This window comes from Phocaeicola faecalis, assembly GCF_021730445.1.
Taxonomy (GTDB): Bacteria; Bacteroidota; Bacteroidia; order Bacteroidales; family Bacteroidaceae; genus Phocaeicola; species Phocaeicola faecalis.
This window is the reverse complement of the sequence record NZ_JADNRM010000025.1, coordinates 1-44,424: the sequence shown is the minus strand read 5'-3', so window position 1 is coordinate 44,424 and position 44,424 is coordinate 1. Positions and strand designations below refer to the sequence as shown.

Below are 44,424 nucleotides of genomic sequence, written 5' to 3'. Positions count from 1 at the left end.
GTTGTGTTTTCAGAAAAGCTCGGCATCTTTTTAATAAAGCTCGGTATGTTTTTCATGTAGGGGCAGATTGCATCATCCCCTCATTAAGTCGGTCGTCCTTCTTTTCCGTTCATCCTTACATTTTAATTAAAACACTCACATAATCAATCGGTTAAGAATGATGGAACATTCCCTCATCCTCCCTTCAGCCGCGCTTTCCGAGTCCCTTCACAATCTGCCTTCAGCAATTCCCTGTGTACTCATCTTTTTAGCCTGCCGTTTTCTGTAGGGGCAGACCCATGTGTCTGCCCGAGAACGGTTCACTTTAAGTTATTGGGGTCATTGGGCGGACACATGGGTCCGCCCCTACCGTAAAGCGTTATCGAAAAAATTAAAGCCGGAAGAAGTTTTACAGATGAAAGGAAGCTGAAGGGGCGGTGACGGGATGTCCGTTCACTACCGGAACCCCCACTGGTAGGGCGTTTCAACGACTAATGAAAGGAAGAAGGAAGAGACAGCTTTTCCGCTTGTAGGGCGAAAAAGACTGTTGTTTTTTGTGGATTCAGTCATTGTATGGCAAGACATTTATGGGAATAGTCGAGAGCCGACATTACACCCGATACTTGCCACGGACTTTTGTAGCTGATTTTAGTTATCTCTAACTATATTCTTATTCTGGAACTTTTCCCAAGAAATCGGCCCTCGTCGGACTGAAACAGTCTATCAATATTCCTGCTTCCAAGCAAATGCATCCGTGCGGCACATCCGGTTCCATGTAAATGCCGTCACCTGCTTCCACTATCTTCTTTTCATTGCCAACGGTAAATTCAAATTTCCCACTTTCCACGAAGGTAGTCTGGGTATGATAATGGGAATGTGGAGAGCCGCATGCTCCTTTTTCGAACTTTACTTTTACCATCATCACTTGTCCGTCGTATCCCATCACTTGGCGTACGATTCCTTCGCCGGCAGGTTCCCATGCCATTTCACTTGCTATTAAAAAGGTATTACTTCTTGTTTTCATATCTGTGGATTGTTTTATTTGGTTACAGATTGATTATAAATAATGACTTTTATGCTCATCCCTTACACTGTTTATCCAACGTTCTGGCAAACACATCCATTTCTCTTTTAGAAATACCTAACTGTACTGCCAGTTCTTGCCATCCCCTTCATTGCCTCAGTTACTTTTGGGATAATCTTTTCAGCTGTTTTGCATATACGTATTGTATCTCTTTCTTTCAGCTATTTTGTGGAATGTCCGCTATCAGATACAACGTGTTGACTGATAGGGCATTTCTGCATGGATGTTACAGAACGCTTGCTGAGTACAAAGGTAGTGGCTTTCTTGGAAATTCTGCGGTTTGTGGTGGAATTTTTGCACTCCAATTTCTAAAGCTGATAATCAATGAGGCAAGCCCATATATTTTACAAAATGAACATATAACCAATGGGTTTGCCCCAAGTAAATGTTTTATCTTGTGATAGATGATTGCTTATATATATTGTTCGTAGGTGCCATATACATTTGAATAAAAAATACGAGGAAAAGAACAATTATTGGCAGTCTTTTCCCTTTGGAATAGCTTATTTTGTGTCTCATAAATGTGAAAGACACAATGAAGAAGATATTACTCTGTATATGCCGGTTTATCATGTTCCCTTGTATACTCTTGGCGCAAGAAGGAAAGCCTGTGGGAGAAAATCCCGGATACGAAACCGAGAAAGATATGCCTCTCTTTTACTGTCGGATGAAGCAGAATCTTACTTACCCTATGGCATGGGGGAATTCCGTTATTAAAGATTTTCGGGTGTGGCGTAAAGAGGCGCGGAAGACTTTGCTCGACTGTATGCAACCGGCTCCGCCTTCAGTTCCCTTTGACATGCAAACAACGGCTGAAGAACAACGGCGGGGATATCGGGCAGCGAAGATTGTTTTCAGTGTGTCCGGTTATTCCCGTGTTCCTGCCTATTTACTGATTCCCGATGGAAAGGGGCCTTTTCCGGCTGTGCTTTTGCTGCACGACCATGGAGCGCATTTTTCTATCGGAAAAGAAAAGGTAGTCAGACCTTTCGGGGTGGATGAGGAGGCGATGGAGGATGCAAACCGATGGACTGAAAAATGTTATGACGGCAGGTTCGTTGGTGATTATTTGGCATCGAAAGGGTATGTGGTGCTGGCTGTCGATGCCCTTTTCTGGGGAGAGCGCGGACGAAAGGAAGGGGTGCGTTATGAGTCGCAACAGGCACTGGCGGCGAATCTTTTGCAGATGGGAATGTCATGGGGAGCATTGATTGCTTGGGATGATATACGCAGTGCCGAGTTTCTGGCGAGTCTGTCTATTGTCGATAAGGATAAGGTCGGAGCCATGGGCTTTTCGATGGGGGCACATCGTGCATGGATGGTAAGTGCGGCTACGGATGTGGTAAAGGCTGCGGCTGCTGTGTGCTGGATGAATACCACGGACAGCTTGATGACACTCACCAACAATCAGAATAAAGGAGGGTCTGCCTATGCCATGATTATTCCGGGTATCAGAAACCGGATGGATTATCCGCACGTGGCTTCCATTGCCTGCCCCAAACCGATGTTGTTTATCAATGGATTGAAGGATAAACTTTTTCCGGTGGAAGGGGGAAGAAAGGCTTTTGCCACCATGAGGGAAGTGTGGGAAAGCAGGGAGGCCGGACAGATGCTGGTAACTAAGTTTTATGATTTGCCGCATTTCTGTAGCAGAGAAGTACAGGAGGAAGTGCTGGAGTTTTTTGATAAGCATATAAAACAGATACACAAAAGATAGGAACGATGAAAGCAAAATTATGGATGGCGTTTATTGCCTTGTTTGTCTTTTCGGCATTTACTACCGACAGGACAGTGACTATTTTTATGATTGGTGATTCCACGATGGCCAATAAGTCTTTGAACGGAGGAAACCGGGAGCGTGGCTGGGGACATGTGCTCGGAGGCTTTTTCAGTGAAGAGGTGCACGTGGACAATCATGCCGTGAACGGCCGCAGCTCCAAAAGTTTCATTGACGAGGGGCGGTGGGCTGTCGTGCTTGATAAAATAAAACCGGGGGATTATGTTTTTATCCAATTCGGACATAATGATGAAAAGGCGGATTCGGCGCGTCATACAGAGCCCGGAACGACTTTTGATGATAATTTGCGTCGTTTTGTGAAGGAAACAAGAGAAAAGGGAGGTATCCCTGTATTGTTTAATTCCATTGTCAGGCGTAGCTTTGGTCATAACGAACATGCTGTGGCAGAGGATGATATGCGCAAAGATATGTCTAAAGATACGATGGCAGAGGAAGGAAATGTTTTGGTAGATACACATGGAAAGTATTTGGATTCTCCGCGTAGGGTGGCTGAAGAGTTGGAGGTTCCTTTTGTGGATATGAATAAGATAACTCATGATTTGGTGGAGGGCTTGGGGGCTGAGGCTTCCAAAAAACTGTTTATGTGGATTCCCGAAGGGGTTTGTGCAGCCTGTCCTAAAGGGCGTGCCGACAATACTCACCTTAATGTGTATGGCGCACGCACAATAGCCGGTCTGACGGTGGATGTAATTGCCGAAAAGGTACCTGCACTGGCTCCGTATGTGCGTCATTATGATTTTGTTGTGGCAAAAGACGGAAGTGGTGACTTTTTTACCGTTCAGGAGGCGGTGAATGCTGTGCCGGATTTCAGAAAAGCCGGACGTACTACTATCTTGGTGCGTAAAGGAGTCTATAAGGAAAAGGTGATAATACCCGCGAGTAAGATTAATATTTCGCTGATAGGGGAGTCGGGAGCTGTGTTGACGAATGACGATTATGCTTCCCGCCTGAATTGTTTTGGCGAGGAGATGTCTACTTCCGGTTCGTCCACTTGCTATATTTATGCACCGGACTTTTATGCCGAGAATCTGATTTTTGAGAATACTGCCGGACGGGTGGGGCAGGCTGTGGCCTGTTTTGTCAGCGGTGATCGCGCCTATTTTAAGAATTGCCGCTTTCTGGGCAATCAGGATACGCTTTATACTTACGGCAAGTCGAGTCGACAGTTCTACGAGTATTGCTATATAGAAGGTACGGTGGATTTTATCTTCGGGTGGTCGACTGCTCTTTTCAAGGATTGTGTCATTCATAGTTTGGCAGACGGATATGTGACGGCTCCTGCCACAGATAAAGGGAAGAGTTATGGCTATGTGTTTGTCGGTTGCAGGCTGACCGGAAGTGACGGGGCGCGGAAGGTGTATCTGTCTCGTCCGTGGCGACCTTATGCACAGGCGGTTTTCATACATTGTGAGTTGGGAAAGCATATTGCTCCCGAAGGTTGGAACAACTGGAATAAGAAAGAAGCCGAGAAAACAGTATTTTATGCTGAATATGAAAATAGGGGAGAGGGGGCGTATACAAAAGGACGCGCATCTTTTGGCAAACAGTTGAAAGAGATAAAAAAGTATGGTGCAGACCGGATATTGGCAGGAGAGGATGGATGGAATCCGGCAAAGAACGGTAATACATTGCTGACTGATTTGAAAAGATGACGATTTTATGCCCTTATTCTTGTCGGATATGCTGTTTTTTATGTATTTTTGAAACATTATTTTATTGAGTATCTGTTACATGAAAAAACACTTGTTCCTGATTTTGGCATTGGTCTTTCTGGCATTGAATACGAATGCCCAGCCCAATTGTGTTTTTACTCATTATTCTTCGGAGGATGGATTGTCGCAAAATTCCGTTATGAGCATGGTTCAAGATTATAATGGCGTTTTGTGGTTCTCTACTTGGGACGGTATAAATAAGTTTGATGGTTATGATTTTAAAATCTACAAGGCTCGCCAAGGCAATAAAATAGCTTTGACCAACAATCGTGTGGATGTCATGAAGGTAGACCCATATAATTATATCTGGGTACTGACCTATGACAATCATGCTTTCCGTTTCGACCAAAAGACTGAAAGATTTGAATCGGTTCCGGCCGACGAAAAGGGAGAGGGGATGAGGTGTACGGATATCAAAATCTTGTCCGATGGTGTGGTGTGGATGCCGTTGGAGTCGGAAGGTGCTATCCGTGTGAAAACAAATCCCGAAGATTTTAGTCTCACGACCCGACTGTATGCCACACGCGGGCAGGGAGAGGGCGGATTTAACGCGCGCGTACATAATATATATAAAGATAGAAAGCAGCAGGAGTGGTTGCTTACTTCCAACGGACTGATGAAAGTGGGCGGTGACAATGAAAAACCTGCCACTTATTTTGTAAATTCCCGGATGGGGAATGAAGAGGCGAACCAGGCGTTCTATACGTGTTGCACGTATGGGGATGAAATCTATTTCGGCTCAGATAAAGGACGCATTTGGTGTTACTCGCTGGAGAATGATATTTTTCGGCTCTGGGAGCTGCCGCTGAAAGATAAGATTGTTTCCATCAATGAGATAGAAGGACTGGGACTGCTGGTTACCACACGCAGTCAGGGGTTGGTAGTGTATAATGCGGAAACAAAAGAGAGTAAAGTCTACAACAAGTCCAATTGCCCCGCATTTCCATCCGATGATATCCATTCTGTGTATGTGGACAGTAAGCAGCAGGCTTGGTTTGAGATGACAGTGTGGGGGGAGGTCTGCCATTTCAATCCCTTTACCGGTGTGTTTAAGCAAGATAAAATGAAGGTGGAGCCTCAGGGAGCCGAACGGTCTTATCCGGCTTTTCATATCTGTGAGGATATGAATGGCAATTTGTGGGTGCACCCGCAAGGCGGAGGGTTGTCATGGTATGATCGTCAGGCTGATAAGTTGCTTCCGTTTTATAATGACCCGAATGTACCAGCATGGCGTTTCTCCAATAAACTGCACTCCATGCTTTCGGACAAGCAAGGCAATTTATGGTTGAGCACTCACTCCAAAGGGCTGGAAAAGGTAACGTTCTATGGGCGCCAGTTTCATTTGTATCCTCATGCCGGACGTAGTTATGACTTGAATTCCAATACGGTGCGTGCCTTGTTTGAGGATAGTGAACATCGCATCTGGATGTCTAAAAGAGACGGTAAGATAGAAGTATATACCAATGAATTCTCTTATTTGGGGTATTTGACTGAAGGGGGAATGATAGCAAAGAACGGACAGCCGCTGAGCGGGGTGGCCTATCATATCATGCAGGATTCGAAAGGGAATATATGGATTGCTACCAAGGGAAAAGGAGTCGTTCTGGCACAACCGGATGGGGGCGGATATAAGTTAATCCGCTTTGAATATAATGAGGATGATATTTATAGTCTGAGCCATAACAGTGCTTATTGGCTGCACGAAGATAAGCATGGCCGCATCTGAGTGGCTACTTTCGGCGGCGGGCTTAACTACATCGACCGTACCCCCGAAGGAAACTATATCTTTATCAACAACCGCAATAACCTGAAAGGCTTTCCGACAGACCGTTTTTACAGGTTACGCCATATCACTTCAGACCGGAAAGGGAATATATGGGTGAGTGGCACGGATGGAGCTTTGTGTTTTAAGGAAGATTTCAGAGAGCCGGAATCCATTAAATTTCATCTTTATGCTCCTGTGCCGGGTGATATGAACTGTTTGAGTAGCAGCAACGTGTATCGCATTCTCACTACAAGGGACGGAAATGTCTATGTGGCTACCTTTGGCGGTGGTCTTAACCAACTGGTTTCCATGGATGAGCAGGGGAATGCAGTCTTCAAATCTTATACCATTCAGGACGGCTTGCTGTCGGATATCCTGTTGTCGATAGAAGAAGATGATAACGGCAACTTGTGGATGAGCACGGAAAGCGGATTGAGCAAGTTCCTGCCTGCCGAACAGCGCTTTGAAAATTACAACGAACGTGATTTTGGTGATAAACTGCGTTTTGAAGAAAGTACTTCCCTCAATCTGAGTTCGCGGACTATGCTGTTTGGGACCAGTAACGGAGTCGTTTATTTTAACCCCGAGGAAATCAGTAAAAGTGATTATGTGCCGCCTGTCTTGTTTTCCGGACTGAAAATATCGAATCAGGAAGTTGCTCCCGGAGTGGAAGGGGGCATCCTGCCGCAGGCTTTGAACAATACAGGGCATTTGGTTCTTTCCCATAAAGAAAATATTGTGACATTTTCTTTTGCCGCACTTGATTGGGTTTATCCGGAAAATATCCGTTACGCTTACCGGCTTGAAGGATTTGACAAAGGATGGAACTATGTGGGTAAACAGCGTACGGCTACCTATACGAACCTGCCGAAAGGGGATTATGTCTTTTGGGTGAAATCAACCAACAGTGACGGGGTCTGGGTGGAGAATGAACGGAGTATGCAGCTCACTATCCTTCCGTCGTTTTGGGAGACTCCCTGGGCTATGGTGCTGTATGTGTTGGCTTTTCTCTGTATATTGCTTGCCGGTGTTTATATCTTGTTCACCATTTACAGATTGAAACATGAAGTGTCGGTAGAACAGCAGGTGTCGGATATAAAGCTGCGTTTCTTTACCAATATTTCTCATGAACTGCGCACGCCTTTGACCCTGATTGCCGGTCCGGTGGAATATGTATTGAAAACAGCCGGCCTGAGCGATGATGTACGCGAGCAGTTACGGATAGTGGAGCGAAATACCGACCGTATGCTCCGCTTGGTAAATCAGATTCTGGACTTCAGAAAGATTCAGAAGAATAAGATGAGGTTGCGCATCGAGCAGATAGATATCGTGCCATTCGTTCATCAACTTATGGATAATTTTGAATCTTTGGCGGAAGACCATCATATCGATTTCCTTTTTGAGAGTGAAAAGCCTTCTTTAAAGTTGTGGGTGGATACGGATAAGTTGGAGAAGATTGTTTTCAATTTGCTTTCCAATGCCTTTAAATATACGCCGCAAGGTAAAATGATTACTTTGTTTATTCATGAGAATGAGAATAGTGTGGCTGTAGGGGTACAAGATCAGGGTATCGGTATCTCTGAGAGCAAGAAGGCTTCCCTCTTTGTGCGTTTTGAGAATCTGCTGGACAAGAATCTGTTTAACCAACAAAGTTCGGGTATCGGACTGTCGTTGGTTAAAGAATTGGTTGAGCTTCATCAGGCAAGCATCCGTGTTGACAGTAAGGAGGGCGAAGGCAGTTGCTTCACCGTGGAATTTCTAAAAGGAAAAGAGCATTTCACGGAGAATGTGGATTTTATTATTTCCGATGATATAGAGATGGGGGCGGAGCGTCCTGTGTCTACGGTTGCCGATGGCAGTGGAACTGCTTTTTCGGAAGAGGACGAAATGACTAACCCGGGAGAACATAAGACCATGCTTCTGGTGGAGGATAATTTGGAATTACGGTTTTTCTTGCGAAGTATTTTCTTGTCGGAGTTCAATGTAATAGAGGCAACAAACGGTACCGAAGGGTTGGCAAAAGCATTGAAGTTTGTTCCGGATATCATCATCAGTGATATTATGATGCCGGAGATGGACGGCATAGCGATGACCAAAGAGATACGCGAAAATATGTCTACTAGCCATATCCCGGTCGTGTTGCTGACTGCCAAGTCGGATACCGACAGCAAATTGCAGGGAATGGAACAGGGAGCTGATGATTATATCACCAAACCTTTCAGTGCGACTTATCTGAAGGCAAGGGTAGAGAATATCTTGGCAAGACGGAACAAATTGCAGCAGCTCTATCGGGAGAAGATGATGGGAATGCAGGCCGTTTCTTTGTCCGAAGAAACGGAAGAACCGCAACGGCAACAGCCTGAAATGTCTGTCCATGACCGTAAATTTATGGATAAACTGACTGAGCTGATGGAGCAGAACATGGATAATGGCGAATTGATGGTAGACGACTTGGTGAAAGAACTGGCAGTGAGCCGTTCCGTTTTTTTCAAGAAGTTGAAAACACTGACCGGTTTGGCACCTATTGAGTTTATAAAGGAAATGAGAGTCACTCGCGCTGCTCAGTTGATTGAGACAGGCGATTATAATATGACACAGATAGCTTATATGGTCGGTATCAATGATCCCCGTTATTTCAGCAAGTGTTTTAAACAGCGTTTCGGTATGACTCCTACAGAGTATAAAGAGAAGAAACTAACACGATAACAAATAAATATTATGAAGAAAATGCTATTGTTCACCTTGTTGGTAGGTGGATTATGTACAACCACGCCCATAGTGCAGGCACAGGAACGTTTGCCCGAGTACTTACAGGCGGAGAAATTTACTCAGGAGAAACTGAATACCATGCTGTTCTCTACCGTAGTAGACCCGCATTGGTTTCAGAAAGGAAACAGCTTCTGGTTTCAGTATAAAACAAGTGAAGGTACTTTTTGGTATGTGGTAGACCCTTCGGCACGTAGTAAGAAGCAGCTTTTCGACCGTGATGAAATGGCCTCGCAACTGACCGAAATAGTAAAGGACCCTTTTGAAGCGCGCCATCTTCCCATTAAGAACTTGAAAGCTCAAGAAGACGGCCGTACTTTTACTTTTGAGGTAGTGTCTTCCCAGGATGCCAAACCCAAGAAAGAGGATAAGGAGAAAAAAGACAAAAAAGGTAAGACTGAAAAAGAAGTCTTTTATTTTTCTTATGATTATCCTACCCGTAAGCTCACTCATCTGAAAGATAAAGAAAAAGAACCCAAGAAAATCAGATGGGGGTCAATCTCTCCTGACGGAAAGACGGTGGTTTATGCCAAAGACCTGAATCTTTATCGCATGAGCCGTGAAGATTATGAGAAGGCAAAGAAGGATGAAAAGGACAGTACTATTGTCGAAATTCAACTGACTAAAGACGGTATGGAAGATTTTGGCTACGGTATTCCTTATAGCATGCTCAACACTGATACGCTGTGTAATGGTAAGCGTCGCAGGGTGTATGGGGTGTGGTCGCCCGACTCCCGTCATTTTGCAACGACTGTTTCCGACAATCGGGCCGTAAAAGAGTTGTGGGTGATTAACTCTATGGCACAACCGCGTCCTACGCTGGAAACCTATAAATATCAGATGCCCGGTGAAAAAGAAGCTCCGATAGATTATTTGTATTTGTTTGATATGAGTGACAACAGCCGGAAGGAAATAAAGGTGAGTGCTTATAAAGACCAGACTTTGGGACTCTCTTACAGTCCGTGGTTGCAGAAACAGCGTGACATGGAAGACCAGCCTTTGATTTGGTTGGGTGACAATAACCGTTTCTATCTTTCACGTAAAAGCCGTGACTTGCATCGGGTAGATATTTGTTCTTACACTGTAGGACAGGATTCTATTGTTCCTGTTATTGAAGAACGCATGAATACCTATCAGGAAACGCGTCCTTTGCATCTTTTGAACAATGGAAAGGAACTGATTCAGTGGAGTGAGCGCGACGGTTGGGCGCATCTTTATTTATATGATGACAAAGGTAATTTGAAAAACCGCATCACGAAGGGGCCTTGGCATGTGGAAGAAATATTGAAAGTAGACGATAAAGCGCGTGTCGTTTATTTCACGGCTAATGGTATGAATCCGAAAGAAAATCCATATTATGAACACTTGTATCGGGTGAATTTGGATGGTAGCGGACTGAAACAACTGTCGAAGGGAGATTATTTCCATCGTGTGGAAGTGGATGATGAGGCGCGTTTTGTGGTGGACAACTTTTCACGTGTCAACACAGTGCCTTGTGCCGACCTGCTGGATACAAACGGCAACAAGGTGATGACGATTCAGGAAAGTGATTTCTCGCAACTCTTTGCTGCCGGTTACAAGTTTCCGGAACCTTTTAAGGTGAAAGCAGCCGATGGGGTGACTGACCTTTATGGTGTGATGTATAAACCGTTTAATTTCGATTCTACAAAGGTATATCCTATTGTAGACTATGTTTATCCGGGTCCGCAGGTCGAAGGTACGGTTTATCCGTTTACCCGCATGACTCCGCGTACAGACCGATTGGCACAAGCCGGTTTTATTGTCATTTCGGTAGGGCAGCGTGGCGGACATCCAAGCCGTTCCAAGTGGTATCATAACTATGGATATGGCAATATGCGCGATTACCCCTTGGCCGACCACAAATATGCTATCGAGCAGTTGGCAATGCGTTATAATTATATAGATATAGATAAGGTGGGTATTCATGGACATTCAGGAGGCGGATTTATGAGTACGGCTGCCATGTGCCAATATCCGGACTTCTTTAAGGTTGCCGTTTCATGTGCCGGAAACCATGATAATAATATTTATAATCGTTGGTGGAGCGAAACACATCACGGAGTAAAGGAAGTGGTAAGCGAAAAGGGAGATACTACCTTTGTTTATAAGATATCGACCAATCCTCAGATTGCTAAACAGCTGAAAGGCAATTTACTGCTGATTCACGGTGACATTGATAACAATGTGCATCCGGGAAATACGCTCCGGGTAGTCGACGCACTAATCCGTGCCGGTAAACGCTTTGATATGCTGATTTTACCGCAACAACGCCACGGCTTCGGTGATATGAATGAATATTTCTATTGGAGACTGGTGGATTATTTCTCTGAACATCTGAAAGGAAAGAGTGAGAAGTTTGTGGATATTCCCAAACGCTAGTGAAGATTATACATGGGAGTGTGTCAAAACTAAACCGGCCTATCCAATTGTCAGCTGTAGGGGCAGGTTTGCCTGCCCGAATACACAAAGCAAACAGTTTTCGGGCGAGCAAACCTCGCCCCTACGAGCTAAACGACAGTATTATCCGTGTTTTGACACATCTCCATGAAAAAATATCTATTACAGCAGACCTGCAATATAAGCCTTCATTTCGGGCACGGCAGCTTTTGCTTCCAAATATAATTTATATTGGGCTTTTGTGCGTACCAAATTGTGACCTTCATACTTGGTTTGGTAATACGTATCACCGTTGATATAGTCGGCCAAGAAACGTACAGCCTGCATATATGGGAACAAAGTAGCTGCATAAGGCAACATCTCAACTTCAACCGGAGTCAGGAATGAACGGGCTGATTCGATGTATCCTTTGGCAAATGCCTTGAAAATTTCCATATTAAAACGGACATTGTTTAAATCCTTTTCGTCTTCCTTGCCTGTATTGGCTGCTGAACGCAGGAAGTCGCCGAAATCAGAGAAGATAAAGCTGGGCATTACAGTATCGAGGTCGATAACGCAAAGCACTTTACCGTTTTCATCAAATAACATGTTGCTGACTTTGGTATCACAGTGGCAGATGCGTTTCGGAAGTTTGCCTTCGCGGAACAACTGTTCAGCACTACACATTTCATTTGCATCTTTTTCAATGGCATCAACGATGTCCTGCACTTCGCTCAGTCTGCCTGCTGCATTGGCGGCAACAGCTTCGCGCAATTGTTTCATGCGGAACTCCATGTTGTGGAAATCAGGAATAATTTCACCTAACTGTTCGGGCACGTCGGCTAACATTGCTTGGAATTCACCGAATTTCAAACCTGCCAAATAAGAAGAGTCGGGAGTTACGGCTTCCAGCGTCTGCGAACGGGGAATGAACACTGATACGCGCCAGTAACCTTCGCCGTCATAATAAAATGTTTTTCCATCGGTAGCCGGAAGGAAACGGAGCACTTTGCGGTCGATGTCTGTTTCGCCCTGTGCTTCCAGTTTTTTACGGATGTGGCCTGTCACCACTTCGATGTTGTGCTGCAACATGTCGATGTCTGTAAATATCTGATGGTTGATACGCTGTAATACGTAGTCAGTTTCTTGAGAATCGACAGTTTTTACTAAATAAGTCTGGTTGATAAGCCCTGATGTCAGTGCTTTTACTTCTTTTACTTCGCCCACTTCGGGGAATTGCTTGATAATCTGATTGAGGTTTTCCATAGATTGTTATTGTAATAATTATGAATAATCAAGGGTTATGATGAGACAAAGATAGCTTCTTCTCCTTAAATAAGGAAAAGAAGCTATCACTATTTTATTATTTATTATAGGAATAGGCGTATTATTTCTTCAAATCGGTCTGGAACATACGGTCTGCACGTAGCAAATGACGCCAGCAGGATACCAATTCCTGTGATTCTTGTAGCACATTGAGGTATACCATAGAGGCTTTTACATTTACGTCGCGTTCCTGTATGCGGTCCATTTGCTCTTTGCGCAGGGTAGAAATCTTACTTTTCAGCAGAGAACCTTCGCGTAGCAGGGCATCGGTTTGGGTATAGTCCTTATTGGCTAGCACTTCTGTGGCGCGGGTCATCAGGGCGGTCATCTCGTTGCAGATGGGAATAAACTCGTTGGTGGCGCGTTCTGACAGCGGAGTGAACTTGTTGTCTACGTGCTCCTTGCATGGGTCGCAGATACGTTTCAGACAGTAGAGCATCTGTTCACAGCTATTACTACCCAAATGGAACCACGTGTTCTTCTCGATAGCGGTAAAGTTGTCAATGCGGCGCAAACCCAAGATTTCCTTGCGGCGTATTTTTTTCAGCATTTCTTTCTGGCTGTCGGTATTACTTACGGCTTTACGCAGCGCTTTCAGATTCTCATTGATGAATCCGTCGGTTATTTGACGGTAAGTTTCGTTGGTAAATGCCATTTCGGTCACTAGTGTATTGTTGACGTGCTGGCGGAGCAGTGTCCAACGTTCCTCTTTGTCTTTGCTGGCAATGAGGCGTGCGAATATATCGTCTTTGCCTTTATCTTTCTGTTTCTTGCTATAGTTGATATTACTGCGTACTAACAGGAATATGGCGAGTGCAATCAAAGCCAGCATAGCAAATGTGCCACCATAATACATAATGAGTGTAACTACAAAACAGATGGTGAAGGCAGCTCCGGCAGTGATGAACCATCCGCCGATAACGGAAAGAACGCCGGTGATGCGATAAACAGCACTGTCACGGCTCCATGCGCGGTCGGCCAATGAGCTACCCATGGCAACCATAAAGGTAACGTAAGTGGTGGAAAGGGGAAGTTTTAAAGAAGTTCCCACCGCGATGAGCAGACCGGCTAATACCAAATTGACAGAGGCACGTATCAAGTCGAATGCCGCACCGTTCTCCATAATCATCACATCCTTACTAAAACGGTTGTCGGCCCAGCGTTTCAAGTTGTCGGGCAATATCTTGGCAATATTTTCCGAAGCAGTCATGGTGGAGCGGACAATGCTACGTGCTACGGCTGATGAACCGAACATTTCGTCGCCTTCGTCCTGACGCGAAAGGTCTACTGATGTTTTTACTACATTTTGTGCTTTCTTCGAGGTAATCAGTGCGTACACCATGATGGCACCGGCCAGAAACAAGAATAAGAATGGAGTAGTGGCGGGGCCATTCAGCGAATCCATCAGATACCCCATCGGATTGCCGTTGCCATTGGCCATAAAGTCGGTATAAGCAGAGAAACCTGCCAAAGGCACACCAATGAAGTTGACCAGGTCATTGCCGGCAAAGGCCATGGCAAGGGCAAAAGTACCCAGCATAACGACTACCTTGAACACATTGATTTTACACCAGTGCAGCACTTGCATCAGAACGGTGAAGAACACAAAGCTGCAACTTACCAGCATCAGAGTGTTGTCTTGAATCCAGTGTTTGTTGTCGGGGGTCATAAAGGAAGAGTCTTTCAGTCCTTTTATCAGCATGAAATAGATAATGGCTGTTACGGCAACACCGCCAAACAGACCGATGGTGTATTTCAGTTTCTTGGTATAATTAAAAGTAAAGAGAAGGCGTGAGAGGTATTGCACCAATGTGCCGAAGAAGAAGGCTACGGCTACCGAGAGGAAAATACCCAAAATGACGGACAATGCTTTTTCCGTATTCAGCAGGTCGGCAAAGCCTAACATGCCGGTTTCGTCTCCCGCTATCTTGATGAGGGCCAAGACGAAAGTACCTCCCAACAATTCGAATACCATGGATACGGTAGTGGAGGTAGGCATTCCTAAAGAATTGAAAATGTCCAGCAGGACGACATCCGTCACCATGACGGCCAGGAAGATGCACATCAGTTCCTGAAAGTAGAATTGCTCCGGGCGGAAGATGCCGTGGCGCGCGATGTCCATCATTCCATTGCTCAGCGTAGCACCAATAAAGATACCGAGGGCGGCGATGACGATGATGGTCTTGAATGATGCGGCTTTGGCACCGATTGCGGAGTTCATGAAGTTCACTGCGTCGTTGCTGACGCCTACTACCAAATCGAATATGGCCAGCAGAAAGAGGAATACGACGATTCCCAAAAACATTGTTTCCATAAATTTTGTTCACTCTATTTTTAATGGGCGCAAAAGTAGGGGAGCCATGTTATGATGGAATGTCATACATGTTACATTTGTGTTACAATCCGAGTTTTAGGACAAATATGAGTCGATAAATAATATTTCACCTTTTTGTGTGGAAGATATAAACTGAAAATTCATACCTTTGTAGCCCAAATACTTAATCTATTAAAAATGTCAGAGGCTAAGAGAATAAAAACCGCATTGGTATCGGTTTATCACAAGGAAGGTTTGGACGAGATTATTACCAAACTACACGAAGAAGGAGTAGAGTTCCTCTCAACAGGCGGAACACGACAGTTTATTGAATCACTGGGCTTCCCGTGCAAAGCGGTAGAAGACCTGACTACTTATCCCTCTATTCTGGGCGGACGTGTAAAGACACTGCATCCGAAAGTTTTCGGAGGAATTCTGTGCCGTCGCGGTCTGGAACAGGATATGCAACAGATTGAGAAATATGAAATTCCCGAAATAGACTTGGTTATCGTTGATTTGTATCCGTTTGAGGCAACTGTTGCCAGCGGTGCCGAGGAACAGGCTATTATCGAGAAAATAGATATAGGCGGTATCTCATTGATACGTGCTGCTGCAAAGAACTTTAATGATGTGGTAATTATTGCTAGCCAGGCACAATACAAACCGTTCCGCGATATGTTGCTGGAACATGGCGCTACTACTTCAAAAGAAGAACGTCGTTGGTTTGCCAAGGAAGCGTTTGCCGTTTCATCTCATTATGATTCGGCTATCTTCAATTACTTTGACGGTGGCGAAGGCTCTGCTTTCCGTTGTGCGGTGGAAGATCAAAAGCAGCTTCGTTATGGTGAAAATCCGCATCAAAAAGGTTATTTCTATGGTAATTTGGACGCTATGTTTGACCAAATTCACGGAAAGGAAATCTCTTACAACAACTTGCTGGATATTAATGCCGCCGTTGATTTGATTGATGAATTCGATGAAATTACTTTTGCTATTCTGAAACATAACAATGCCTGCGGTCTGGCTTCACGTCCTACCGTTCTCGAAGCATGGAAGGATGCTTTGGCTGGCGATCCGGTTTCAGCTTTCGGTGGTGTATTGGTTACCAATGCAGTGATTGACAAGGAAACGGCGGAAGAAATCAACAAGCTTTTCTTTGAGGTTATCATAGCTCCCGATTATGATGTGGATGCATTGGAAATTCTGGGACAGAAGAAAAATCGCATTATCTTGGTACGCAAGGAAGCTAAGTTACCTAAGAAACAGTTCCGTTCTTTGTTGAACGGTGTGTTGGTTCAGGAGAGAGACTTGGATGTGGAAACTGCTGCCGATTTGAAACAGGTAAGCGAGAAAGCTCCGACGGCTGCCGAAGTGGAAGATATGCTGTTTGCCAACAAGATAGTGAAGAACAGTAAGAGCAATGCTATTGTTTTGGCTAAAAACAAACAATTGCTGGCAAGCGGTGTTGGACAGACTTCACGTGTGGATGCCCTGAAGCAAGCTATTGAAAAAGCCAAATCATTTGAATTTGACCTGCATGGCGCAGTAATGGCAAGTGATGCTTTCTTCCCCTTCCCCGATTGTGTGGAAATCGCCGACAAGGAAGGTGTGAAAGCTGTTATCCAGCCGGGAGGCTCTGTAAAAGACGAATTGACGTTCCAGTATTGCAATGAACATGGAGTAGCCATGGTCACTACCGGAATCCGTCATTTTAAACACTAATATAATAGTTTGAGAGGGTGTGTCAAAAGGAAGATAACTGATTCCGGCTTTGACACATCCTCCCATTGTACCTGTCAACTAAATAAAAATTATGGGATTATTCTCCTTTACACAAGAGATTGCGATGGACCTTGGCACTGCCAATACCATCATATTGAATAATGGAAAGATTGTAGTGGACGAACCTTCGGTCGTTGCACTCGACCGTCGCACTGACAAGATGATTGCCGTAGGCGAACGGGCTAAAATGATGTATGAGAAAGAGAACCCGAATATTCGCACAGTACGTCCTTTGCGTGATGGTGTGATTGCCGACTTTAACGCTTGCGAACAAATGATGCGCGGTTTGATTAAGAAGGTAAACATGGGTAATCGTTTCTTCTCTCCTTCATTACGTATGGTTATCGGTGTGCCTTCGGGAAGTACGGAAGTCGAGCTCCGTGCCGTTCGCGATAGTGCGGAGCATGCTGGCGGACGTGATGTCTATTTGATTTTTGAACCTATGGCTGCTGCTATCGGTATTGGTATCGATGTGGAAGCACCCGAAGGAAATATGATTGTCGATATAGGTGGAGGTTCTACCGAAATTGCTGTTATTTCATTGGGCGGCATCGTGTCGAACAACTCTATTCGTATTGCCGGTGATGACCTGACTGCCGATATTCAGGAATATATGAGCCGTCAGCATAATGTAAAGGTGAGTGAACGTATGGCGGAACGTATCAAAATCCATGTAGGTGCGGCATTGACTGATTTAGGCGATGATGCTCCCGAAGATTATATTGTCCGTGGTCCTAACCGTATTACTGCCCTTCCGATGGAAGTGCCTGTCAATTATCAGGAGGTGGCACATTGTTTGGAAAAGAGCATTGCCAAGATTGAAACAGCCATCCTGAGCGCATTGGAGCAGACTCCTCCAGAACTGTATGCCGATATCGTGTTGAATGGTATTTATCTGGCAGGGGGCGGTGCTTTATTACGTGGCTTGGACAAACGTCTTACCGACAAGATTAATATTCCGTTCCATATAGCCGAAGATCCTTTGCTGAGTGTTGCCAAAGGTACAGGCATTGCGCTGAAGAATGTAGACCGTTTCTCATTCTTGATGCGATAAGAGACTAATGAAGAAATAAAGATGAGAAATCTGCTGAATTTCTTTTTAAAGTACAATTACTGGTTCCTCTTTGTTTTACTGGAGGTAATCAGTTTTGCTTTATTATTCCGTTTCAACAGTTATCAGGGAAGTGCATTCTTTACCTCTGCCAATCGGCTTGCCGGTGCGGTGTATGATGCAGCCAATAATGTCACCGGATATTTTCATTTGAAAACCATCAATGATGAATTGGTACAAAAAAATGTAGAACTGGAACTGCAAGTGGAACGCCTCCGTGAAACCCTGACGGAAGCGACGGGAGACAGCAGTGGCATCGAACAGATGAAGCAGGAAGCCTTGCAGGAATATGACATCTTCAAGGCGAGTGTTATTAATAATAGCATTACCCATGCCGATAATTATATTACTATAAACAAGGGAACGGCAGACGGTGTGCGCAGTGAAATGGGTGTAGTGAACGGAAGTGGTGTGGTAGGTATTGTTTATCTTACCTCTTCTCATCACTCCATCGTTATTCCTGTTTTGAATTCGAAAAGCAGCATTAGCTGTAAAATCAAGAAGAGTGATTACTTCGGCTTCTTGAAATGGGACGGCGGCTCGTCTGAGTATGCTTATGTGAAAGATATGCCCCGTCATTCATTATTCTCTTTGGGAGATACCATTGTGACAAGCGGACACAGTGCCGTGTTTCCGTCAGGAATTCCGGTTGGGACGGTAGATGATATAGCCGATAGTCATGATGGCCTGTCTTACTTGTTGAGAGTTAAGCTATTTACTGATTTTGCTCGTCTGAATGACGTCCGTGTCATTGCGAAGAAAGGGCAGGAAGAACAGTTGGAGTTAGAGAAACAGGTTAAAACGAATAAGTAGAGTGGACTGATGATTACTTACTTGCAAAGAATAGAGTGGTTTGTCGGGCTGGTGCTGTTGCAAGTGCTGGTGTTAAATCGTATGCATATAAATGGATATGCCACTCCTTTCTTTTTTATTTATTTTATTTTGAAGTATAATTCGGGTGTGAGCCGTAATACATTGATGGTATGGTCATTCTTGCTCGGATTGTCTGTCGATATTTTCAGTAACACTCCCGGTATGAACGCTGCTGCAGCTACGGTACTGGCTTTTATGCGTGAGCCTATCCTCAGGCTGGTGACATTGCGTGACAGTGCCGAAGACTTTGAGCCGGGCGTTAAGAGTATGGGCATTTCTCCTTACTTCCGGTATATTCTGTTGTGTACGTTCCTGTTTTGTACCATCTTGCTGGTGATAGATACTTTCTCGTTCTTTAATCTGCCTGTATTATTATTGAAAATATTGACAGATGCCTCCATTACAATTGTTTGTATATTATGTGCAGAGGCAATAAGGAGGAAGAAATAAGTGGAAAGAGATTATAATCTGGAGAAGCGGAAATATGTGATTGGTGGGTCGGTCGTTGTTATTGTACTGATTTACCTGATACGTCTTTTCACTTTGCAGATTATGAGCGAAGACTATAAAAAGAATGCGGACAGCAATGCTTTTCTGAACAAGACACAATATCCTAGCCGCGGTGTGATGTATGACCGTAATGGGAAATTATTGGTTTACAACCAGCCGGCATACGATGTCACCATGGTGATGAAAGAAGTGGTAAATCTTGATACACTTGACTTGTGTCAGACCTTGAATATTACTCCGGAATACTTTAAAAGGCGTATTCGTGAAATAAGGGACCGTCGTTCTAATCCGGGGTATTCTCCTTATACTCATCAGGTTTTTATGACCCAGCTGTCTGCCGAAGAATGTGGAGTGTTTCAGGAAAAGCTGTTTAAATTTCCCGGCTTTTATATTCAAAGGCGCACCATTCGACAATATAATTATAATTCAGCCGCTCATGTTTTAGGTGACATTGCTGAAGTTTCCAAGCGGGATATAGAGGCGGATGATTATTATGTGCGTGGTGATTTTATCGGTAAACAGGGGGTGGAACGCTCTTACGAGAAACAGTTGCGTGGAGAAAAAGGAGTGGAAATACTGCTTCGGGATGCTCGCGGGCGTATTCAGGGACGTTATATGGACGGAAAATATGATAAGACTCCTGTGCCGGGCAAGAATTTGAAATTGGGAATTGATGTGGAGCTTCAGATGCTTGGCGAACGACTCTTGGAAGGGAAAATAGGAAGTATTGTCGCTATCGAACCCGAAACGGGGGAGATATTATGTATGGTGTCTTCACCCACTTTCGACCCTCGGCTGATGGTGGGACGCCAACGAGGAAAAAACCATTTGGATTTGGCGCGCGATAGTTGGAAACCTCTATTGAACCGTGCTATTATGGGACAGTTTCCGCCGGGGTCTACTTTTAAGACATCGCAGGCGCTCACTTTTCTTGAGGAAGGTATTATTGTACCCGAGACACCCTATTCCTGTTATCACGGATTTGTACACGCGGGTCTTCGTGTAGGTTGCCATGCCCACGGTTCTCCTTTGGCATTGGTTCCGGCTATTGCCACTTCGTGTAATGCTTATTTTTGTTGGGGACTGTATCACATGATAGGAGCCAAGAAGAAATACGGTTCGGTGCAGAAGGCGATGTCTACCTGGCGTGACTATATGGTTTCGATGGGGTTCGGATATCCGTTGGGTGTAGACCTTCCGGGAGAGAAGCGGGGAATGATTCCGAATGCTGAATATTATGACAAGAATTATCGGGGCTCTTGGAACGGACTGACTATCATCAGTATTGCCATCGGGCAGGGAGAGGTGACTTTGACTCCGTTGCAGATAGCCAATTTGGGAGCGACAATAGCCAATCGTGGCTACTATGTTACTCCTCATGTGGTGAAGGAGGTGGAAGATGAACCGTTGGATACGTTGTATAGCACGAAACATTATACGAAAGTGAGTGGCCGACACTATGAAACGGTGGTACAAGGTATGCGTGCGGCTGTATTGGGCGGTACATGTCGGGGAGCCAATATTCCCGGCATAGAAGTTTGCGGTAAAACCGGTACGGCACAAAACAGGGGTAAAGACCATTCTGTTTTTATGGGCTTTGCTCCGATGAATAATCCGAAGATAGCCATTGCGGTTTATGTGGAGAATGGAGGATTTGGTGCAGTATATGGAGTGCCTATCGGAGCACTGATGATGGAACAGTATTTGAAAGGAGGATTGTCGCCTGACAGTGAAGTGAAAGCGAATGATATACAAAACAGGAGGATAGATTATGGCATACACGAGCGATAACATGTTGAAATCGATAGACTGGATGACTATTTGTATCTATTTAGCATTGGTTATCTTCGGATGGTTCAGTGTATGCGGAGCTAGTTATGACTATGGTGAGATGGACTTCTTCAGCTTCGATACGCGTGCCGGCAAGCAGTTGGTGTGGATTTCCTGTTCATTGGGGTTGGGCTTTATTTTGTTGATGCTCGAAGACAAGCTTTATGATATGTTTGCCTATATCTTTTATGGGGCAATGATGTTGCTGTTGCTTGCCACTCCCTTCTTGGCGGAGGATACAAAAGGTTCCTATTCATGGATTAAGTTTGGTCCTGTCAGTTTGCAGCCGGCAGAGTTTGCTAAGTTTGCTACAGCCTTGGCTTTGGCTAAGTTTATGAACGTCTATGGGTTTACGATGAGTAAGCTGAAGTATTCTCTTCCGGTAGTGGGAATGATATTGTTGCCCATGCTGCTTATTGTATTACAGCGGGAAACGGGTTCTGCATTGGTCTATCTGGCATTTTTCTTTATGTTATACAGAGAAGGAATGCCCGGTTCCATTCTGTTTGCCGGAATTTGTGCCGTGGTTTATTTTGTAGTCGGTATCCGTTTCAGTCAGGAGATGATGGTGGATGACTGTACATCGGTTGGAGAGTTTTCGGTCTTGTTGCTGATAACCGTGCTGTCTGCTTTGCTGGTTAATTCTTATTGTAAAAAGAAGCCGGTGGTGTGGTATATTCTTGGTTTTGGTGCAGGAGGTACCTTACTGGCATTACTTTTTTCTTATTATGTGATTCCTTTTGATATTACGTGGTTCCAATACGGACTGTGTGTGGCATTGGTCTTCTACCTTATATTTCTTTCCATGCGCGAGCGTATGCGTAATTATTTCTATATTGCCCTGTTTGCCATTGGCTCTGTGGGTTTTCTTTTCTCTGCCGACTATGTGTTTGAGAATGTGCTCGAACCCCATCAACAAGTGCGTATCAAAGTGGTATTGGGAATGGAAGAGGACTTGGCTGGGGCAGGATATAATGTGAACCAAAGCAAGATTGCAATCGGTTCGGGCGGACTGTTGGGGAAGGGTTTTTTGAATGGAACACAGACAAAGTTGAAATATGTTCCCGAACAGGATACGGACTTTATTTTTTGTACGGTGGGTGAAGAGGAAGGCTTCTTGGGCTCTGCCGTTGTTTTACTGCTTTTTATGGCCTTAATTTTAAGGCTGATAGTGATTTCTGAAAGACAACATACACGTTTTGGGCGTGTATATGGTTACTCGGTGCTGAGCATTTTCCTGTTTCATCTCTTTATTAATATAGGAATGGTACTCGGATTAACGCCGGTGATTGGTATTCCATTGCCTTTCTTCAGTTATGGAGGTTCTTCTTTGTGGGGCTTTACCATCCTACTCTTTGTGTTCTTGCGCATTGACTCGGCACGAGGAAGCCATTAAGGTTTTTCCAAACGGATTCCGACATCACTGATTCCTTTCAGTGGATTGTCTGTCATGATATGAACGATACGGATACTTCTGGAAGCACTGTCTTGGGCGATTGTAAAAGAAGGAGTATAGAGTCGGGTGAATTGATACAATCCGCCGGGGCCGTCTCCGTTCCAGTTTCCCGTTTCGTCGGCAAGGAACAGTTGCAGCGTATCAGTGGAATAGGTGAGCGTGTCTTTTGCACTTTGACTGATACCCAGCCATAAATCACGATAAGGGTAGTTTTCCTGATGTCGGATACCGATAGTCATCTTATACGTTCCTGTGGGTATTGAGGTCGGGAGGGTGTAAACAAGGGTATCACCCTTACTCCATCCCATTGTGGGGATGGATTGGTAAGAGTGATAAACAGTATTGCTGTTACATGCGGCCAATAGCAGACATACCATCGGCAGGCAGGCTATTTTATTCTTTGTCGGCCACAGGAGCTTGCGGTTTGGGTTTGTCATTCGGAGTCTGGGCATTGTTACCGTTATTATTTCCGTTTTTATTGTTGGTGGGAGTGGTGTTCTCACCATTACCGGGACGTCGGTTGTTACGGTTGCGCTCACGTCCGTCCTCACGGTTACGTCTTCCTTCAGGTCTGTTTTCTTTGTTCTCACGCGGTGGTCTGCCTTCGCCTCTTGGCGGACGGCCGTCCCCTTTGGGAGGTCTATTTTCTGCTTTGGGAGGTCTGTTTTCTGCTTTTGGCGGACGACCTTCTCCCTTCGGCTGACTGTCTCTGGGCTGCTGCGGTTTGTTGCTGTTGGTAGCAGCACCTTCGTTATTGCCGTTGCTTTCTCCTTTCCTCTTTTTCTTGCGGTTGTTATTATTGCCTTTACGTTTGTCAAAACGAGTCAGGCTTTCCTGTTCCACTAAGTCGACAGGCTGTTGCGGCTCATTCTTTTTGGCTGCTTCCAGCAAGCTTTCCGGTTTTTCGCCACGTCTGTTCATATTTATGATTTCAAAGGCGCGTCGCGCGGGAATCGTCACGATATTTGCCATGAAGTTTTTATCAGTGGAGTAGGTGATGGTACCTTTCAGAATATCAGCCTTGAAGAAATAGAAAGTGCCGTCGATGGTTTCCAGTGTGATTTCCTTGCTTGGCAGGCGTTTCTGTGCTTCCACATAGGCATCTACTTCATAGTTGAGGCAGCACTTCAGCTTGGCGCATTGTCCTGCCAACTTCTGCGGGTTGAGTGAAATATCCTGATAGCGGGCGGCACTGGTGGAAACAGAGACAAAGTTTGTCATCCATGTAGCGCAACACAGTTCGCGGCCGCAGGGACCGATACCTCCGATGCGCCCGGCTTCCTGCCGTGCACCGATTTGTTTCATCTCGATGCGTACACGGAACGTCTCCGCCAATACCTTAATCAACTGGCGGAAGTCAACACGTTCGTCGGCAATGTAGTAGAAAATGGCTTTGTTGCCGTCTCCCTGATACTCCACATCACCAATCTTCATGTTCAGATTCAGATTAAGCGCGATTTGTCGCGAACGAATCATCGTATCATGTTCTTTGGCTTTCGCTTCTTCATATTTCTCCATATCCACCGGTTTCACTTTGCGGTAGATACGTTTGATTTCGACATCCGGTTTCAGGTTCGCCTTGCGCATTTGCAACGGAACAAGCCGTCCGGTCAGCGTCACTACTCCGATGTCATGTCCGGGACTTGCCTCTACAGCAACAATATCGCCTTTGTCCAGCTTCAACTTATTGCTGTTCTTGAAATATCCCTTGCGTGTATTCTTGAACTGAACTTCGACCATCTCCTGTTCCTCGGCGTTTCCGGGAATATCAGCCAGCCAGTCGTAGGTATTCAGTTGTTTATCCTGTCGTCCGCAGCCTTTGCAATACAAACAGCCGCTTCCGTTTTTCAATTTAAACTCATTATCCATAGTTGTTATATATATGTTATTTCTGCACCAGCAGCACAATCATTTTTAGCGAGAAATCAAAAAACACCATTTTGGCATTCACATTCTGCTCTATATGTTGCTGGGCTTCACTTAGTTCTTCCATAATTCCCATCACATTACGCTCATTGACAAACGGAGCGAAACGAGTGGAAAAGTTTTGTTCATCATTGCTCATATACACCAAGTCGTGTTGGCGGAAATTGAACATGAAGTTTTCACGTATCATGCGCTGGCAATAAGTAAGGAAGTTTTTCTGTCGTTCGCGTCCCATGCCTGCCACTCCTTCACTCCATCGTTTCATGTCGCGTATCTTTCGCTGATAGGACAGACGCATCAGACTGACAAACAGTTCGAAGAACAGTTTGTTTTCCTCGCTCAGGTGAATGGTTTCCAGTGCTTTCAGGAAATTACCTTCCGAGCGATGGGCAATATCATCGGCGTCTTGTGCCTGCAATCCGTATTTGCTTTGCAGCACTTTGGCTATCTCTGCTTCGTCGATACCGTGGATGTTGAACCGTTGCGTCCGGCTTTGAATCGTTTGCAAAAGCGCGTCCGGCTCTTCCGACACAAGGAGAAAAACGGTCTGCACCGGCGGCTCTTCCAACAGTTTGAGCAACTTGTTGCTACATTCCACATTCATCTTCTCGGGCAACCAGATAATCATTACCTTATAGCCTCCCTGACTGGATTTCAAACTGAGCTTGCGCATAATCTCGTCGCTCTCTTTAACAAAAATCTGTGCCTGTTGATTTTCAGCGCCCATTTCTTTTAACCAATGATTAAGACCGAAATAAGGGTTGTTCATCACAAACTGGCGCCATTCCGAGATGAAATCGTCGCACACCGTATCTTTTCCGGCTTTCTTCTTGATGACAGGGAAAACAAAATGAAAATCGGGATGTGCCAGTTTATTGAACTTGGCACAACTGGGACATACGCCGCAAGCGTCATGCTCTCCACGGTTCTCACAACAAATGTAACGGGCATAGGCTATTGCCAAAGGCAACTTTCCTGTGCCTTCGGGACCGCAAATCAGTTGTGCGTGGGGAATTCTTCCCTCCTTCACCTCGGCAATGAGCCGTTGTTTTGCTTCTTCCTGTCCTATTACATCTTTAAAAAACATCTGTCTATATTAATATATTACTTTTGCTACTTCTTTTACACTTTCTACGGCGCTTACCGTATAAAAATGGATACTCGGCACACCGTGTGCTATCAATTCGCGGCATTGGTGGATACACCATTCCACGCCAAGGGCACGCGCTTCTTCATCAGTCTCGCATTTCACGGCTTCCGAGGCCAATTCTTGCGGAAGATCAATCTTGAACGTTTTCGGTATCATACTCAATTGAGATAACTTACCGAAAGGTTTGATTCCCGGTATGATAGGTATGTTGATACCTTCCTTACGGACTCTTTCCACAAACTCAAAGTATTTACGGTTGTCATAAAACATTTGTGTTACGGCATATTCAGCACCGGCTTCCACTTTTTTCTTCAACCAATAAATATCCTGCTCTATGTTGGGCGATTCCTCGTGTTTCTCGGGGTAACAGGCCACTCCGTAGCTGAACGGTGTTCCTGTCGCTTTGATGGGAGAACCATCGACGAATACTCCCTTGTTGAAATCATTAATCTGCCCTTCCAGTTCCAGCGCATGACTGTATCCGTTTCCTTCGGGAACGAATGCAGACTCGTGCTTGGCTTTGTCACCACGCAATACCAACAGGTCGGTAATACCCAAGAACTGCAAATCCAGCAGCACATATTCCGTATCCTCACGAGTAAAGCCGCTACATAGGATATGCGGCACAGTTGTGATATTGTATTTATTTTGTAGTGCGGCGGCTACCGCAACCGTTCCGGGACGGCGACGCAACCGTGCGCGTTGGTAGAGACCATTTCCAAGGTCTTTATATACATATTCGCTGCGGTGGGTGGTGATGTTGATATATTTAGGATCAAATTCACGCAAAGTATCCACCGTCTTATAAAGCTTTTCAATGCCTGTCCCTTTCAGCGGGGGCAATATCTCAAAAGAAAAAGCCGTTTTATCGGTACTTTTTATTAAGTCAACTACTCTCATTCTTATATCTCGTCTCTTGTGCCTTCTCCGGCAAAATTACATATTTGGGCAAAAATAAGAAAAATATTGTAGTTTAAGGAGGTGAAAAGGGGATTTATTTTATCTCTGCCTTATAATAATGTGAAAACCATGTGGTAGGGAAAAAATCATCGGCACAGAACTGCAGTTTTCATGAGGGTAAACTAAAACCTTATCAGGTTGAAACGTTTCAACCTGATAAAACTGAATGAAACTATGGTTTGCTTAAAGGAACGGTGTAAACAGATTGGCAAACCAGCCTACAAAACGTTTCCAACCGGAGCGTTTTTTATATTCCTCTTTGGTGAGTAGTGTGCTGTCTTTCTTGTCGTTTTCAAACATGTTGCTCAATTCATGGGTTGTTCCTTTGTCAAAGATAAAAGCATTTACCTCGTAGTCGTAACGCAAACTCCGACTATTTAAATTGGTGCTGCCTACGGTACAGAACAAACTGTCTACCATCATGATTTTGGAATGGTGGAACCCTCCGTTGTAGATATAGATTTCGGCTCCTTTTTTTCTGAGCTTGTTTGAGGTATAGAATGCCGCATCAGGGGTAAAGGGAATATCTGATTTTCCCGGAATCATGATTTCCACTTCTACGCCACGTTTCAAAGCTCGCTTGATAGCTTTCTTTATGCTATGGGTAGGGGTGAAATAGGGATTCACGATTTGCACTTTATGTTGTGCGGCATCCAGCGACTTGACATACATGCGGCGCATTATTTTGGGAGTTTTCCGAGGTACCCGGTCGACTATCGCCACACTCTTGCCACTTGTGTCAATGGAATCGTTGCGCAAAGGATAATATGCCGGCCCTCCGATATGCTGTTTGGTACTTTTGTTCCACATGTTCAGGAAGATATCCTGAAGGTTATTAACGGCATCACCTTCGATGCGGACATGCATGTCCCTCCAATCGCCTATTTCGGGTAATCCTTTAATGTAATAATTGGCTATATTCATCCCTCCGGTATAGCCTACTTTGCCGTCTATTACTACTATTTTGCGATGGTCGCGATGAAGGGCGTGATTGATGTACGGAAACTTGAAAGGATCAAACTTCACAATCTCAATTCCCTTCTTGCGGATGGCTTTCAGATGCTTTTTCTTCAGGGGCTTGTTGTTCGACAGGTTGCCGAAAGCATCGAACATGGCTCGTACTTCCACTCCTTCTTTTGCCTTTTCGCCCAATAAGTCGAACAGAGCATTGGCAATTGAGTCATTGCGGAAGTTAAAGTATTCCAGATGGATGTGATGTTTGGCTTTCCTTATTTCTTCAAAGAGGTCGATAAATTTGGTACGTCCGCTTTTTAATAGTTTCAGTTGATTGTTTTGGGTGATGGGAATACCTGATTCTTTCAGGTAACTGATTACAATAGAATCGCTGCTTGCCTCTTGCGCACGGACTGTTCCGCAACAAGAAAGGGATAGTATGAAAAGAATTGTTAGATAAGTATGCCTGGCTATATTGATTTTCATTGCTTTTAAAATTAAGGTCGCAAAGGTATCTATTATTCTAAAGATGACCAAGATATCGGCATTATTTATACTTAAAAGCGTGAAATAGAACAGGCAAATCGAGAGGGCTTTCTTCTTGTTTTGTGCTGATTTATGGGGGAAGTTGACAAATAGAACAGTTAATTTAGCATATAGACCTTTTTTACTTCATTTAAGTAAGGTAAATTTGCAGGAAAATACTAAAACTTAAATCTATGAAACTATTTTATCCTGTTATATTAGGTGCGTTCATGGTCATGTCGGCTTCTTGCAGTCATAATACCAAAGAGACTCAAAGAGTGCAGACAGTAAAGATAGATACAATCCTTTCTGCTGAAGGGCAAACTACTTTGCAATTTCCGGGAAAAGTGAAAGCTGCTCAGGATGTCAGCTTATCTTTTAGGGTAAGCGGAACGATAGGCAAAATATGTGTGGAAGACGGAGCCCGGGTGAGGAAAGGCCAGTTGTTGGCACAGCTTGACCCTACTGATTATCGGATACAACTGGAAGCGACTGAAGCCGAGTATCAGCAGGTCAAAGCTGAGGCTGAACGTGTGATGGCCCTTTATAAGGACAATGGCACTACACCCAATGCCAATGACAAGGCTGTGTATGGACTGAAGCAGATAACAGCTAAGTATCAACATCACAAAGACCAATTGGAATATACGCGTCTCTATGCTCCGTTTGACGGATTCGTACAAAAGCATTTGTTTGATGAACATGAAACGGTAGGGGCAGGGATGCCGGTTATCTCGATGATTAGTCTGGGTGCGCCGGAGGTGGAAATAAACCTTCCGGCAGCAGAGTATATCCGCCGCACACAGTTCAACCGTTATCATGCTACATTTGATATTTATCCGGGTGAGGTTTATCCTTTGGAATGTATCAGCATTACCCCTAAGGCAAACGCTAATCAGTTGTATTCCATGAGACTGAGAATTGTTCCGGATGGCAGTCCTTCTCCTTCTCCGGGAATGAATACAATGGTTACTATTGTCTGCAGTGCAGGTGACACTCGTTCTTTGTCTGTATCGAGCGGGGCTGTTTTGCGGAAAGACGGAAAGGCAATGGTGTTTGTTTATGATTCGTCGAAAGGAACGGTAAGAAGTTGTGAGGTGACTGTACTCAGGCTGTTGACCAACGGACGGAGTGTGATAATTTCGGATGCATTGCAACCGGGCGAACTTGTTGTGTCATCGGGGGCACATCACATAGAGGACGGAGAAGCGGTGAAACCTTTACCGCCGGTTACATCAACTAATGTAGGAGGGCTGCTGTGATGGATATTAGTAAATGGGCTTTTCAGAATAGGAACCTGGTTTACTTTCTGGTGGCTGTGCTTCTTTTGGGGGGCGTTTATTCTTGCTATGAGATGAGTAAGCTGGAAGACCCGGAAGTTAAAGTGAAACTGGCTATGGTGGTCACTACTTATCCGGGAGCATCGGCACATCAGGTGGAATTGGAAGTGACGGATGTGCTGGAAAAAAAGATTCGTACAATGGGCAATATAGACAATGTGGAGAGTTATTCTTATAATGATTTGTCTATTATTCAGATAGAATTGTTGAGCACGGTTAAGGATGAGGATGTGGAGCAATGTTGGGATATGTTGCGGCGTAAGGTGAGTGATGCTTGTGCTTTGCTTCCTCCGGGAGCAAGTACACCGATGGTGAAAGATGATTTCGGCAATGTATATGGGATGTTCTATGCTCTGACCGGAGACGGACTGACGGACAGGGAACTATCTGATTATGCAGAACTTATCAAGAGGGAGGTAAGTGATTTGGAGGGTGTGGACCGAGTGGAGCTCTACGGCACAAGACCGGAATGTATCAACATCTCTTTATTGCAGGATCGAATGGCAAATTTAGGAGTGAAGCCTGCCGAAGTGCTTGCCACATTGAACGGACAGAACAAAACGACCTATACAGGATATTATGAGAATGGAGATAACCGTATCCGTGTAACGGTCAATGATAAGTTTAAAACGGTGGACGATATTGGAAATATGCTGATTCAGGGGCATGATGATGACCAGTTGCGCCTGCGTGATATCGCACGAATAGAAAAAAGTTATGAGAAGCCCACCCGCAATGAATTGTTTTATGATGGCGAACAGGCACTGGGATTGCTGGTGGCGGCCTCCAGCGGTACGGACATCATTAAGGTGGGAAATGCGGTAGCAAAGAAATTGGAACATTTGAAAGAGAATCGTTTGCCGGCAGGAGTGGAGTGTCATAAAGTGTTTTATCAGCCGGAACGTGTGGGGGATTCGTTAGGTACATTTGTTATCAACTTAATAGAGTCTGTAATTATAGTTGTGCTCATTCTGATGTTGGCAATGGGATTCAAAAGTGGGGTTATCATTGGAATAAGCCTGATAGTAACTGTGTTTGGCTCGTTCTTGTTCCTGCTGTTTGCCGGTGGCACGATGCAGCGTGTGTCTTTGGCGGCATTTGTGCTGGCAATGGGGATGTTGGTGGATAATGCCATTGTGATTATTGACGGTATTCTGGTTGACCTGAAGTCTGGGAAGTCCCGCATGGAGGCAATGACAGCCATTGGGAAACAAACGGCGATGCCATTGCTGGGGGCCACTCTGATTGCCATCATTGCTTTTCTGCCTATTTATATGTCACCGGATACGGCAGGAGTCTATACGCGTGACCTCTTCATTGTATTGGCAGTATCGTTATTGTTGAGTTGGATATTGGCATTGATTCATGTTCCCCTGATGGCGGACCGGAGGCTGAAAAGTGAGAAAACGACTGGGGAGGCGAATGTCAGAGTGTACAAAGGACGTGTTTATGCTTATTTGAGGACTGCCCTTCGCTTTGGCCTGGCTCATCGTTGGAGTTTTGTATTTGCCATGGTCGGTTTGTTGGGATTGTCGCTTTGGGGCTATGGTTATATGAGACAGGGATTCTTTCCTGATATGGTCTACAATCAGCTTTATATGGAGTATAAACTGCCCGAAGGAACTAATTCTACACAAGTTGTCCGTGATTTGCAGGAAATCGAGGCATATTTGAAGGGCAGGGAGGAAATAACTCATGTTACAATTTCTGTTGGCGGAACTCCCGGACGGTATAATTTGGTACGGAGTATCGCCAATCCTTCTTTATCTTATGGGGAATTGATTGTGGATTTTACTTCGCCGGAAGAACTAGTGGAGAATATGGATGAGATTCAGTCTTATCTGTCACGGGCATACCCTGATGCTTATGTCAATTTGAAGCGTTATAATCTGATGTTCAAGAAATACCCTATCGAGGCGCAGTTTATGGGGCCTGACCCGGCAGTATTGCATCGTTTGGCAGACAGTGCACGCCATATTATGGAGAATACCCCCGAGGTACGTCTTGTGACAACAGACTGGGAACCGCAAGTCCCGGTGCTGACTATAGAATACGACCAGCCGGCTGCGCGCGCTTTAGGACTGAGCCGTAATGATGTCAGCCTTTCGCTGCTGACTGCTACCGGTGGAATCCCTATCGGTTCATTCTATGAGGGAATCCATGCCAATACAATTTATCTGAAATGTCTGAATGAGGAAGGCGACCCGATAGAAGACTTGGGTAATACGCAGGTGTTCTCTTCCCTGCCTTCACTCAATGGTCTGCTGAATGAAGAAATGATGGTAAAACTAAAAGCGGGTACACTGTCAAAAGAAGAACTTGTGGAAGGAATCATGGGTAGCACTCCATTGAAACAAATCAGCAAAGGGGTAGACGTCAGATGGGAGGACCCTGTGGTGCCGCGCTATAACGGACAAAGAAGTCAGCGCGTGCAGTGTTCTCCGGCTCCGGGACTTGAAACCGAACAGGCACGATTGGCCGTTGCTTCGCAGATAGAGAACATTCCTTTACCCGAAGGTTATACATTGTGTTGGCAGGGAGAAAAGATAGCCAGTACGGATTCTATGAAATATTTGTTTAAGAATTTTCCATTAGCTGTTATCCTGATGATTGCTATCTTGATTATGCTGTTTAAGGATTATCGTAAACCGATTATTATTTTCTGTTGTATTCCTCTTGTTTTTGTGGGAGTGGTAGCAGTCATGCTACTCACCGGAAAGACATTTAACTTTGTTGCGATAGTGGGGACGCTGGGATTGATAGGTATGCTGATTAAAAATGGTATTGTACTGATGGATGAAATAACGTTGCAGATAGGCCGGGGAGTTGAACCGATGACAGCATTAATCGATAGTTCGCAAAGTCGTTTGCGCCCAGTGATGATGGCTTCTCTGACTACTATTCTGGGCATGATTCCTCTACTGACAGATGCTATGTTTGGTTCATTGGCAGCCGCCATCATGGGAGGATTACTGTTTGGTACACTCATAACATTACTGTTTATTCCTGTTCTTTATGCATTATTTTTTCATATAAAACAGACAGAGAAATGAAAAAGATATCTATTCTGATTGGTGCTTTGATTTGCTCATTGCCTCTTTTTTCTCAAGAAGTATTGAGTTTGGAGCAATGCCGTGAGATGGCTCTTCGATACAATAAAGAAATAGCAGCTTCTGCCCGGCAGACGGAAAGTGCACGATATATGGTCAAAAGTTATAAAGGAAACTTTTTCCCGAATATTACAGCGGGTGGAACCGGTATATATAGCAGCGCCGACGGACATTATGGCATAGCAGGAGGAAATCTGCCGGTATTTATGCCCAATGCATCCGGCCAATTTCTGCCGAATGGTGGTTTTGCCTATTTCCCGGGAATTGATTTAAAGTATAAAATCGGGCTTGTCTATATGGGTGGCGTGGAAGTTGAACAACCCCTCTACATGGGAGGAAAGATTACGGCAGCCTATAAAATGTCTGTATTGGGTAAGGAGATGGCACAGATGAACGAAACTTTGACTGCTACTACCGTTATTTTAAATACAGATAAGGCGTATGCCCAAGTGGTTAAAGCAAGGGAAATGAAGAAAGTGGCTGATAAGTATCATGCCGTGCTGACCGAGTTGCATAAGAATGTAGGGAGTGCATACCGTCATGGGTTAAAGCCTCAGAATGATGTGTTGAAAGTGCAGGTGAAATTGAATGAAAGCGAACTTAATATGCGAAAAGCGGAGAATGCATTGCGTCTGGCGACAATGAATTTGTGTCATTTCATAGGAAAACCTTTGATAGCCGATATACAGGTTTCGGGAGACTATCCTGAGGTAAAAGAGGATATGATGATGCAGGTGTCAGACATTACAGCTCGTCCCGAATATGGTATCTTGAACAAACAAGTAGACATGGCAAAACAGCAAGTGAAATTGAACCGTAGCGAACTGTTGCCTAAGGTTGGCGTTAAAGGCTCATATAATTATATTCACGGTTTGGAAGTGAATGATGAAACATTCTTGTATAAAGGAGGATTCTCTGTCTTGCTGAATGTCAGTGTCCCTCTTTTTCACTTTGGCGAACGTATCAATAAAGTGCGTGCCGCCAAAGCTAAGTTGGAACAGACTCGCTTGGAACAGGCTGATATGAATGAGAAAATGCTGTTGGAGCTGACTTTGGCGGTCAACAATCTGGATGAGGCCCGTTTGGAAAGTGAACTTTCCGACCGTTCCCTTCAACAAGCGGAAGAGAACATGAGGGTCAGCAAGAAGCAGTATGAAGTGGGTTTGGAAACTTTATCAGATTATCTTGAAGCTCAAACTTTATGGCAACAGGCCTATAGTACACAAGTGGACACTCATTTTCGACTCTATTTGAGTTATGTGGAATATCTGAAGGCTACCGGAGCTTTGTCACCAAGTGATTAAAGGGGAAAAAGATGAGAAAAAGCATAATGGAATTTGTTACTTTTAATATTGTTCGTATATTTGCGAACGATATACAAGATATGGAAGAAAAGAAAGACTATACAGTTACGCAAGAGCAGTTGGCAAGATTTGCCAAAGCATTGGGACATCCTGCCCGGATTGCCATTATGCACTTTTTGGCAAAGCAGAAAGCGTGTTATTTTGGGGATATTCACGAAGAGCTCCCTATCGCTAAAGCAACGGTGTCCCAACATTTGAAAGAGTTGAAAGATGCCGGACTTATACAAGGAGAGGTGGAAACGCCTAAAGTGAAATATTGCATCAACCGGGAGAATTGGCAGCTGGCTCGTGAACTCTTTAAGGAGTTTTTCGGGCAATGTATCTGTAAATCGGGGGAGTGTTGCTGATAGTCCCCTTTTTTAACCTTGATGTTCGTTGTTTTGCGAATTACGTTTAATATGATAAATTTATAGATTATGGAAATTAAAGTCTTAGGAACAGGTTGCGCAGGTTGCAAAGCCTTGTATGCCACAGTTGAGCAAGTAGTAAAAGAATTGTCTTTGGAGGCGGTAGTTACCAAAGAGGAAGATTTGATGAAGATTATGGAATACAATGTAATGACACTTCCGGCTCTTGTAGTAGATGGTAAAGTAGTGGCAAAAGGCAAACTTTCAGCCAAAGAGGTAAAAGAAGTATTAACCAAGTAAATCAGATTGTGATGAAACGCTTTTATCAGGGGGAATGGTTCAGGTTGCGACGGAGCCTTGTGTGGAAGTTCTTCTCTTGGTAGGCATTTATTATGGATTGATAAATTGGGGTATAATATGAGGATTTTGATTTTATGTACAGGAAATAGTTGCCGCAGTCAAATGGCGCATGGCTTCCTGCAATCGTTTGATAAGAATATACAAGTGCTTTCGGCTGGTACGCATCCGGCAGAGAAAGTTAATCCTTTGGCTGTTGAAGCAATGGCAGAAGTTGGTATTGACATAAGTAGGCATATTCCTACCGATGTGGCAACTTATTTAAGTGACACATGGGATTATGTGATAACCGTATGTGGTAATGCTAATGAAACATGCCCTGCTTTTGCAGGTAATGTAGGGAAACGGTTGCATATTGGTTTTGACGACCCCTCGGAAGAAATAGGAACAACTGACTTTATCAAAAGTGAATTTGAAAGAGTGCGTAATGAAATCAAGAATGAATTTACCAAGTTCTACATTACGGAGATAAAAAAACAAGAATTGCCTGAATGTGCTTGTAGCTGCTAATTTCTTAGACAGGTTGTTCGTGTTATTACAAATAACAATAAGGTTATGATACAAAGATTTGCTGATTGGCTGGTGTATGACATCTTCGGATTGGATGCTTCAACAGCTTTAGGAGAAGCTGTTAACTTCTTCTTTTATGATACGATAAAGATTTTGATATTATTATTTTTTATCAGCGTGATAATGGGTATTATTAATGCCTATTTCCCGATAGAACGTTTGCGCAATTATTTGACTTCCCGCAAATTATATGGATTGCAATATTTCTTTGCCGCCTTATTTGGTGCTATTACCCCGTTCTGTTCCTGTTCCTCCATACCGCTGTTTATCGGATTTGTGAAAGGGGGCATTCCTTTGGGAGTAACATTTGCCTATCTGATAACTTCGCCTTTGGTGAATGAGGTTGCCGTTGCCATGTTTATTGGTACTTTTGGGTTACGCATTACCTTTATCTATGTGATTAGTGGTATTCTGTTGGGTATGACAGGCGGACTTATTTTGGGTAAGATGAAATTGGAGCCTTATTTGAGTGATTGGGTAAAACAAATACAGCAAAATTCAACGTCCGACTCCGGAGCATGGGAAAAAGAGCATACTCCGTTCTTTAGACGATTGCCGATTATTATGCAAGAAGCCTGGGGGATTGTCAGAGGGGTACTTCTGTATATCCTTATCGGCATTGGCATTGGTGCGTTTATGCACGGTTATGTGCCGGAAGGATTTTTTGAGCAATATATGTCTAAGGATAACTGGTTTGCTGTTCCTTTATCAGTTGTGTTGGCCGTTCCAATGTATGCCAATGCTGCCGGAATAGTGCCGGTGATTGAAGTTTTTGTAGCTAAGGGCATTCCTATAGGAACGGCAATTGCTTTTATGATGGCGGTTGTTGGGCTATCACTGCCCGAAGCAACGCTGTTGAAAAAAGTAATGACTTGGCGGCTGATTGGTATTTTCTTTGGATTGATAACCTTATTTATTATTGTATTAGGTTATCTTTATAACATTGTGTTATAGTGCCATAGTCGGCTTATGAGTTTTAAGTTCTCTTAAATTATCGTGTCTTTGGTCACGGACACTATACAAAGAAAACAACTCCTACAATATCAAGGTATTGCAGGAGTTGTTTTCTTAAAGTATTGTTTTGACTTGTCTTTCAGTAATCTGCTTAGAATTTTCTTTGCCGAGTTATTGTGTTGATATTTAAAATTTTATGTCTTTTGCTTCAAGCATATCCCATGAATTGTCCCACTAATTTGCTACATGCTTTTGCTGTAGTTTGTTCATGGAGCATGCGAAAGCAAAGATAGTTTTCGTACAGACAAAACAAGATTCTATAAACTTTCAGTATTTGATATATCATTAAAAATGATAGCTAATATTTAAAATCATTGATTGTTCTGGTATATTACTTTAGCTTTTTCTATATTTGCAATAGCAAGTTCTGCATATTTTTTCATCATTTCGATACCTATGAAGTTTCTTTTCGTTTCTATTGCAGCGATAGCTGTAGTTCCACTGCCAAGAAATGGATCTAGTACTGTATCACCTTCATCTGTAAATAAGCGTATGACTCGTCGGGCCAATTCTATTGGAAACATCGCTGGATGTATGTTATTTGCACGTACACTTGGAATTTCCCATATTTGTCGATGTCCCCATTCTTTCCATTCTGTAGACGATAACCTATCCCGATTTACTAAATATTCACCAGGCTTCCAGAAAATATATAAATCTTCGGTTTCACTAACGGCCTTTAAAGTATTTGTGGTCCATTTGCTATTTGCCCAAGCCGGATCTTTTTTCCATATACGTTTGTCATAAAGAAATAATCCTGCTTCATATGCATATTGTTCAAGATTACCACCTACAAGTTTTACATGAGTTCCTGTTGCATATCGTCCGCCACGAATATTATTCCCATTTAATCTTCGGTCAATAGTTTGTTCACTGCATTTTAATACAGTTGCAATCTGCCTTCTATTAAATTCAGGATGTTCCTCTTTTACTTTAAGAATCATTTCTTTTGTAACAGCACATTTTCGATTGGAAGGATTAAGTCCCATAATACGTGGCATATTTTCGTCTTGGAAAGAAAGTATATCTGCAATATTAATAACAAGAAAACCACCAGGCTTTAATACATTATAGTGGAGGGATATAACAGTCTTTAGCAAAGACTGCCAAGATTCATATGAAGCATCCTTTTCATAATCTTTGCCAAGAAAATAGGGGGGAGACCAAAAAGAAAGTGAAAGAGACTCTGGCTTGATATTCTTCATCAATTCGCAAGAATCTCCTGTATAAACCGTATTAATTTGTAGAGTGCTCATAAATTCCTTCAAACATAAATTTCTTCAACACGCCACGAGTCAATTTTTTTAAGAATATCAAAAGAAACTCGTGCACGAATTTTCCTTGCATCCTTGCTTTTATCATCTTTTCCCGGGAAAAACAATCCAGGATATTTCCCTAAATAATTAGGATTATGGGTCAGCAGTAAACCATTAGGAATACATGCGATTTTAATCTTTTCAAGTGGTTGCCCGATTGTTTCATTCCCATTATAAAGCATTTTATATACAGGCTTAATAACAAATGTAACTAAAGGAGCTATTGTTCCATCACTTAAAACATAAACAGGTGAAAGAGAACATAGAAAATCATGTGATGCCATTTTACCATATGCTAAAATAGGATTATTGGAAACTCCATCCTCCATTTGGTTCCAATCTCCAGAACCGGAAACTTGATATGGCGACATAACAGCATGGTTGAAATCATCACGAGGTCCAGCAGATTTAATATCAATGAAAACCCAAACAGAATCAGTAATACCAAGATCTTTTTTTATTCGTTCACTAGATATAATACATCTATCATCAGAACCAGAAGGCAATCCAGAGTCTTTGATTCCAAAATTTGACGCGAAATAACGGGATAGTTTATTACCAAAGACCTGTTCTCCAACCTCAATCCAAGGATATTGGTCTCCAATAGGAGCTCGTCCACGATCAAGGGGAGGATAGTTTTTCCAAAAGGGATACAAATACGATGCCTCATCATAATCTCTTTTAATTTCGGGAAGATGTAAATTAATAAAATGACGAATTTCATTCATTACAAATTTCTCAATATTAATTATGCAGTCAGGATTAATAGTATAGTATTCAACAGCATTTTGATATGATGTAAACTGTTTATTTATATATTCTTTGAACATATGTTGTTTAGATAATGTATTTACTGTTCGATTTTTTGATTGTTATTAATGGCAATAACTCTATTAGCTGTGTATGGTTTCACCTTCAATGAATGTTCTGTTTATTCTTGAGTTTGGAGATTTGTTGATACACTACTAATTTAGTCTAATACGCAAAGATAATACTATTTTGATAATCTACATGAAACACCCACAGGGTTTTCAGATTGATCCACAATTATTTAACTGAACCATGTAAACCTACGCAAATTGGGTATAAAAAAAGAGAGCTACTTTGATGTAACTCTCTGACTTTCAAGTGATCCGCTTGGGGCTCGAACCCAAGACCCCAACATTAAAAGTGTTGTGCTCTACCTGCTGAGCTAGCGAATCAATCCTTTATTATTGCTTTTCTTCCGAATTGCGAGTGCAAAGATAGAGGTTTTTATTTAAACTTCCAAATATACTACCTAATTTTTTTGAATTATTTTTCAATTAATTTGTTTTCTCCTTGATTATCAGGCGTATTGTCATCTCTCGAAAATTCTTTTTCTTTTATGTGGATGTATCGTTGGTAGTAGGAAAGCATTAAGCTGGTGCATGGCAAGGCAATAATCATTCCTACAATTCCCATCAATGCTCCCCAAACAGACAAGGACAAGAGAATGATAGCGGGGTTCAGACCCGTTATTTTCCCCATTACTTTGGGAACAATCAGTCCGTCCTGTATTATTTGTACAATGCAAAAGACTAAAAATGCACAGAATAATATCCACCAGAAATTTTCTCCGGTATCAGCGGCTTTGAGTAGTGCTAATAATATAGTAGGGATAAAAGCGATGAGTTGTAAATAAGGTACCATATTGAGTAAACCGATAAACAATCCGAAGCCGATAGCTAATGGGAAGTCAATAATCAGAAAACCGATACTGAACAAAATGCCTACACAAAAAGCTACCACTGCTTGTCCGCGGAAATACTTGTTCATACCTTCTTGCACGTCATTTACTATTTTAACGGTCATATCGCGGTGTTTTACAGGAACCAGTTTTATCCAGCCCTTGGCAATAGCTTCATAATCCAGCAGGATGAAAAAGGTATAAAGCAGTATTATGAAAGAAGTGAATACGCTTACGACAACATTGACAGATTGCGTAAAGATAGCCCATACCTGTGGCAGTACGTCGCGCATGGTTTGAGCAATACGATCTTCATTCAATGCCTCATTTATTTTGAGCATATCGATATGCTCTTTGATAAAATTGGCCACAGTGCCGGGAATGGCTGCTTGTTTTGAGCCTTCCACAAAGTAATCGGCAAGCAGCTCTTTTAATTTCCCGAATTCTTCTACAATAGGAGGGACCAGTCCGATAAATGCCAGTACACCGATACATATTAATACCAGCATGACTGCAAAAATAGAAATAACCCTATTCTTTAAACGCAATTTATATTGGAAGAAAGTAACCATAGGATAAATAAGGTAGGCAATGAGCCATGCAACGAAAAATGGGAGTAACACTCCGCTTAAACGATTGACCAAATAGAGTATCCCTATAATGACAATTCCGCTTAGAATTCCACGGATAAAACTGTCAAATGTTATTTTCTTCTGTAACATAATTGTATGGACTTATTTGATGGTTTGTTCTTCTTCAATAGCTTTCCGGTAGCATTCGCGGCATAGCGGCTCATAGTCGGATTTCTCGCCGAGAAGTACTCTTTTTTCACTTTTTGTTATACGATGCGAAGCATAAGCCAAATTGCCGCATTTTACACAGATGGCATGTACCTTGGTCACTTCATCGGCAATGGCACAAAGAGCCGGAATAGGCCCGAATGGGATTCTCTTGAAATCCATATCCAGTCCGGCTACAATAACACGTATGCCACTGTCGGCCAGCTGGTTGCATACACTTACCAAACCATCGTCGAAGAACTGTGCTTCATCTATACCTACCACATCTTTATCTGAAGAGAATAATAATATACTGGCAGAAGTGTCGATAGGAGTGGAGGCAATGGAGTTACTATCGTGTGACACGACTTCTTCTTCCGAGTATCGGGTATCCAAAGCCGGTTTGAATATTTCTACTCTCTGGCGAGCAAACTTGGCGCGTTTCAAGCGTCGGATAAGTTCTTCCGTTTTGCCTGAGAACATGGAACCGCAAATTACTTCTATCCTTCCTCTTCTACGTGTCTCTTGTATGTGGTCTTCTGAAAAAACTACCATGATAAATAGTGATAATTGATTTTAGTTATGAATGCAAATGTACTATTTGTACCCCAAAAAAGGACTATAATCCCCAATATTTTTATTAATAAAAGATATAATGTTAAAGGAATGTGCAACATCTGTTAAATAATAGCATCAATTAACTTTGTACATTCGATTTCTTTCTACATTTGTCACCATATAACAGAATTAGGAGTGTTTTATGGGAAAACTGTATGTAGTGCCTACTCCCGTAGGAAATTTGGAAGATATGACTTTTCGCGCTATTCGCGTGCTGAAGGAGGCCGACCTCATATTGGCCGAAGATACTCGTACTTCCGGCATTCTTTTGAAACATTATGAAATAAAGAATGCAATGCAGTCCCATCATAAATTCAATGAACATAAAACGGTTGAAGGCGTTGTTAATAGAATCAAGGCGGGCGAAACTGTGGCATTGATATCCGATGCCGGCACTCCTGGTATCTCAGATCCCGGATTTTTGGTAGTGCGGGAATGTGTAAGAAACGGTATTGAAGTGCAATGTTTGCCGGGAGCCACCGCTTTTGTGCCAGCATTGGTTGCCTCCGGATTGCCTGATGAACGTTTTTGTTTTGAGGGTTTTCTGCCTCAAAAGAAAGGTCGGGTCACTCGACTCACGTCTCTGCAGGAAGAGAAGAGAACGATGATATTCTATGAGTCGCCTTATCGTTTAGTGAAAACCTTGACTCAATTTGCCGAGTTTTTCGGTGCCGGAAGGCCTGTTTCCGTATGTCGTGAGATTTCTAAAATACACGAAGAAAGTGTACGGGGTACATTGACAGAAGTTATAGCGCATTTCACAGAGAACGAACCGCGTGGCGAGATTGTTATTGTGCTCGGTGGAAAAGAGGACTAAAAATAATGAACTTTAAAAAGTAAAGCAGATGAAAAAGTTAGTAATTTTATCATTGTTGTCTGTTGCCCTGTTAAGCTCTTGTGGTAATGGGGCAAAAAATGAGGCTATGAAGGCTCAGAATGATTCTTTAATGGTGGAACTGTCCAACAGAAATGCTGAATTGGACGAGATTATGGGTGCATTCAATGAGGTTCAAGAAGGTTTTCGACAAATAAACGAAGCAGAAAACCGTGTTGACTTGCAGAGTGGTTCTATTCGTGAAAATAGTGCAGATAAGATAAAAGATGATATTCGTTTTATTAGTGAAAAATTGCAGGCTAATCGCGAACAGATTGCTAAGTTGGAAGAGCAATTGAAGAACAGCAGGTATAATTCCGCACAGTTGAAGAAAGCTATTGCTAATTTGACTAAGGAGTTGGAAGCTAAACAACAACAAATTGAAACTTTGCAGACAGAGCTTGCTTCAAAGAATATTCGTATAGCGGAATTGGATGACGCAGTAGCCGGTTTAAGTCAGAATGTAAGTGATTTAACTGCTGAAAATGAAGCAAAATCTGCCACTGTTGCCAGTCAGGATAAGGCTTTGAACACTGCATGGTTTGTGTTTGGTACAAAATCGGAATTGAAAGATCAGAAGATTCTTAAGAATGGTGACGTACTAAAGAATGACGATTTCAATAAAGATTATTTTACTCAGATTGATATCCGTACAGACAAGGAAATCAAATTGTATTCAAAACGCGCAGAACTGTTGACTACTCATCCTGCAGGTTCTTACGAACTGGTAAAAGATGCAAAAGGTCAGTTAATTCTGAAGATAACCAATCCTAATCAATTTTGGAGTGTATCAAGGTATCTTGTTATTCAGGTAAAATAAAATAATAAATAATTATCCCGTAAAGGGGTTGCGTCTCCATCAGACACAACCCCTTTTTTAATCTTTTTGAGTGTATATGTATAAGAGCATATTTATAGATTTGGACGATACGGTTTGGGCATTCTCCGAGAATGCCTGCGATACGTTTCAGGACATGTATGAGAAGTATCACTTTGAACGATACTTTGATTCTTTTCATCAGTTTTATACTATATATAGTGAACGGAATGAAATCCTTTGGGGAGAATATGGTGCCGGACATATCACAAAAGATGAATTGAATGATATGCGCTTTTCATACCCTCTGCAGCAGGTCGGTGTGGAAGATAAAACATTGGTAAAAGCATATTCAGATGATTTCTTTGCTGAGATAGTGTATAAGAAAAAGACAATGCCGCATGCTGTTGAAGCATTGGAGTATTTATCTTCAAAATACAATCTGTATATTCTTTCCAACGGCTTTAGAGAGTTACAAGAGCAAAAAATGCGTTCGGCAGGAGTTGATAAATTCTTTAAGAAAGTAGTCTTGTCAGAGGATATTGGTGTACATAAACCTTTTCCTGAAATATTTTATTTTGCGATGTCGGCCACGCAGTCGGAATTGCATACTTCCTTGATGATAGGAGATAATTGGAAAAATGACGTAGTCGGTGCCAAAGATGCAGGACTCGGACAGATATTTTATAATGTGAATAAAACGACAAAGTTTCCTTTTCAGCCTACGGGGATAATAGAGGATTGGAATGAAATAGGGAAGATATTATAAGAAAAGTAGCTGTTTCAAAATAAAATATTGAGGCAGCTACTTCTCAAACACTTACTGTCTTGGTTTGTTTAATTCTATAAAAGCCCTAGAACATGGTATCTTTTTCATTAAACAGTTTTTTCTCATTCATTCTTATCACTTTTCCGAACTTTTTCAACGCCTCAACACTTATATCTTTGGGATTTCCCATAATTCCAATGACAATCGGCTTTNTGTTTAATTCTATAAAAGCCCTAGAACATGGTATCTTTTTCATTAAACAGTTTTTTCTCATTCATTCTTATCACTTTTCCGAACTTTTTCAACGCCTCAACACTTATATCTTTGGGATTTCCCATAATTCCAATGACAATCGGCTTTCCCTTTATATTCTTCTGATAATACTCCACAATATCGGGGAATGTCAGGGAATCAATCCGGGGCAGCTCCTCTTTGGCAGGATCATCCGTATAGCCCCTGCGTTTCCATTCCGCTATCTGGAGACTCAGGTTACGAGAGTCAGGATGACTGGTCAGGGCAGACTGACGCAGGTAACTCTTTATGTTGTCAATGCGTTCCGGACGCTCAGGCATATCCGTCAACAGTTTCATATATAAATCAACGGCATCGACCGCCTTGTCGTTCTGGGTACCGATATAACCGGAGAAATAAGTTTGTGCTCCCGGCAGTCCGCGCGAGGAGGCAAAACCGTAAGCGGTATACGCCATCGAGTTCTTTTCACGAATCTCATTCATTATCAATCCGCTGAAACCGCCACTGATATACTGGTTGAAAGCCTCACGCCTCACGTTCTCCTCCCGGTTATAATCCCCCATGGGAATATAGAAATAAATCTGGCTCTGCTGGGCATCAGTGTTGGGAAGGAAATAAACCGTATTCTCTGTCGGACTTACCATATCCTTCATGACAGGTGAGGAACTCTGCTTCTCGCCCGCCACCAAAGGCAGTGAAGTGCTCAGCACCTGATAGACGGTTTCAAAAGGCAAGGTACCCGAGTAGTGGATTTCCGACGCATAGGCCGTAGCACGGTTGATGTCACCGGTCAATTCCGAGAGGTTCAGCTCCGTCAGCTCCTTGTCGGTCAGTTCCGATTTATAATCAGACTTGTCACCATACATGATATACTGCCGCAGGGCGTTTGCCAGCAGGTTGACATTCTCCTTGCGGGTAATACGGCCGCTTATCGCATTCCCTTCCAGACTCTTCAGCTGTCTTTCGTCCAG

At 43.3% G+C, this 44,424-nt stretch carries 32 protein-coding genes, 1 tRNA gene and 1 pseudogene; 20 read left to right on the top strand and 14 right to left on the bottom strand.

Annotated features, from left to right (window positions below; genetic code table 11):
• Positions 1–649: 649 nt before the first annotated feature.
• The gene (locus IR173_RS16865; RefSeq protein WP_237040681.1) at positions 650–1,003 is read right to left on the bottom strand and encodes a cupin domain-containing protein; all 354 of its coding nucleotides are present in this window, start codon (positions 1,001–1,003) and stop codon (positions 650–652) included.
• Positions 1,004–1,634: 631 nt separating this feature from the next.
• Here IR173_RS16865 and IR173_RS16855 point away from each other — a divergent pair.
• The 4 genes and pseudogenes from IR173_RS16855 to IR173_RS16840 all read left to right on the top strand — a co-directional run bounded on the left by IR173_RS16855 (position 1,635) and on the right by IR173_RS16840 (position 11,504).
• The gene (locus tag IR173_RS16855; RefSeq protein WP_394800686.1) at positions 1,635–2,780 is read left to right on the top strand and encodes a dienelactone hydrolase family protein; all 1,146 of its coding nucleotides are present in this window, start codon (positions 1,635–1,637) and stop codon (positions 2,778–2,780) included.
• Positions 2,781–2,785: 5 nt separating this feature from the next.
• Positions 2,786–4,513 carry a pectinesterase family protein gene (locus IR173_RS16850; RefSeq protein ID WP_237040679.1) on the top strand — a complete coding sequence of 576 codons (1,728 nt, stop codon included), beginning with the start codon at positions 2,786–2,788 and terminating at the stop codon, positions 4,511–4,513.
• Positions 4,514–4,592: 79 nt separating this feature from the next.
• Positions 4,593–9,044, top strand: a pseudogene (locus IR173_RS16845) (hybrid sensor histidine kinase/response regulator transcription factor).
• Positions 9,045–9,056: 12 nt separating this feature from the next.
• Entirely contained in the window at positions 9,057–11,504 is a 2,448-nt protein-coding gene (locus IR173_RS16840; protein WP_237040678.1) for a S9 family peptidase, read from the top strand.
• A 180-nt stretch (positions 11,505–11,684) separates the two neighbouring features.
• Here IR173_RS16840 and IR173_RS16835 read toward each other — a convergent pair whose 3' ends face one another.
• Entirely contained in the window at positions 11,685–12,767 is a 1,083-nt protein-coding gene (locus IR173_RS16835) for a phosphotransferase enzyme family protein (RefSeq protein ID WP_237040677.1), read from the bottom strand.
• 121 nt (positions 12,768–12,888) lie between these two features.
• Positions 12,889–15,141: an inorganic phosphate transporter gene (locus tag IR173_RS16830; RefSeq protein WP_237040676.1), complete on the bottom strand. Its 2,253-nt coding sequence runs from the start codon at positions 15,139–15,141 to the stop codon at positions 12,889–12,891.
• A 198-nt stretch (positions 15,142–15,339) separates the two neighbouring features.
• Between IR173_RS16830 and purH the strand changes: the two genes are divergently transcribed.
• The 6 genes from purH (at position 15,340) to rodA (ending at position 22,643) form a co-directional block, all read left to right on the top strand.
• A complete protein-coding gene (purH, locus tag IR173_RS16825) occupies positions 15,340–16,863 on the top strand; it encodes a bifunctional phosphoribosylaminoimidazolecarboxamide formyltransferase/IMP cyclohydrolase (RefSeq protein WP_237040675.1) in 1,524 nt (507 codons plus the stop codon).
• Positions 16,864–16,954: 91 nt separating this feature from the next.
• Positions 16,955–17,977 (top strand): rod shape-determining protein, encoded by a 1,023-nt coding sequence (locus IR173_RS16820; protein ID WP_005943232.1) that lies wholly within the window; start codon positions 16,955–16,957, stop codon positions 17,975–17,977.
• A gap of 21 nt (positions 17,978–17,998) precedes the next feature.
• Complete coding sequence (mreC, locus tag IR173_RS16815) at positions 17,999–18,847, top strand: rod shape-determining protein MreC (RefSeq protein WP_237040674.1); 849 nt, start codon at positions 17,999–18,001, stop codon at positions 18,845–18,847.
• A 9-nt stretch (positions 18,848–18,856) separates the two neighbouring features.
• On the top strand, positions 18,857–19,357 hold the full coding sequence (mreD, locus tag IR173_RS16810; protein WP_237040673.1) for a rod shape-determining protein MreD: 501 nt from the start codon (positions 18,857–18,859) through the stop codon (positions 19,355–19,357).
• Positions 19,358–21,208 carry a penicillin-binding protein 2 gene (gene mrdA, locus IR173_RS16805; RefSeq protein ID WP_237040672.1) on the top strand — a complete coding sequence of 617 codons (1,851 nt, stop codon included), beginning with the start codon at positions 19,358–19,360 and terminating at the stop codon, positions 21,206–21,208.
• Positions 21,189–22,643, top strand: a complete 1,455-nt coding sequence (gene rodA / locus IR173_RS16800; protein ID WP_237040671.1) for a rod shape-determining protein RodA — start codon at positions 21,189–21,191, stop codon at positions 22,641–22,643. Before mrdA ends, rodA begins: the two co-directional genes overlap by 20 nt.
• Here the strand turns inward: rodA and IR173_RS16795 are convergent.
• The 5 genes from IR173_RS16795 to cls all read right to left on the bottom strand — a co-directional run bounded on the left by IR173_RS16795 (position 22,640) and on the right by cls (position 28,179).
• Positions 22,640–23,140 carry a gliding motility lipoprotein GldH gene (locus IR173_RS16795; RefSeq protein WP_237040670.1) on the bottom strand — a complete coding sequence of 167 codons (501 nt, stop codon included), beginning with the start codon at positions 23,138–23,140 and terminating at the stop codon, positions 22,640–22,642. The genes rodA and IR173_RS16795 overlap by 4 nt on opposite strands.
• Entirely contained in the window at positions 23,097–24,572 is a 1,476-nt protein-coding gene (gene ricT, locus IR173_RS16790) for a PSP1 domain-containing protein (protein ID WP_237040669.1), read from the bottom strand. The genes IR173_RS16795 and ricT overlap by 44 nt, the downstream gene beginning before the upstream one ends.
• Before the next feature lie 16 nt (positions 24,573–24,588).
• On the bottom strand, positions 24,589–25,716 hold the full coding sequence (locus tag IR173_RS16785; protein WP_237040668.1) for a DNA polymerase III subunit: 1,128 nt from the start codon (positions 25,714–25,716) through the stop codon (positions 24,589–24,591).
• Positions 25,717–25,725: 9 nt separating this feature from the next.
• Positions 25,726–26,679 carry a methylenetetrahydrofolate reductase [NAD(P)H] gene (metF, locus tag IR173_RS16780; RefSeq protein WP_237040667.1) on the bottom strand — a complete coding sequence of 318 codons (954 nt, stop codon included), beginning with the start codon at positions 26,677–26,679 and terminating at the stop codon, positions 25,726–25,728.
• Positions 26,680–26,922: 243 nt separating this feature from the next.
• Entirely contained in the window at positions 26,923–28,179 is a 1,257-nt protein-coding gene (gene cls, locus IR173_RS16775; RefSeq protein ID WP_237040666.1) for a cardiolipin synthase, read from the bottom strand.
• Positions 28,180–28,448: 269 nt separating this feature from the next.
• Here cls and IR173_RS16770 point away from each other — a divergent pair, with 269 nt between their 5' ends.
• The 7 genes from IR173_RS16770 (at position 28,449) to IR173_RS16740 (ending at position 36,260) form a co-directional block, all read left to right on the top strand.
• On the top strand, positions 28,449–29,480 hold the full coding sequence (locus tag IR173_RS16770) for an efflux RND transporter periplasmic adaptor subunit (protein ID WP_394800685.1): 1,032 nt from the start codon (positions 28,449–28,451) through the stop codon (positions 29,478–29,480).
• Positions 29,480–32,611, top strand: a complete 3,132-nt coding sequence (locus IR173_RS16765; protein WP_237040664.1) for an efflux RND transporter permease subunit — start codon at positions 29,480–29,482, stop codon at positions 32,609–32,611. Before IR173_RS16770 ends, IR173_RS16765 begins: the two co-directional genes overlap by 1 nt.
• Positions 32,608–33,972, top strand: coding sequence for a TolC family protein (locus tag IR173_RS16760; protein ID WP_237040663.1), 1,365 nt, complete (start codon positions 32,608–32,610; stop codon positions 33,970–33,972). Before IR173_RS16765 ends, IR173_RS16760 begins: the two co-directional genes overlap by 4 nt.
• Positions 33,973–33,983: 11 nt before the next feature.
• Positions 33,984–34,379: an ArsR/SmtB family transcription factor gene (locus tag IR173_RS16755; protein WP_237040662.1), complete on the top strand. Its 396-nt coding sequence runs from the start codon at positions 33,984–33,986 to the stop codon at positions 34,377–34,379.
• A 69-nt stretch (positions 34,380–34,448) separates the two neighbouring features.
• Positions 34,449–34,679: a thioredoxin family protein gene (locus tag IR173_RS16750; RefSeq protein WP_237040661.1), complete on the top strand. Its 231-nt coding sequence runs from the start codon at positions 34,449–34,451 to the stop codon at positions 34,677–34,679.
• 117 nt (positions 34,680–34,796) lie between these two features.
• A complete protein-coding gene (locus IR173_RS16745; protein WP_237040660.1) occupies positions 34,797–35,246 on the top strand; it encodes an arsenate reductase ArsC in 450 nt (149 codons plus the stop codon).
• A 45-nt stretch (positions 35,247–35,291) separates the two neighbouring features.
• A complete protein-coding gene (locus IR173_RS16740; RefSeq protein ID WP_237040659.1) occupies positions 35,292–36,260 on the top strand; it encodes a permease in 969 nt (322 codons plus the stop codon).
• A gap of 371 nt (positions 36,261–36,631) precedes the next feature.
• Here IR173_RS16740 and IR173_RS16735 read toward each other — a convergent pair whose 3' ends face one another.
• The 5 genes from IR173_RS16735 to IR173_RS16715 form a co-directional block, all read right to left on the bottom strand.
• Entirely contained in the window at positions 36,632–37,588 is a 957-nt protein-coding gene (locus IR173_RS16735; protein WP_237040658.1) for a DNA-methyltransferase, read from the bottom strand.
• On the bottom strand, positions 37,585–38,466 hold the full coding sequence (locus IR173_RS16730) for a BglI family type II restriction endonuclease (RefSeq protein WP_237040657.1): 882 nt from the start codon (positions 38,464–38,466) through the stop codon (positions 37,585–37,587). Before IR173_RS16730 ends, IR173_RS16735 begins: the two co-directional genes overlap by 4 nt.
• 299 nt (positions 38,467–38,765) lie before the next feature.
• Positions 38,766–38,838 (bottom strand) — tRNA-Lys (locus IR173_RS16725).
• Positions 38,839–38,929: 91 nt separating this feature from the next.
• Complete coding sequence (locus IR173_RS16720; RefSeq protein WP_237040656.1) at positions 38,930–40,066, bottom strand: AI-2E family transporter; 1,137 nt, start codon at positions 40,064–40,066, stop codon at positions 38,930–38,932.
• 12 nt (positions 40,067–40,078) lie between these two features.
• Positions 40,079–40,678, bottom strand: a complete 600-nt coding sequence (locus tag IR173_RS16715) for a thymidine kinase (RefSeq protein WP_237040655.1) — start codon at positions 40,676–40,678, stop codon at positions 40,079–40,081.
• A 205-nt stretch (positions 40,679–40,883) separates the two neighbouring features.
• Here IR173_RS16715 and rsmI point away from each other — a divergent pair, with 205 nt between their 5' ends.
• The 3 genes from rsmI to IR173_RS16700 all read left to right on the top strand — a co-directional run bounded on the left by rsmI (position 40,884) and on the right by IR173_RS16700 (position 43,201).
• Positions 40,884–41,558 carry a 16S rRNA (cytidine(1402)-2'-O)-methyltransferase gene (rsmI, locus tag IR173_RS16710; RefSeq protein ID WP_237040654.1) on the top strand — a complete coding sequence of 225 codons (675 nt, stop codon included), beginning with the start codon at positions 40,884–40,886 and terminating at the stop codon, positions 41,556–41,558.
• A gap of 28 nt (positions 41,559–41,586) precedes the next feature.
• Positions 41,587–42,435 carry a Cbp1 family collagen-binding glycoprotein adhesin gene (locus IR173_RS16705; protein WP_237040653.1) on the top strand — a complete coding sequence of 283 codons (849 nt, stop codon included), beginning with the start codon at positions 41,587–41,589 and terminating at the stop codon, positions 42,433–42,435.
• 76 nt (positions 42,436–42,511) lie between these two features.
• Positions 42,512–43,201, top strand: coding sequence for a YjjG family noncanonical pyrimidine nucleotidase (locus IR173_RS16700; RefSeq protein ID WP_237040652.1), 690 nt, complete (start codon positions 42,512–42,514; stop codon positions 43,199–43,201).
• A 233-nt stretch (positions 43,202–43,434) separates the two neighbouring features.
• Here the strand turns inward: IR173_RS16700 and IR173_RS16695 are convergent.
• Positions 43,435–44,424, bottom strand: a 990-nt coding sequence (locus IR173_RS16695; protein ID WP_237040651.1) for a M16 family metallopeptidase, incomplete at its 5' end; no start/stop codon positions are given.

Coding starts and splice junctions, on each gene's coding strand:
- IR173_RS16865 (WP_237040681.1), bottom strand. CDS start 1,003: ATGAAAACAAGAAGTAATACCTTTTTAATAGCAAGTGAAATGGCATGG.
- IR173_RS16855 (WP_394800686.1), top strand. CDS start 1,635: ATGTTCCCTTGTATACTCTTGGCGCAAGAAGGAAAGCCTGTGGGAGAA.
- IR173_RS16850 (WP_237040679.1), top strand. CDS start 2,786: ATGAAAGCAAAATTATGGATGGCGTTTATTGCCTTGTTTGTCTTTTCG.
- IR173_RS16840 (WP_237040678.1), top strand. CDS start 9,057: ATGAAGAAAATGCTATTGTTCACCTTGTTGGTAGGTGGATTATGTACA.
- IR173_RS16835 (WP_237040677.1), bottom strand. CDS start 12,767: ATGGAAAACCTCAATCAGATTATCAAGCAATTCCCCGAAGTGGGCGAA.
- IR173_RS16830 (WP_237040676.1), bottom strand. CDS start 15,141: ATGGAAACAATGTTTTTGGGAATCGTCGTATTCCTCTTTCTGCTGGCC.
- purH (WP_237040675.1), top strand. CDS start 15,340: ATGTCAGAGGCTAAGAGAATAAAAACCGCATTGGTATCGGTTTATCAC.
- IR173_RS16820 (WP_005943232.1), top strand. CDS start 16,955: ATGGGATTATTCTCCTTTACACAAGAGATTGCGATGGACCTTGGCACT.
- mreC (WP_237040674.1), top strand. CDS start 17,999: ATGAGAAATCTGCTGAATTTCTTTTTAAAGTACAATTACTGGTTCCTC.
- mreD (WP_237040673.1), top strand. CDS start 18,857: ATGATTACTTACTTGCAAAGAATAGAGTGGTTTGTCGGGCTGGTGCTG.
- rodA (WP_237040671.1), top strand. CDS start 21,189: ATGGCATACACGAGCGATAACATGTTGAAATCGATAGACTGGATGACT.
- IR173_RS16795 (WP_237040670.1), bottom strand. CDS start 23,140: ATGACAAACCCAAACCGCAAGCTCCTGTGGCCGACAAAGAATAAAATA.
- ricT (WP_237040669.1), bottom strand. CDS start 24,572: ATGGATAATGAGTTTAAATTGAAAAACGGAAGCGGCTGTTTGTATTGC.
- IR173_RS16785 (WP_237040668.1), bottom strand. CDS start 25,716: ATGTTTTTTAAAGATGTAATAGGACAGGAAGAAGCAAAACAACGGCTC.
- metF (WP_237040667.1), bottom strand. CDS start 26,679: ATGAGAGTAGTTGACTTAATAAAAAGTACCGATAAAACGGCTTTTTCT.
- cls (WP_237040666.1), bottom strand. CDS start 28,179: ATGAAAATCAATATAGCCAGGCATACTTATCTAACAATTCTTTTCATA.
- IR173_RS16770 (WP_394800685.1), top strand. CDS start 28,449: ATGGTCATGTCGGCTTCTTGCAGTCATAATACCAAAGAGACTCAAAGA.
- IR173_RS16765 (WP_237040664.1), top strand. CDS start 29,480: ATGGATATTAGTAAATGGGCTTTTCAGAATAGGAACCTGGTTTACTTT.
- IR173_RS16760 (WP_237040663.1), top strand. CDS start 32,608: ATGAAAAAGATATCTATTCTGATTGGTGCTTTGATTTGCTCATTGCCT.
- IR173_RS16755 (WP_237040662.1), top strand. CDS start 33,984: ATGAGAAAAAGCATAATGGAATTTGTTACTTTTAATATTGTTCGTATA.
- IR173_RS16750 (WP_237040661.1), top strand. CDS start 34,449: ATGGAAATTAAAGTCTTAGGAACAGGTTGCGCAGGTTGCAAAGCCTTG.
- IR173_RS16745 (WP_237040660.1), top strand. CDS start 34,797: ATGAGGATTTTGATTTTATGTACAGGAAATAGTTGCCGCAGTCAAATG.
- IR173_RS16740 (WP_237040659.1), top strand. CDS start 35,292: ATGATACAAAGATTTGCTGATTGGCTGGTGTATGACATCTTCGGATTG.
- IR173_RS16730 (WP_237040657.1), bottom strand. CDS start 38,466: ATGTTCAAAGAATATATAAATAAACAGTTTACATCATATCAAAATGCT.
- IR173_RS16720 (WP_237040656.1), bottom strand. CDS start 40,066: ATGTTACAGAAGAAAATAACATTTGACAGTTTTATCCGTGGAATTCTA.
- IR173_RS16715 (WP_237040655.1), bottom strand. CDS start 40,678: ATGGTAGTTTTTTCAGAAGACCACATACAAGAGACACGTAGAAGAGGA.
- rsmI (WP_237040654.1), top strand. CDS start 40,884: ATGGGAAAACTGTATGTAGTGCCTACTCCCGTAGGAAATTTGGAAGAT.
- IR173_RS16705 (WP_237040653.1), top strand. CDS start 41,587: ATGAAAAAGTTAGTAATTTTATCATTGTTGTCTGTTGCCCTGTTAAGC.
- IR173_RS16700 (WP_237040652.1), top strand. CDS start 42,512: ATGTATAAGAGCATATTTATAGATTTGGACGATACGGTTTGGGCATTC.